At 55.0% G+C, this 57,671-nt stretch carries 52 protein-coding genes and 1 tRNA gene (2 of these 53 only partly in view); 24 read left to right on the forward strand and 29 right to left on the reverse strand.

The annotated features are described in order from the left end of the window. The 7 genes from LAO76_10565 to LAO76_10595 form a co-directional block, all read right to left on the reverse strand. Nucleotides 1–244, reverse strand: partial view of an ABC transporter permease gene (locus LAO76_10565; protein ID MBZ5491363.1) — the start only. Its footprint begins 620 nt before the window's first position; the window shows 244 of its 864 coding nt (coding positions 1–244); its start codon is at nucleotides 242–244; its stop codon lies off the left edge, out of view. Between the two features lie 120 nt (nucleotides 245–364). Beyond that, nucleotides 365–1,504 (reverse strand): histidinol-phosphate transaminase, encoded by a 1,140-nt coding sequence (hisC, locus tag LAO76_10570; GenBank protein MBZ5491364.1) that lies wholly within the window; start codon nucleotides 1,502–1,504, stop codon nucleotides 365–367. A 99-nt stretch (nucleotides 1,505–1,603) separates the two neighbouring features. Then, a complete protein-coding gene (locus LAO76_10575) occupies nucleotides 1,604–2,443 on the reverse strand; it encodes an rRNA pseudouridine synthase (GenBank protein MBZ5491365.1) in 840 nt (279 codons plus the stop codon). Between the two features lies 1 nt (nucleotide 2,444). After that, nucleotides 2,445–3,356, reverse strand: coding sequence for an SMC-Scp complex subunit ScpB (gene scpB / locus LAO76_10580; protein MBZ5491366.1), 912 nt, complete (start codon nucleotides 3,354–3,356; stop codon nucleotides 2,445–2,447). A 150-nt stretch (nucleotides 3,357–3,506) separates the two neighbouring features. Next, nucleotides 3,507–4,316, reverse strand: coding sequence for a segregation/condensation protein A (locus LAO76_10585; protein ID MBZ5491367.1), 810 nt, complete (start codon nucleotides 4,314–4,316; stop codon nucleotides 3,507–3,509). Between the two features lie 186 nt (nucleotides 4,317–4,502). Next, nucleotides 4,503–5,990, reverse strand: coding sequence for a tryptophan--tRNA ligase (gene trpS, locus LAO76_10590; GenBank protein MBZ5491368.1), 1,488 nt, complete (start codon nucleotides 5,988–5,990; stop codon nucleotides 4,503–4,505). A gap of 178 nt (nucleotides 5,991–6,168) precedes the next feature. Beyond that, on the reverse strand, nucleotides 6,169–6,984 hold the full coding sequence (locus LAO76_10595) for an acyltransferase (GenBank protein ID MBZ5491369.1): 816 nt from the start codon (nucleotides 6,982–6,984) through the stop codon (nucleotides 6,169–6,171). Nucleotides 6,985–7,329: 345 nt separating this feature from the next. On the opposite strand from LAO76_10595, the gene LAO76_10600 reads away from it, so the two are divergent. The 4 genes from LAO76_10600 to LAO76_10615 all read left to right on the forward strand — a co-directional run bounded on the left by LAO76_10600 (nucleotide 7,330) and on the right by LAO76_10615 (nucleotide 9,637). Then, the gene (locus tag LAO76_10600; protein MBZ5491370.1) at nucleotides 7,330–8,406 is read left to right on the forward strand and encodes a hypothetical protein; all 1,077 of its coding nucleotides are present in this window, start codon (nucleotides 7,330–7,332) and stop codon (nucleotides 8,404–8,406) included. Further along, entirely contained in the window at nucleotides 8,403–8,720 is a 318-nt protein-coding gene (locus LAO76_10605; GenBank protein ID MBZ5491371.1) for a cytochrome c, read from the forward strand. The genes LAO76_10600 and LAO76_10605 overlap by 4 nt, the downstream gene beginning before the upstream one ends. 17 nt (nucleotides 8,721–8,737) lie before the next feature. Further along, nucleotides 8,738–9,166 carry a hypothetical protein gene (locus LAO76_10610; GenBank protein ID MBZ5491372.1) on the forward strand — a complete coding sequence of 143 codons (429 nt, stop codon included), beginning with the start codon at nucleotides 8,738–8,740 and terminating at the stop codon, nucleotides 9,164–9,166. Nucleotides 9,167–9,235: 69 nt separating this feature from the next. Continuing rightward, nucleotides 9,236–9,637, forward strand: coding sequence for a hypothetical protein (locus LAO76_10615; protein MBZ5491373.1), 402 nt, complete (start codon nucleotides 9,236–9,238; stop codon nucleotides 9,635–9,637). 91 nt (nucleotides 9,638–9,728) lie between these two features. Here LAO76_10615 and LAO76_10620 read toward each other — a convergent pair whose 3' ends face one another. Next, nucleotides 9,729–10,142: a hypothetical protein gene (locus LAO76_10620; GenBank protein MBZ5491374.1), complete on the reverse strand. Its 414-nt coding sequence runs from the start codon at nucleotides 10,140–10,142 to the stop codon at nucleotides 9,729–9,731. Between the two features lie 396 nt (nucleotides 10,143–10,538). Here LAO76_10620 and LAO76_10625 point away from each other — a divergent pair, with 396 nt between their 5' ends. The 4 genes from LAO76_10625 to LAO76_10640 all read left to right on the forward strand — a co-directional run bounded on the left by LAO76_10625 (nucleotide 10,539) and on the right by LAO76_10640 (nucleotide 17,848). Then, nucleotides 10,539–12,014, forward strand: a complete 1,476-nt coding sequence (locus tag LAO76_10625; GenBank protein ID MBZ5491375.1) for a tetratricopeptide repeat protein — start codon at nucleotides 10,539–10,541, stop codon at nucleotides 12,012–12,014. An 84-nt stretch (nucleotides 12,015–12,098) separates the two neighbouring features. Next, on the forward strand, nucleotides 12,099–13,259 hold the full coding sequence (locus LAO76_10630; GenBank protein ID MBZ5491376.1) for an NUDIX domain-containing protein: 1,161 nt from the start codon (nucleotides 12,099–12,101) through the stop codon (nucleotides 13,257–13,259). A 33-nt stretch (nucleotides 13,260–13,292) separates the two neighbouring features. Then, a complete protein-coding gene (locus LAO76_10635; GenBank protein ID MBZ5491377.1) occupies nucleotides 13,293–17,672 on the forward strand; it encodes a DEAD/DEAH box helicase in 4,380 nt (1,459 codons plus the stop codon). Next, on the forward strand, nucleotides 17,669–17,848 hold the full coding sequence (locus tag LAO76_10640) for a hypothetical protein (protein MBZ5491378.1): 180 nt from the start codon (nucleotides 17,669–17,671) through the stop codon (nucleotides 17,846–17,848). The genes LAO76_10635 and LAO76_10640 overlap by 4 nt, the downstream gene beginning before the upstream one ends. A 180-nt stretch (nucleotides 17,849–18,028) precedes the next feature. On the opposite strand, the gene LAO76_10645 is transcribed toward LAO76_10640, so the two are convergent. Then, on the reverse strand, nucleotides 18,029–19,279 hold the full coding sequence (locus LAO76_10645; protein MBZ5491379.1) for an ABC transporter permease: 1,251 nt from the start codon (nucleotides 19,277–19,279) through the stop codon (nucleotides 18,029–18,031). Continuing rightward, complete coding sequence (locus LAO76_10650; protein ID MBZ5491380.1) at nucleotides 19,276–20,589, reverse strand: ABC transporter permease; 1,314 nt, start codon at nucleotides 20,587–20,589, stop codon at nucleotides 19,276–19,278. Before LAO76_10650 ends, LAO76_10645 begins: the two co-directional genes overlap by 4 nt. A 166-nt stretch (nucleotides 20,590–20,755) precedes the next feature. Between LAO76_10650 and LAO76_10655 the strand changes: the two genes are divergently transcribed. Beyond that, a tRNA-Ala gene (locus LAO76_10655) sits at nucleotides 20,756–20,831 on the forward strand. Nucleotides 20,832–20,842: 11 nt separating this feature from the next. On the opposite strand, the gene LAO76_10660 is transcribed toward LAO76_10655, so the two are convergent. From LAO76_10660 to LAO76_10725, 14 genes are all read right to left on the reverse strand, one after another. Next, a complete protein-coding gene (locus LAO76_10660; GenBank protein MBZ5491381.1) occupies nucleotides 20,843–21,652 on the reverse strand; it encodes an enoyl-CoA hydratase/isomerase family protein in 810 nt (269 codons plus the stop codon). Between the two features lie 2 nt (nucleotides 21,653–21,654). After that, nucleotides 21,655–22,827 carry a 6-oxocyclohex-1-ene-1-carbonyl-CoA hydratase gene (gene oah, locus LAO76_10665; GenBank protein ID MBZ5491382.1) on the reverse strand — a complete coding sequence of 391 codons (1,173 nt, stop codon included), beginning with the start codon at nucleotides 22,825–22,827 and terminating at the stop codon, nucleotides 21,655–21,657. Further along, nucleotides 22,790–23,857 carry a 6-hydroxycyclohex-1-ene-1-carbonyl-CoA dehydrogenase gene (had, locus tag LAO76_10670; GenBank protein ID MBZ5491383.1) on the reverse strand — a complete coding sequence of 356 codons (1,068 nt, stop codon included), beginning with the start codon at nucleotides 23,855–23,857 and terminating at the stop codon, nucleotides 22,790–22,792. The genes oah and had overlap by 38 nt, the downstream gene beginning before the upstream one ends. An 8-nt stretch (nucleotides 23,858–23,865) precedes the next feature. Then, the gene (locus tag LAO76_10675) at nucleotides 23,866–24,663 is read right to left on the reverse strand and encodes an acyl-CoA dehydratase activase (protein MBZ5491384.1); all 798 of its coding nucleotides are present in this window, start codon (nucleotides 24,661–24,663) and stop codon (nucleotides 23,866–23,868) included. After that, nucleotides 24,641–25,480 carry an acyl-CoA dehydratase activase gene (locus LAO76_10680; protein ID MBZ5491385.1) on the reverse strand — a complete coding sequence of 280 codons (840 nt, stop codon included), beginning with the start codon at nucleotides 25,478–25,480 and terminating at the stop codon, nucleotides 24,641–24,643. Before LAO76_10680 ends, LAO76_10675 begins: the two co-directional genes overlap by 23 nt. 8 nt (nucleotides 25,481–25,488) lie before the next feature. Then, on the reverse strand, nucleotides 25,489–26,766 hold the full coding sequence (locus LAO76_10685) for a 2-hydroxyacyl-CoA dehydratase family protein (GenBank protein ID MBZ5491386.1): 1,278 nt from the start codon (nucleotides 26,764–26,766) through the stop codon (nucleotides 25,489–25,491). A 60-nt stretch (nucleotides 26,767–26,826) separates the two neighbouring features. Beyond that, on the reverse strand, nucleotides 26,827–27,981 hold the full coding sequence (locus tag LAO76_10690; protein MBZ5491387.1) for a 2-hydroxyacyl-CoA dehydratase: 1,155 nt from the start codon (nucleotides 27,979–27,981) through the stop codon (nucleotides 26,827–26,829). Nucleotides 27,982–28,167: 186 nt separating this feature from the next. Next, a complete protein-coding gene (gene rpoD / locus LAO76_10695) occupies nucleotides 28,168–29,871 on the reverse strand; it encodes an RNA polymerase sigma factor RpoD (GenBank protein ID MBZ5491388.1) in 1,704 nt (567 codons plus the stop codon). A gap of 213 nt (nucleotides 29,872–30,084) precedes the next feature. After that, on the reverse strand, nucleotides 30,085–30,279 hold the full coding sequence (locus LAO76_10700; protein MBZ5491389.1) for a hypothetical protein: 195 nt from the start codon (nucleotides 30,277–30,279) through the stop codon (nucleotides 30,085–30,087). 123 nt (nucleotides 30,280–30,402) lie between these two features. Continuing rightward, nucleotides 30,403–31,635: a DEAD/DEAH box helicase gene (locus LAO76_10705; protein ID MBZ5491390.1), complete on the reverse strand. Its 1,233-nt coding sequence runs from the start codon at nucleotides 31,633–31,635 to the stop codon at nucleotides 30,403–30,405. 273 nt (nucleotides 31,636–31,908) lie between these two features. Next, nucleotides 31,909–32,304 carry a hypothetical protein gene (locus LAO76_10710; GenBank protein ID MBZ5491391.1) on the reverse strand — a complete coding sequence of 132 codons (396 nt, stop codon included), beginning with the start codon at nucleotides 32,302–32,304 and terminating at the stop codon, nucleotides 31,909–31,911. 89 nt (nucleotides 32,305–32,393) lie between these two features. Next, nucleotides 32,394–32,567, reverse strand: a complete 174-nt coding sequence (locus LAO76_10715) for a hypothetical protein (GenBank protein ID MBZ5491392.1) — start codon at nucleotides 32,565–32,567, stop codon at nucleotides 32,394–32,396. Between the two features lie 59 nt (nucleotides 32,568–32,626). After that, on the reverse strand, nucleotides 32,627–32,977 hold the full coding sequence (locus LAO76_10720) for an RNA-binding protein (protein ID MBZ5491393.1): 351 nt from the start codon (nucleotides 32,975–32,977) through the stop codon (nucleotides 32,627–32,629). 149 nt (nucleotides 32,978–33,126) lie between these two features. Further along, complete coding sequence (locus LAO76_10725) at nucleotides 33,127–33,333, reverse strand: hypothetical protein (GenBank protein MBZ5491394.1); 207 nt, start codon at nucleotides 33,331–33,333, stop codon at nucleotides 33,127–33,129. 224 nt (nucleotides 33,334–33,557) lie between these two features. Between LAO76_10725 and LAO76_10730 the strand changes: the two genes are divergently transcribed. Continuing rightward, nucleotides 33,558–35,318: a pyruvate oxidase gene (locus LAO76_10730; protein MBZ5491395.1), complete on the forward strand. Its 1,761-nt coding sequence runs from the start codon at nucleotides 33,558–33,560 to the stop codon at nucleotides 35,316–35,318. 98 nt (nucleotides 35,319–35,416) lie between these two features. Here the strand turns inward: LAO76_10730 and LAO76_10735 are convergent, their stop codons facing one another. Then, nucleotides 35,417–35,641, reverse strand: a complete 225-nt coding sequence (locus LAO76_10735; GenBank protein MBZ5491396.1) for a DUF6496 domain-containing protein — start codon at nucleotides 35,639–35,641, stop codon at nucleotides 35,417–35,419. Nucleotides 35,642–35,909: 268 nt separating this feature from the next. Between LAO76_10735 and LAO76_10740 the strand changes: the two genes are divergently transcribed. Continuing rightward, on the forward strand, nucleotides 35,910–36,806 hold the full coding sequence (locus LAO76_10740; protein MBZ5491397.1) for an SDR family oxidoreductase: 897 nt from the start codon (nucleotides 35,910–35,912) through the stop codon (nucleotides 36,804–36,806). A 138-nt stretch (nucleotides 36,807–36,944) separates the two neighbouring features. On the opposite strand, the gene LAO76_10745 is transcribed toward LAO76_10740, so the two are convergent. Then, nucleotides 36,945–37,232 (reverse strand): energy transducer TonB, encoded by a 288-nt coding sequence (locus LAO76_10745; protein MBZ5491398.1) that lies wholly within the window; start codon nucleotides 37,230–37,232, stop codon nucleotides 36,945–36,947. A 587-nt stretch (nucleotides 37,233–37,819) separates the two neighbouring features. On the opposite strand from LAO76_10745, the gene LAO76_10750 reads away from it, so the two are divergent. Both LAO76_10750 and LAO76_10755 read left to right on the forward strand, forming a co-directional pair. After that, nucleotides 37,820–40,702 carry a carboxypeptidase regulatory-like domain-containing protein gene (locus LAO76_10750; protein ID MBZ5491399.1) on the forward strand — a complete coding sequence of 961 codons (2,883 nt, stop codon included), beginning with the start codon at nucleotides 37,820–37,822 and terminating at the stop codon, nucleotides 40,700–40,702. Nucleotides 40,703–40,820: 118 nt separating this feature from the next. After that, nucleotides 40,821–42,215, forward strand: a complete 1,395-nt coding sequence (locus LAO76_10755; GenBank protein ID MBZ5491400.1) for a hypothetical protein — start codon at nucleotides 40,821–40,823, stop codon at nucleotides 42,213–42,215. 78 nt (nucleotides 42,216–42,293) lie between these two features. Here LAO76_10755 and LAO76_10760 read toward each other — a convergent pair whose 3' ends face one another. The 3 genes from LAO76_10760 to LAO76_10770 form a co-directional block, all read right to left on the reverse strand. Further along, entirely contained in the window at nucleotides 42,294–42,980 is a 687-nt protein-coding gene (locus LAO76_10760) for an SCO family protein (protein ID MBZ5491401.1), read from the reverse strand. A gap of 65 nt (nucleotides 42,981–43,045) precedes the next feature. Next, nucleotides 43,046–45,010: a multicopper oxidase domain-containing protein gene (locus tag LAO76_10765; GenBank protein MBZ5491402.1), complete on the reverse strand. Its 1,965-nt coding sequence runs from the start codon at nucleotides 45,008–45,010 to the stop codon at nucleotides 43,046–43,048. Nucleotides 45,011–45,510: 500 nt separating this feature from the next. Further along, nucleotides 45,511–46,080 (reverse strand): BON domain-containing protein, encoded by a 570-nt coding sequence (locus LAO76_10770; protein ID MBZ5491403.1) that lies wholly within the window; start codon nucleotides 46,078–46,080, stop codon nucleotides 45,511–45,513. A 337-nt stretch (nucleotides 46,081–46,417) separates the two neighbouring features. On the opposite strand from LAO76_10770, the gene LAO76_10775 reads away from it, so the two are divergent. From LAO76_10775 to LAO76_10825, 11 genes are all read left to right on the forward strand, one after another. Then, nucleotides 46,418–47,110, forward strand: a complete 693-nt coding sequence (locus tag LAO76_10775; GenBank protein ID MBZ5491404.1) for a hypothetical protein — start codon at nucleotides 46,418–46,420, stop codon at nucleotides 47,108–47,110. A gap of 153 nt (nucleotides 47,111–47,263) precedes the next feature. Beyond that, nucleotides 47,264–47,974, forward strand: a complete 711-nt coding sequence (locus tag LAO76_10780) for a sigma-70 family RNA polymerase sigma factor (GenBank protein MBZ5491405.1) — start codon at nucleotides 47,264–47,266, stop codon at nucleotides 47,972–47,974. Continuing rightward, nucleotides 47,971–48,630, forward strand: a complete 660-nt coding sequence (locus tag LAO76_10785) for a zf-HC2 domain-containing protein (GenBank protein MBZ5491406.1) — start codon at nucleotides 47,971–47,973, stop codon at nucleotides 48,628–48,630. Before LAO76_10780 ends, LAO76_10785 begins: the two co-directional genes overlap by 4 nt. A 117-nt stretch (nucleotides 48,631–48,747) precedes the next feature. Next, nucleotides 48,748–50,247 (forward strand): DUF4932 domain-containing protein, encoded by a 1,500-nt coding sequence (locus LAO76_10790; GenBank protein MBZ5491407.1) that lies wholly within the window; start codon nucleotides 48,748–48,750, stop codon nucleotides 50,245–50,247. Then, nucleotides 50,244–51,053, forward strand: a complete 810-nt coding sequence (locus LAO76_10795; protein ID MBZ5491408.1) for a hypothetical protein — start codon at nucleotides 50,244–50,246, stop codon at nucleotides 51,051–51,053. The genes LAO76_10790 and LAO76_10795 overlap by 4 nt, the downstream gene beginning before the upstream one ends. 15 nt (nucleotides 51,054–51,068) lie before the next feature. Continuing rightward, nucleotides 51,069–51,956: a hypothetical protein gene (locus tag LAO76_10800; protein MBZ5491409.1), complete on the forward strand. Its 888-nt coding sequence runs from the start codon at nucleotides 51,069–51,071 to the stop codon at nucleotides 51,954–51,956. After that, nucleotides 51,953–52,729: a ribonuclease III gene (rnc, locus tag LAO76_10805; protein MBZ5491410.1), complete on the forward strand. Its 777-nt coding sequence runs from the start codon at nucleotides 51,953–51,955 to the stop codon at nucleotides 52,727–52,729. The genes LAO76_10800 and rnc overlap by 4 nt, the downstream gene beginning before the upstream one ends. After that, entirely contained in the window at nucleotides 52,726–53,595 is an 870-nt protein-coding gene (lepB, locus tag LAO76_10810) for a signal peptidase I (protein MBZ5491411.1), read from the forward strand. The genes rnc and lepB (LAO76_10810) overlap by 4 nt, the downstream gene beginning before the upstream one ends. Before the next feature lie 29 nt (nucleotides 53,596–53,624). Further along, nucleotides 53,625–54,392 carry a signal peptidase I gene (gene lepB, locus LAO76_10815; GenBank protein MBZ5491412.1) on the forward strand — a complete coding sequence of 256 codons (768 nt, stop codon included), beginning with the start codon at nucleotides 53,625–53,627 and terminating at the stop codon, nucleotides 54,390–54,392. Nucleotides 54,393–54,408: 16 nt separating this feature from the next. Next, nucleotides 54,409–55,182: a signal peptidase I gene (gene lepB / locus LAO76_10820; GenBank protein ID MBZ5491413.1), complete on the forward strand. Its 774-nt coding sequence runs from the start codon at nucleotides 54,409–54,411 to the stop codon at nucleotides 55,180–55,182. Between the two features lie 2 nt (nucleotides 55,183–55,184). After that, nucleotides 55,185–57,671 carry the 5' portion of an AsmA family protein gene (locus tag LAO76_10825; protein MBZ5491414.1) on the forward strand. The gene runs 72 nt beyond the window's last position, so only the first 2,487 of its 2,559 coding nucleotides appear in the window; the start codon lies at nucleotides 55,185–55,187; its stop codon lies off the right edge, out of view.

Raw genomic sequence — 57,671 nt, forward strand, 5'->3', positions numbered from 1 at the left:
TGCGTGCACCATAGATCACGCGCGAGAAAATGTCGCGGCCAAGCTCGTCTGTGCCGAACCAGTGTGAGCTGCCCGGCGGTTGCAGCCGCGAAGGCAAGTCAATGTTGCTGGGATTTTGCGGAGCAATCCACGGCGCGAACAGCGCAAACACCACGAACACCGCCACCAGCACCATGCCGATCGACGCAAGCACGTTGCGCCGTCCCAATGTTGCTGCGGTGTTCCATGTGGAGGAAAGTGCCATCGCAATAGAAAGCCCAAGAACTTAACCGCGAAGGACGCAAAGGTCGCAAAGGAAATCGCTTCAGAATTTCTATTTCCCCGCGTCCTTAGCGCCCTTTGCGGTGAATGGTTTTGCCAATTGCTATTTGCTGATTGCTGGTTCCACTCGCACCAGCTTCTTCAGCGCGCGAATGAAAGTCTCATTCTGTTCCGGCGTGCCAATACTCACGCGTATGGCGTTTGGCGCGCCCCACGGCGCCAGCGAGCGGACAATCACTCCTTCAGCCTGCATGCGTTTGGTAAAGGCGGCAGCATCTTCATCCACCGTAAAATGGATAAAGTTCGCGCTGGTGGGTATGGCTTTGACTCCAAGCTCCTTAAAGCGCTCCATCAACCACGCCGCTCCCACGGCGTTATTTTCCACCGTCTTGCGGATGTGCTCCACATCGCGGATCGCCGCCAGTCCCGCCGCTTCCGCCACCACGGAAACCGAAAAAGAATTCCGTACCCGCGCGAAATACCGCAGCAATTCCGGGTTCCCGCATGCATATCCCAGCCGCACGCCGGCCAGCCCATGCGCTTTAGAGAATGTTCGCAGTACCAGCACGTTCGCTTTGCCCGCACGCACATAATCAAATGATCGCGAATACGTGATGCCGCGCTGCCGCGCAAAATACTCGGCAAAATCGGAATACGCTTCATCCAGGATCACCAGCACACTCTCTGGGACCCGCTTAAGAAACGCTTCCGTCGCGTCCGCGTCAAACATCGTGCCGGTAGGATTGTTCGGATTCGCCAGAGTGACCACGCGTGTTTGTTCATCGATGGCCGCCGCAATCGCGTCCAGATCATACGTGTCATTCCGCATCGGTACTTCAATAAACCGCGCTCCAATGCTGCGCGTGATCACCGGATAGCTGATAAACGACCGTTCGCTGCTGATGCAGTTTGTTCCCGGCACCAGCAAAGTACGGGCCACCACGTCCAGAATCCCCAGCGAGCCATCGGCAATAAAAATCTGCTCCGCCGTCAGTTGATGACGTGTCGCCAGCGCCTCCCGCAACTCGCTGGCGTCGTTATCCGGGTACAGGTTGACCTCGGCTGCCGCTTCCCGAATTGCCGCCAGCGCCAGTGGCGACGGCCCAAACGGGTTCTCATTCGACGCCATCTTGATCATCGCAACGCCGGATTCCCGCTCTGCCTGTCGCATAGGTTTGCCCGGCACGTAGCCAACCAGCGCGCGTATGTGTTCCGGTATTTGATCGAGGACAGTCTTTTTCATCGGAGAAGAAGAGACAACAGAAGTTTGTACCACAAGCAGAGTTGCTAAGCTATCTCGCAAAGCATCTGGTTAGTTTCGTTTTGGTACGAATGGAGATCACTACCGGCTGGGTTTTCTTTCCCGCTGATGTTCACTGCGCCGCACGTTGGCTCTGCTTCGCGATGGCGGCTTTCGTTCAGGCGTCTGCTTTTTGTCGCCTCGTCCCGCTCGCTTGAGGCCTGCAATTTCTCCCGGCTTCAGTTCGCGAAACTGGCCTGGCTCAACATCCAGCGTGAGCGGACCATAACGCACGCGCTTGATCTTCTCCACGTGATGGCCAATTTCTTCAAACATGCGTCGGATCTGCCGGTTCTTACCTTCAATCAACGTCACTTCATACCAGGGATTTTCAGCGTCTTTCACCAGGCGGATTTGCGCCGGCGCGGTGTGGATGGTTTCCATCCGGCGCGGCCCCGGCTTGGCGCCAATCTTGATTCCGCGTCGCAGTTTTTCGATTCCTTCTTCCTTGGCTCGTCCGGCAATCTTTACCAGGTAAGTTTTGGGCACGTGGGACGAAGCATGTGTGAGCTTGGCGGCAAGCTCTCCGTCATTGGTCAGCAGCAGCAGGCCTTCGCTTGCCCAGTCCAGCCTTCCCACGGGATAAATACGCGCGCCCACGCCTTTGATCAAATCCATCACCGTGGGTCGGCGTTCTGGATCTGTCACCGTAGTTACGTAGCCCTTTGGCTTGTTCAACAGTAGATAAACATGGCGTTCTGCTCCCTGCAACAGCTTGCCGTCAACCTTGATGTGGTCGCGCTGAAGATCGGCTTTGGTGCCTAGTTCTGTCACGGTCTGGCCGTTCACGCTCACGCGGCCTTGCGTGATCAGTTCTTCCGCTTTGCGGCGAGATGTAACGCCGGCTGCCGCAATGATTTTCTGTAATCGCTGTGGAGGCATTTCACCCGCCCGTACTTTCAGAGGCAATCTGGTCGGCCACCTGTTCGTCGGCTTTGTTGTGCTCTGGATCAGACGAAACGGTCGGCTCCGTCACATTCTGCGGGACTTCGGCCTTGTCTTCTTCCAGTTGTTCCACGCCACCGTCTTCACCGGGTGTGCCAGTCGCATCAGCTACGGCAACAGGGCTGTCGCCAGAATCAAAAAGTTCATCCTGCAGTTCGCCCGCCGCAAGTTTTTCGAACTCTTCTAGGCTTGGCAATTCGCTTAGGTCGCGCAGGCCAAAGCGCATCAGGAAATCCTTGGTCGTCTTGTACAACATGGGCCTGCCGACCACAGCTTTTCTTCCGGCGGTGGTAATGAGCTTTCGCTCCAGCAGCGTGCCGATTACTCCGGCTGCGTCCACGCCGCGGATGTCGCTGATTTCAGGAACAGTCACAGGCTGTTTATAGGCAATCACGGCAAGGGTCTCAAGCGCCTGCAAAGAGAGGCGGATCGGCGGCTTTAAACTCTTTGAGAACGCCCGCACCACGTCATGGTGCTCCGGCTTGGTGGACATACGGTAGCCGCTGGCCACCTCGCGGATTTCGATTCCGTGTTCTGGATTCGCATAATCGGCGATCAGTTCGTCAAGGTATGGCCGTAACAGCCCGCGCAGTTCGACCTTCTCAGATTTTTCTTTGACTTTCTTCGTCGCCGGCTGCGGCGCGGAATCTTCTACCGCGCCCAGATGATCTTCGGCATTCTCTGGCTGCGGTTGCGATTCCGGCGCGCCATCTACGGTGGGATCAGGCGTTGGCGGCAAAGCCGTCTTCAGCGCCAGCAGATCCTCTTTGAGCAGAGCAGCCATCTGGTCCAGCGTGATGGGCTCTTCCGCCGCGTAAATAATTGCTTCGAGTTTGGCTTTGATGGACATCAGTAATTAGTATTTAGTACTTGGTATTTAGCCGAGCTCCTCTGCTGCACGCCTTCATTTCACGCATAACATTTCTGCCGCGCGCCAGCCACGAAAAATCAAGCTCAACAATGATTTGCTAAATACCAATTACTAACTACTAAGTACCGCTTATCTCCAATCATCTCTCACCGCCGCGCCTTCGCCCATTACGGTGTCAAACATGGCGTGCTTCTTGATCAGGACCTCGCCAAAAACTCTTTCCTGCCGCAGCAGGATGGCTTGCAGCCGCACCAGTTCAAGCAGCGCCAAAAAAGATGAGATGAGCGCATGGCGTGAAGTGATGTGCTGCAAAAGCCGTTTCAGCGGAATCGGGCGGTCTTCCATTAACAGGCGGCGGCGGAAAAATTCAATCATCTGCGCAACCGTAACGGTCTCTTCATCCACTTGCAACATTGGACGCGACTTGGCGCGCTCAAGGATCTGCTGAAACGTGCGCACCAGGTCCACCACGTCGGCCGCTAGTTCTGGCTCGGTGCCTTCAGCGTCCTTGAATTCCTTCATTGAGGGATTGCTGACCACCGCCTCTTCAATCTGTTGTTTCTGCATCAGCATCTGCGCCGCATTCTTGAATTTTTCATGCTCCAGCAGCCGCTGTACCAGCTCTTCCCGCGGATCTTCCTGCGCGCCTTCAGCCGCCTCAGGATCGCGCGGCAGCAACATCTTGCTCTTAATGTGGATCAGCAGGGAAGCCATGTAAATGAACTCTGCCGCAATGTCCACGTCCAGGTGCTTCAGGTTTTCGACATAGCCAAGGTATTGCGCCGTGATCTTGGCGATGGGAATGTCATAAATATCAATATCCTGCTTGCGGACAAGGTCCAGCAGCAGATCGAGTGGCCCGTCATAGACCTGCCCGACGCTCACTGAGAACGGAAATTCATTCGTCTGCGGCTTCGCGGATTGTGAAGTTTCTGCCATCTAAAGCGATTGTCGATAAAGATCAAAGGATCATGGACCGTAACGGTCCTTGAATGCCTTGTCGAACAAAACTTGTGGACCGCAGCCGCCCTCGGCTGCGTCCTGCAACTCCTCAATTCTAAATGTTATTTGTCGCTCTTGCCGATGGCAGAGCTGTGGATTACACGTCTTTTATTTGCTTGTGGTTTACTGCAATGCGCTGTAATCACCGTTATATTGCTGGATTGCGAGTTCGCCTTCGCTGGTCTGCAGCGAAATGCCGTTAGGCCCTCTCTTCAGCACAATCTCGACTCCGTCACCATTACGCATAAACTTCTTCCAGTGGTCCTGCAATACCTTTGGCGGCAGAACGTAGTCACGCAGGTTTCGGTCCTTGTCCTGTGCCAGCAACACCAGCACGTTGACTGGCCGATCCTCCAGCAGAAATCTCCACGCCCCATTTTCTTCTGCCGCAGCGTACAAGCCCACTTTTCTCCCTCGGCGCGTTATAAATGTGCGCGGTCGGTCCTTCTTAAGAGGATAGGTTCTATTGATTCGCTCCAGCCATTCTGAGGTCCGCAGCTCCCATCTTTTGTCTTCATTCTTGGCGCTGGTTATCGTCTCAGGGACTTTGATTGCCGTCGTCGCTTCCTCTTTCGCGGCCAATCCCGCCACTGCGCCCAGACGGAGCAGTCCTATCGCATCGCGCACTGCTGACATGGTTTCTTCGGCTGCGGCTATCGCTTTCTGTGCTCCGTGCTGAATGGTCTGCCGCAACTTGGCCGGGTCTTGCGCCAGCGCATGCCGCCGTTCACGGATGGGAGCCAGGTGGGCGTTCACGCTTTCCACCGCCAGCGCTTTGCATTCCACGCAGGTGATCGTGGCTTGCGTGCAACCCTGAGTGATATGGGCGAGGCGTTCTTTGTCACTGAAGATCTGGTGCAGATTACCCACAGGACAGCGGTCGGGACTGCCGCGATCCGTCAGCTTGGGCCGATCTGTAACGCTGTTCTTGATCTTCTGCTCGACGGCGGCTGCCTCGTCGCTCAACAGAATTGAATTGCCGTACGACTTTGACATCTTTCGCTTGTCGGTACCCAGCAGCTTGGGTGAAGGCGTGAGCAATGTCTGCGGCTCAGGGAAGACAGGCTTGTCATTCAGCTTATAAAACTGGTTAAAGCGGCGTGCTACTTCGCGCGTGAGTTCAATGTGCGCTGACTGGTCCTCGCCCACCGGCACAAAATCGGGGCGATATATAAGGATGTCGGCTGCCTGGAGCAGCGGATAGCCCAGAAATCCATACATGTGCAGGTCTTTGTTCGGCATCTGCTGCTGTTGTTCTTTAAAAGAGGGAACGCGCTCCAGCCATCCCAGCGGCGTGATCATGGAAAATAGCAGGTGCAACTCGGCATGCTCGCGCACGTGCGACTGCACAAAGATGGCGCACTTTTCAGGATCGAGACCGGCGGCGAGAAAATCCAGCACAACTTCCAGGGAGTTATCAGCCAGTCGCGACGTATTGTCGTAATCGGTAGTGAGCGCGTGCCAGTCCGCCACAAAGAAAAAACAGTCGTGCGAATTCTGCAGCTTTACCCAGTTCTGCAGCGCGCCAACGTAGTTACCAAGATGCAGCTTGCCCGTGGGGCGCATGCCGCTCAGGACACGGGGACGTGAAGTTTTCGTTGGATGGTTCATCATTTGTATGGAGAGCGGCGACAGCTCATCGGCCGGCAATTAGCAGTTTAGCAAACAGCAATTAGCAAATGGTAATTGGCCAAAGAACTTGAAGTGCAAAAGCTGCAAAGGCAAAAGCGGAGAAAATCAGAATCTTCTTTGCGATCTTCGCGCCCTTTGCGGTGAAAGGATCTGGTTGCTATGTTCCTGTCTTGCCCCCAGTGGCTTGCTCCTGTGGCGCTATTGTTTTCACCTTCACCGGTTTTGCTGGTATGCCGACGGAAATCGTGAATGGATCAATGTCCTTCGTCGCAATGCCCATCGATCCCAGCAAGCCGTGTTCGTGCACACGGACTCCGCTCATGACGGTTGCGTGATATGTGATGCGGGCGCGCGGCCCGATCTCCGTCTTACGGTTCGTTACGATCATTCCATCATTCAGATCATGGTCATGGGAATAAACATTGGCGTAATCGGAAATTGAGCTGCCTTCGTGAATAACGATTTCTCCCCGGTCGTCCAGCAAGACGTATTTGTGGATCACGCAATTATCTTCAATGGTCAGGTTGTAGCCATAAGAGACTTCCACGCCGTGAAAAATCTTTACGTTTTTGCCGATGTGTTTCAGCACATGCTTTGCCACCATGGCCCGGACGCGGTATCCCAGCCAGTGATTGATCCCCAGGGGTGACCGGTCAAACATCATCCAGAACCAGATCAGGGGTTTGCGTTCCGCGTATTTCTGCGCGTCAACGTCGCCATAGTATTCCGGTTCCAGAGAGGCATTGCGCGGATCAAAGCTGTGCACCAGGGCCTGTTCCGCTAATGAGGCGTGAGACGCCGGATCGGCATAGGGCCGGCCCAGGTAGAGTTCATGCAGCGTGTCACGAACGACCAGACAGCGATGCTCGATATTGCGGTTGGCAAACTGCTCATCGAGCTTCTGTATCCAGTCCAGGAACGCTTTTTCAGCCGCGGGCAGCGGCTGAATGTTGCGGTATTCGTAACGCGGCATGCAAGCCCCTCAATCTTAGTATTTAAGAGTTCAATGATATAACGGCGGCCGGATTCCGCCTCGCATCAGCTCGGTCTTCGACAGGAATTCGATTTTTCACGCGCCATCTTCGCCTCAAATTTTTTGTGGCGTCACTTGAGATCGGCGAGGGTCTGGCGTCGGGGCGAAGCAGCAACCTGGAATGCATTTAGCCCGCCCCCTTTTGGGATTGCTTTACAAAGTTAGCTCAAATTCGGAAATGGCACAGTGGTTACCTCGGTACCGTTGTTCTCTGGTCACAATTAACGATATAAACATGCCATTCCGGGATTTGTTTAGCTGCATTAAAGGAAAGCAGAACGGTTTATGTGCAGTCGTGTTATATGGCCCAGGAAAGTCGCGCAAGCGGGTCTTCTCGGTCTCTTTATCTTAATTTCGCTCGCGGTCCAGGCCCAGGATGATGAATTTAAGGCCGACAGCTTCAAGGCTGTCCCAATCCTGACCGGCTCAACCGCTTATTTCACCCGCGTCACTGCCGGCCAATATCAGGATGCTCCCACGGTGAGCCCGCTTCTGCTGTTGCCGGTGGGAGACAAGTGGCTGCTTGAAGCCAAAGGCTCCTACTCCGACACCTTCAGCAAGAATGCGCAGGGTGATTACAACGGGACAATTTCCTACGGGATGCCTTACGGCCAGATTGACTACATTGCCAATCGTTACATGACGTTTGTAGCGGGCCGGTTTACAACGCCTTTCAATATTTACGGCGAGCGGCTGGCGCCCAACTGGATACGAGCGCTGCAACCCAATCCACTGACTTCACCTGTTACAAGTGGTTCCGCGCTGGGCGGCATGATACGCGGCGGTTTTTCTGGCACGGATAGCCTGAACGTTACTTACGCGGCTTATTTTTCGGCAAATAACACGCATCACTTGCTGGCTACTGACCGCTCGACCGGCGGCCGGCTCGGATTTTTCCTGCCACGTCAAAGGCTGGAAGTAGGCGCATCATTCCAGCAGGTTTTGCAGGCTGACCGTCCGCATTCTTCTGGCGTGTTTCTGGAATGGCAGCCGAATCGTGCGCCGTTAACTGTACGTTCCGAGTATGTTCGGTCATCGGGAACAAAAGGAAGCGCTTACTGGATTGAATCAGTCTATCGGCTCAGCCAGATTCCTTCTTTGCGGAGACTGGAATTGGTTGGTCGCGGAGAGCAGTTCTTTGCCGCCGCAAACCTTTCTGCCGCCACGGTAAAAAAACTGGGTGCGCTCGGCAAGGATACGAACGAAGGCGATTTCGGCATGAACTATTACCTGCGCAGCGATATCCGGGCCTCAGCTAGTTATGGCCGCCAGTTTGTGCTTGGCCGCAACGCCAATCTTTGGACGATTGGCATGACATATCGCTTTATTATGCCGATGCTGCCGCAAGGAGGCGCGCGATGAAGATGAAATTTTTCCTGGCGGCGTTCCTCGTCGCAAGTGCGCTGTCGCTGGGCTTGATGGCCAACGCCAGCAGTGGCGGCAAGGATACCGCGAAAGACTCTCCGGCGCCCACCGTTTCTGCGGAGCAGAGCGCGCAGCATGAAAACATGAACCTTGAGGGCGAGAAGCGTTTTCGCTCCAACTGCGGACGCTGCCATGCCGCGCCGCCTAAATTCCCGCCGCGAATGATGGCCACCATTGTGCGCCACATGCGTGTTCGCGCCACCATCACAGACCAGGATATGCGCTTGATCCTGCGCTACATGACGGAGTAGTGATGCAGGCTTTTAGTATGAGGCGTCCGCTCAACTATTTAACGCAGCTTTCGCTCCTGGCGGCCTTTGCATTATTTTTTCTCTCGTCCATGCCATGTTTCGCGCAGGGCCGCGTAATTCAAATTTTGGCCGATAAAGACAGCCATTTCAAGATAGCCGGTATGAGCCACGCGGAGATCACGGTCAAGGCCGGTGAGCCGATTCTGCTGCGCGTCATTGCGCGCAAAGGGAAGACCTGGAACCGTGACGGCACGGTCCATGGATTTACATTGTTGCGCGCCAATGACCACCACAAAGTGAGTGGCTGGGATTTCGAACTTAAGGAGGGTATGCAGGAGTTTTCTCTGATGGCTCCAGCGGAGCCCGGCGAGTATGAAGTTTTATGTACGGTCATCTGCAGTGACGAGCACGAAGGCATGCGGATGAAGTTTGTGGTTTTGCCATAAAAGTTCTGTTGTGACTGGAAACGCTCGCGTCTGCTCCCCAGCAAAACTGAACATTTCAGGAGATTTCCAATGAACAAATCGATGTACAAATTGCGCGCGACGTTTTTCTTGACTGCACTTGCCCTGTTGTCTTTCTATTCATTTGCGAAAGATAAGCCCAAAGACGCCACTGTGGCGCTGCATGGCTCCATCATGGATAGCCAGTGCGCCTACAACGTGCACTCTGATGCGCATTCCCATGACTGGATGACGAAGCGCGGCATTCAGGGCGCCACCGATGAAGAGAGCTGCACTCACCATTGCGTAAAAGATATGGGAGGCAGTTACGTCCTGGTGGTAAAGAAGGACGTTTATAAACTTGACGATCAGGTTAAAGCCGAGCAATTTGCGGGCAAGAAAGTAAAGATCAGCGGAACTTTAGATGCCGACACCCATACCCTCCATGTCTTCGACATGGAAGAAGATAAGTAGCCGTTCAACTTTCTTTTAACGAGATTGGCAAATTACACGGCTGCGCTTAAGCGCAGCCGTTTTTGGTTAAACAGCAGAAGAAAAGCCTGGGTCAGGCAGTTTTCTCCATAGTTAATGGTCGGTACATGGCGGTGGCTTCCGCATTGCGGGCTACCGTCATAGTCGCTTGTTCAATTGAAGCCAGAGACTCTTTGAGCGGACACGCTGAATGGTGGAGAAGCCGTAGCATCTCAGTGACCTGGCCCAGGCGGAGGCTTTGTTGTGCGTAATCCACCCCGTCCGCATTGATTCGCGCCGCGGCGGATTCGATATAGCACCACAAAAACTGGCTGAGCAGGTCAACTGCCTTCTTCAAGTCCTGGCCTAATCCGGCATTCAACAAATTGTTCAAGATGCGGTCTTGATCGCCGGAATCGGCGTCCTGGAACGTGGACCATCGCAATTTCGCATGTAGGGCCTTCAGTTCTTGAGTAATATTTTCAATCTGATCTGAGAGATCTTCCATTGTCTAATCCTTGCACTGCAAGTATTTGGGACACCCTAGACATCGGAAGAAGTGGCATTACAGCTCTACAGACGACCGGAACAGTGGCTCACAAGAAGTAGCTTAAAACGTGAGATGCTGGATGTCTTCTCCGCGTTGAGTTACTGAGGTACATGGTTCTTCGTCCAATGGGGCCAACATGGATGGGACACGCTAAATCCTTGATGTGGAACAAGAAAGGTTACAGGCCCGCGTCATTCGATCTCTCCGCGTTGATCGGACATGAAAGAGAGGCTTGTCCTGGAAGATCTCTTAAATCCGAGGGCATCAAGGGAATCACCAGAGTTGCTGGGTGGGTTACCGCCGTTACGTTGTGGCCGGAATGCAAACTGGGCTCCAATAGCCCCAGGGAGTCCTATGCGATTGCCACGCCTGATGTTTGCGCTCTTTCTGGCCGCCGCTATAACTGCGGCGTATCCCCAAACCACGGTCAAGTCCAAAGCGGGCAAATCCGAGAAGTTTCCGGTGACCACCTCATCAGCGGCAGCAGCGCGATACTTTGAGACGGGCATGGTCCATTATGAGAACCATCGCTGGAATTTTGCCCTGCGTGACTGGCGCGAAGCGGTTGCGCTCGATCCGAAGTTCGCACTCGCTTACACATGGATTTGCTTTACGACTACCGACCCCGCCGAGGAGAGCCAGGACCGCGCCAAAGCCAAGGCGCTCTTGAACCACATCACACCAGCAGAGCAGTCAATGGTCCGCTGGATGGCCGGCGTGCATGAGAACAACTACGTGGAAGGCATCCAGGCCATGAACGACGTGGCCCAGGCGTATCCGCATGACAAGCGCTTGAACTTTCTCATCGGATACTGGCTTTACAAGCTCGACGAGTACGAGCGCTCCAAGACCTTTACTTTGCAGGCGCTGGAAGATGATCCGGCCTATGCTACCGCCTACAACCAGCTGGGATATCTGTATTCGCGCAGCCGCGAGTATGACAAGGCGATTGACGCCATGGGGAAGTACGTAAAGCTTCTTCCCAATGAACCCAACCCGCATGATTCTTACGGCGAAATGCTGCGCCTCTCCGGACGATTTGATGACGCGCTGGAGCAGTACCACATCGCCCTGAAGATCGATCCGACCTTTTATATATCTCAGAAAGAGCTGGGTGAGACATACGCGGTGATGGGCCAGGAAGAACGTGCGCGTACGGAGTATGCCAAGGCCATTCAGGAAGCTCCGGGCAACGGACTGAAAGCGGAATACCTGCAGAAATCCGCCATGACCTACCTGCGCGATCAAAAATATGACGACGCGGACAAGGCCTATCGCCAGGCCGCTGCGAGCGCCCACGCCATGGGACAGTGGGTATGGGAAGCGCGTGCCTATCGCATCATGGCCATGTATCAGAATGATCGTGCAGCCGCGGCCGACGATTTGAACCGCGCCGATACGGTTTTGACAGAAAACAGTTTGTTGGTGGCCGAGTCTGATCTAGACGAAGAGCGCGCGCGCATCCTGCGCGTCCGCCTGGAGAAGGCTGTCGCTGCCAATGACTTCTCGATTGCAAAGAAAATACTCAGCGAACTCGCGAAGATGAGCGCCTCCGGCTCCATCAGCATCGAGAGAACTTACTCGGGCGCGGCTGGGACGCTCTACCTGGCGCAAAAGAAGTATCGTGATGCCGCCGCACAGCTTGAACAGGACTTCATGAACCCTGTCTCCATCCGGTTGCTTATAACCGCGGATCGCAAAGCCAACGCAAAAGCTGCGGCCGAGGAATGGCGCATGAAGCTTCTCGACTGGAAGATACCTACGGTTGAAGAAGCGCTGGTTGTCCCTGCCTATCGCGCACAGCAAGAAGCGGTTGCGGCGAAGAAGTAGTTAGTATGGTTGTTCTTCCTTGACTGCGTTCCCGCGTTTGGTCTAGGTTTCAATCCGTGCCTAGGCGCATAGGGAGAGACGACCATGGGCTTTGAGCCGCAAAAATTCTTTATCGGCGTAATAGACCTCTTTTCCGTGCTCTTGCCCGGCGCGGTGCTTACCTTCTTGCTGAAGGGGCCTCTGTGGCGATTGCTTGGATACAAGCCCGGCTCGGATGAAATCGTTATCTTTCTCGTCGTAAGTTATCTGCTCGGACATTTTATTTTCCTCATCGGCTCCGCGCTGCTCGATGACCGTATTTATGATCCGGTCAAAGGGGCGACTTTTGCGGAGCAGGTCAGGAGGGTGGCCAAAGGCGAAAAGCTTTCTCCTACCTGGGCGAGATTACTGGCAAAGGTTTTTGTCAAAAGTGATTCGGCCCCGCCGGTCAGCCACGCTGTGAAGATCAAGGAATACTATCTTGATCGACTCAAGGCGTCTCTTTCAATCAATGCTTTTCAGTGGGCCAAGGCACAGTTGACACTCGACCATCCTGAAGCCCTAGCATCGGTCCAGCGCTTCGAGGCCGACTCCAAGTTTTTCCGCAGCCTGTTTGTGGTGCTTTGCATTATTTGTCCTTGGAGCGTGGTTACGCGTCAATATCCTCTTGCGATCGCCTGCCTGCCTCTTCTGGTGCTGGCCTTTTGGAGATACTTTGACCAGCGCATAAAGGCCACAAACCAGGCTTATTGGTATGTCATCACGCTGGAGAGTCAGCGGAAAGACGGATACCGCGCCACGGCAACCATGCCGCCGAGCGAATTCACACATGCAGGCGGCGTGGTCTACCGCCGGACGAGCGTCGATCCTTCTAATGGCGGGACAAAGGATAAGCTTGAGTATCTTTTGGTGCAAGCTACAGACGATCCACTGAAATGGGTGTTGCCCAAAGGCCACATCAATCCGGGAGAGAAATTGCAGGAAACTGCAGTTCGCGAAGTTCGCGAGGAGAGCGGGGTTTGGGCCGGCATCAGGGGTCCGCTGGGCGAGTCGTCTTACACCTTCAAGGATGAGCCGATCAAGGTGCAGTTTTATCTGATGGAAGCCCTGAAGCAGGAAAGGCCAAAAGAACGCAAGCGTGAGCATCTATGGCTTATTCTGGAGGAAGCTCTGAAGCGCAACGCGGTGGAACGACATCGGAAATTGCTCAAGCTGGCCGATGAAGAGCTGATGGCAGCAACGACCAGTCTCAGCGCAGATATTTAAGCGAATCTTTAACGAAACTGTTATAATCTGTAGATGCTTCCTCCCGTCCCGGAATCCCTGGCCTGGGCCCATCCCCTGGTGCAGGAATGGTTCATTAATAAATTCGGCACGCCCACGGAGCCACAGGAGCAGGGCTGGCCGCATATTCTGGCCGGACGAACTACGCTTATCTCGGCGCCGACCGGATCAGGCAAGACGCTGGCAGCGTTCCTGATTTGCATTGATCGGCTCGTGCGCAAGGCGTTGAGTGGCGATCTTACCGACCGCACAGAGATCCTTTATATATCGCCGCTAAAGGCCCTGGGCAATGACATTCAGAAGAACCTGGAAGGCCCGCTCGGTGAGATCATAGCGCTGGCCGGCGAAAAGGGGATGCTGATGCCGGAGATTCGCACCGCGGTGCGCACCGGCGACACGTTGACGCAGGACCGAGTGCGGATGCTTAAACGGCCTCCTCATATTCTGGTGACCACTCCGGAATCTTTATACATCTTGCTCACGGCGCAGAAGAGCCGCGGCATTCTCACCCACGTAAACACCATCATCGTCGACGAAATCCACGCCGTGGCCGACGATAAGCGCGGCGCGCATCTTGCCCTTTCTCTTGAACGCCTGGACGCGTTAACCGAAAAACGCGCTGTGCGCATTGGTCTTTCCGCCACGCAGAAGCCGATTGAAACCGTCGCTCACTTTCTGACTGGCAATCACCGTCCCGATCCAGTTGTCGTCAATGTCGGCCACAAGCGACAGATGGATCTGGCGATCGAAGTGCCTGGGCAAGAGCTTGGACCTGTTGCCAGCAACGAACTGTGGGACGAGATTTACAACCGCATCTGCGAGTTGGTCCAGCAGCACCGCTCAACGCTGGTGTTTGTGAACACGCGGCGACTGGCTGAGCGCGTTTCTTTTAACCTGGCCGAACGCATGAGCGAAGACGTGGTGGGAGCGCATCATGGCAGTCTGGCGCGCAAGCTTCGTCTGGATGCGGAAAGCAAGCTCAAAAATGGCGAACTCAAAGTTCTGGTGGCCACCGCTTCGCTCGAACTAGGAATTGATATCGGCCATGTAGATCTGGCTCTGCACATTGGCTCTCCGCGATCTATCGGCGTGTCACTCCAGCGCTTTGGCCGCGCGGGCCACTGGCGTGGCGCTGTACCCAAAGGCCGATTCTTTCCCACTACGCGCGACGAGTTGATCGAATGTGCCGCGCTGGTACGCTCCATCCATCACGGGGAACTTGACCGCCTGATCATTCCTGACGCTCCGCTCGATATTCTGGCGCAGCAGATTGTGGCGATTTGCGCTGCTGAAGAATGGGGCGAGGACGAGCTCTTTACGTTGGTCAAACGGGCCTACCCTTATCGCGAACTTGAGCGGAAAGAGTTTGACGATCTGCTGACCATGCTGGGCGATGGTATTGCCTCACAGCGTGGCCGATTTGGCGCATATCTGTATCGCGATCGTATGAACAAGCGGCTGAAGGCCCGCCGCGGCGCGCGGATGATTGCCATTATGAATGGCGGCGCAATCCCTGAGACCGCACTTTATACCGTTGTCGCCGAGCCGGAAGGGACCGTCGTCGGCACGCTGCATGAAGACTTTGCCGTAGAAAGTCTGAAGGGCGACATAGTCCTTTTGGGTAACATGAGCTGGCGTATCCGCCGCGTGGAATCTGCGGGACGCATCCTGGTGGAAGATGCGCACGGCGCACCGCCTTCGATTCCTTTCTGGCTCGGCGAAGCTCCGGGACGCACGGAAGAACTTTCTAGACAGATCGGCGAACTGCGCCAGAAGATCAGCGACCTCACGCCCCATACAGTGCCCGGATTCGTCAACCAGAAATCGCCGGAAGTTTTGAATGCCGTGGAATGGCTTAAGCACGAGTGTGGGCTGGATGATTCCGGCGCAGAGCAGGCCATTGAATATATTGTGACCGGACGCACCGTGCTGGGCGCGGTCCCCACAACAAATACCGTCATAGCCGAGCGCTTCTTTGATGAAGGCGGCGGCATGCAATTGGTCGTGCATGCTCCGTTCGGCGCACGCATTAACAAAGCCTGGGGACTCTCTCTGCGCAAGCGTTTCTGCGTCTCTTTTAACTTTGAATTGCAGGCAGCCGCAACAGACAATGGCGTAAATATTTCTTTGGCCGAGCAGCACAGCTTCCCGCTGGCTGATGTTTTCCACTTCCTGCACGAGAATACAGTGAAAGAAGTTTTGCAGCAGGCGGCGCTGCTCTCTCCGCTGCTGGAAACGCGCTGGCGCTGGGACGCAAACCGCGCGCTGGCTCTGCTGCGCTACTGGAATGGCAAAAAGATTCCGCTGCAGGTACAACGCACCCGTTCCGCTGATCTGCTGGCTTCCGTATTTCCCGATGTGGCCCAATGCCAGGAAAATGCCGACGGACCGATCGTCGTCCCCGACCATCCTCTTTTGCGCGAGGTGATGAAAGATATTTTCCAGGAAGCGCTCGACCTTGAAGGCCTCAAGGATGTTTTACGCAAGATGCGGTCGGGCGAGATCAAGTGCATCGCCGTCGATACGCCGGTGCCCTCAGTCTTTTCCCACGAGATTCTCAACAGCAATCCTTACGCATATCTCGACGATGCTCCTTTAGAAGAACGTCGCGCGCGCGCCGTGGAGATGCGGCGCACGTTGCCTGAATCAGTCTTGCAGGAAGTTGGCGCGCTTGATCCAGCGGCGATTGCTGAAGTTAGGGCCGACGCGTGGCCTGACGTGCGAGACGCCGACGAACTGGCGGATACGCTGCATACGCTGATTGCTCTGCCAGAAAGCTTTGTGCCCCCCGATGGCCGTTCGCCAGCGGAAGCATGGCGTGGCTACTTTGGCAGTTTGCGTGAATCCAATCGTGCGACCAGGGCGAGAATACCCGCAGTTGTACCCGCGCAGCCGGGGGCGGCCGCGCTCCACAATTCATACAATTCATGTGGACCGCAGGCGCCCTCGCCTGCGAGCGATACATTTTGGGTATCAGCAGAAAAAGCCAAAGCCTTCGCGGCAATTTATCCAGAAGCGGAGTTTGAAGACCAGCTGCCGGTGGTTGAAAGAGAGATACCATCGCAAGAAGATGCGCTCAAAGCCATGGTCACTGGGTGGCTCACGCATCTGGGGCCGACCAATGCATCAGCACTGGCCGCGTTACTGCGTCTGCCTGTCACCGAAATAGACAAGACGCTGTTGCGCATTGAAACCACCGGCCTGATTCTGCGCGGCAATTTTGATAAGACGATGGGTGAGGAGACGCAGTGGTCAGAACGCCGATTGCTGGCACGAATTCATCGCCTGACGCTGGGAACGCTGCGCAAGCAGATTGAGCCGGTCACATCGGCCACGTTCATGCGCTGGCTGCTGCGCTGGCAGCATGTTGCGCCGGGAACGCAGGCGCGGGCCGAACATGGCACGCTGCAAGTGCTGCGGCAGTTGCAAGGTTTTGAGGTACCGGCCAGCGCGTGGGAGCGCCATATCCTCGCGCGAAGGATCAACAATTATGATCCGCAAGTTCTGGACCAGCTTTGCCTTACGGGCGCAATCGGATGGGGACGGCTTACGCCTCATCCGGCAATGCTTGAAGATTCTTCCGGCGGCGGACGTCGAGTGGTTCCTACAAGCGTTGCTCCCATCACGTTCTTCGTTCGCGATGAAGCGGAATGGATGGCTTTGCCCAGCGTGAAATCGGCACATCGTGATGCCGAGCAGGAAGTTCGCGGCCTTGGCGCAGGTGCGCGTGAAGTCCTTACGTTTCTGCGAACGCGCGGCGCGTCTTTCTTTGCCGATATCGTGCGCGGCACGGGCAAGCTAAAAGCGGAGATTGAAACCTCGCTCTGGGAATTGGTGGCTGCGGGCCTGGTTACGGCCGATGGGTTCGACAACCTGCGCGCGCTCATCGATCCCAAGCGGCGCGCCGGGCAGGGAAGCGGCAAGAACAATCGTCCACGGCACAGCGCCGGACGCTGGTCATTACTGTACCCGCCACATGGTGAGGACAGCGGACGAGCAATTGAATCTGTCTGCCGCGTGCTTCTTGAGCGCTATGGCGTGGTCTTCCGTGAACTGCTGGTGCGGGAAAGCATGCTGCCGCGCTGGCGTGACCTGTTGATTTCGTTCCGGCGACTCGAAGATCGCGGTGAAATCCGCGGTGGACGTTTTATCAGCGGCTTCATCGGCGAACAATTTGCCTTGCCCGTGGCCGTTGAATCTTTGCGCGCAATGAAGACCATTCCTCCCACTGGTGAAATCGTAACGATCTCCGCTGCCGATCCGTTGAACCTTGCAGGGATCGTGGTACCCGGGGAGCGCGTGCCCGCGATTTCCGGCAAGTACCTTAGCTTTAAGGATGGAGCGTTGGTTGAGACACCTGAAACTCCGATTCTGAGTATGGCGGGCAGGCTATGAGCGGATCCGATCTGGTGGAAGGCGAAGACTACTACCTGGAAAGAGGGAACTGGGTCTTTACGGCAAAATACTTGCTCAATCGCGGATATTGCTGCCGTTCCGGATGTAGACATTGCCCGTATGGGTTTGCGAAAGATAGTGTCCAAAGTCCCGAGCGCAGCGAGGGATCACTATGACCTCCATACTCTTTGGTGGAAGAAACAGCAGTATGTATTACATTCTGACAAAAATTAATTCATTCACGCTAACGTCTACGCGCGCCTTTTCTACCCGAAGAGCATAGCGATTATAGGGGTCCTTCACTGCGTTCGGGATTAAAGAAAAAGGCCAATTGCCATTTGCTAATTGCTAGCTGCTTACTCGTATCTCAGCGCCGTCACCGGATCGAGCCTTGCCGCTTTGACTGCAGGATAAATCCCGAAAAATAAGCCTACGCTGCATGCCACCGCGAGCGCCAGCAGGATTGCCCAAATGGGCACGGACGACGGAAAATGCGCGAGCTGCATCAGGAAGCTGAAGATCAGAGACAAGATAACACCCAGGAATCCCCCAATGCCCGTCAACGTCATGGCTTCAGTAATAAATTGAAAGCTGATATCGCGCTTGCGGGCGCCAATGGCTTTGCGGACGCCAATTTCCCGAGTTCTCTCAGTGACTGACATCAGCATAATGTTCATCACTCCTACGCCACCGACAAGAAGCCCGACGGAAACCACGGAGACCACTAATTGGAAGATACCTTGCATAATGTCACGAAACTGAACGCCCAGTTGCTCGGCGCTGCTGATGCCAAAAGTGTCCGGCTTATTAGGCGGCACGCGGCGGCGGGTGCGCAGGAGCCCGCGAATCTGATCTTCGGCAACGCTCTTCATTCCGGGATACGCGGCGGCGATCAGCGCAATCTCATCATCCTGGGGATAATGCTTTTTGTACGTTCGGAAAGGAATGAAGACTTCCACATCGCCGGCCTGGTTCAACGTGCTCTTCTTTTTATCGAACACGCCGATCACGGTATATAGATTGCCATCCACCAGCAGCTGCTTGCCTTCAGCGGTTTCATCGGGAAAGAGGCTTTTCTCCGCGTCAAAGCCGAGCACTACTACATCGGCGCGATGAAGGTCTTCCTGCTCGGTATAGAAACGGCCTTCTTTCATGCGACCATTGACGACCTCAGCATAGCTGGAGGTCATCCCGCGAAAGAGAATATTTGTGAGCTCATGGCTCTTATAGCGCGCTGTGCGGATCGGCTGCGGACCTTGTCCAATGCGCGAAAGGATTTCTATTACCACGTCCTTTACCGCCGGCAGCTCTTGTTTGATGGCAATGCCATCCTCATACGTCAGCGGTTTGCGTGTGCGTTCTTCAGGCGACAGACGGCCAAATCGAATGCCGGGATCAAACTTTAAAACGAACAAATTATCAACGCCAAATTCATTTAGCGAATCCTGGACATTCTTCTCAACGCCCAGCAGGATCGAAGCGACAAGGATCGCGACCATGGTCCCAATCACCACGCCCAGCACGGTTAAAAACGATCTGACCTTGTGGGTGCGGATGGTCTCCAGAGCCATCTTCACGTCTTCCATCACCATGTTGGAGTGAGTCATGCTTCAAACCTCAGTGCCTCAATGGGATTCAGCTTGGAAGCTTTGTACGCCGGATAGACGCCGAAAAATACGCCAACCGCGGTAGATACAAGCACGCCGATGATGACCCAGCGTATCGGCAGATCCATGGGAAACGGAGTCAGTTTTCCCACGGCAAAAGAAATCACTGCGGCAACCACCACGCCCATGATTCCGCCAATGGTCGCCATTACCCCGGATTCAACCAAAAATTGCAGCAGGACATCGCGCCGCGTGGCGCCAAGCGATTTGCGGACACCGATCTCCCGCGTTCTTTCCGTGACGCTGGCCAGCATGATGTTCATAATCACGATTCCGCCAATCACGAGAAAGATGAAGACGACAAAAATTGAACCGCTGGCCAGTGAGCCGGTCAGGCTGTTGTAAAGCTCCATGATCGCAGAAGGCTCCACCACGCCGAACGTATCATCCTGTTTCCCGGCCAGATGCCGGCGTGCACGCATCAATACGCGGGCTTCGTCTTCAGCAGGCTGCATCAGGTCCGCGGCCGCGGCCTTGACGTTGATATTCATTGAACTATTGCTGCCGTACACCTTGCGCCACGTTTGGATGGGGATGTAGACAAAACTATCTTGCGACTGGCCAAAGGCGCTTCCCATCTCCTTGGCCACGCCCACTACTTCGTAAGCCTCGCCATCAATGTAAATGGACTTGCCCAGGGGATCGACGCCGGCAAAAAACCGTTTGGCCACGTCATTTCCTATCATCGTCACGTTCGCCCGATGCACGTCATCCGCATCTGTGACGTAACGCCCCAGCACAGGCTCTTCAGTATCAATGCCTCCCATATTCGCGGTGACGCCGCGGACATCAATATCTTCAATCGACTCCGTTTTATATTTGACTTTTCCGTTGCGCCGCGCTTCCAGCCCCACGGCGTCGGCAAATGTCATGTTGTCGCGGACGTACTCATAGTCTTCCCAGGTAATATTCTTATTGCTACGCGAGAGTTTCACGAACTGTTCCGCACTGGTGATCAGGGGAAAGCGCATCACCAGAAAAACGTTGGAACCGAAGTTAGCAACTTTTTCCGCAACATATTTATTTGCGCCCTGCACCATGGAAACCACAATGATTAAGGTTGAAACGGAGAGGATCACGCCCAGGAGCGTGAGGAACGATCGCAGCTTGTGCGCGCGCAAAGTTTCCAGAGCGATAAGCATCGGCTCTTTGAGCGAGACACCCCTGCGCGATGACCGGTCGAGGTCTTGGTCATTAGTCCCGGTCTGTTTGACTGGAATATTCTCCGGAGCTGATGCTGGAATATGCATTTCTAAGCGTTCGAATGTGGCTGATGTTTACCTTTTCCTGTATACAAGACGAAAATTCAGGCAGTTGGTTCCAAATATCATAAAAAATCCTTCTTGTTGGACGTTCCGCAGCACCTTTGGTTTGACGAATGCACCCCGGTCAGCGAGAATAGTAGAGTACCACTGTGGGCCTGTGGCGCAGCTGGGAGCGCGCTTCCATGGCATGGAAGAGGTCGTCGGTTCGATCCCGACCAGGTCCACCATTTTCAATCACTTACAGCATCTTTTCGCAAGGAGTTTCGGAAAGCATCTGGTCTGCCACCCAGTGCGGCTGGCGTTTTTCCAGGAAAGCCAGCACTCCTTCCACGGCGTCGGGCTGCCCCATGAGCTGGTCGAGGTAAAGTCGTTCGAGGGCCGGCAAATCGTTCTCCAGCGCGCGCATCAGCGACCGTCGACATGCCTGCGCGGCAAAACGCAATGCCGCAGCCGAGCGAGGCAGAAAATCTGACTCGAGCCAGGCATCCAGCTGCCGATCAAGATCGCCGCTGGAGAAAACTCTGTTGACTAATCCTGCTACATACGCGCGTTCGGCGGTCCAACTGGACCCGGTCAGCACCAATTCCGCAGCGCGCCCCGAACCGATACGCGCTGGCAAGAGCGCAGCACCTGCCGGAGGAAAAACTCCCAGCTTGATCTCTGGCAGCCCGAGCTGCGCGCTGTCTTCCGCAACAATCAAGTCGCATGCCAGCGCCAGTTCGAATCCGCCGCCCAGACATTGCCCACGGACCACCGCGATCATCGGCGCGGGTGCAGCCGCCATTTTCAGCAGGAGGTTCCGCAGCTGCATCAGCGTATCGCCGATTCGGTCCGGCAGATGCTCTTCGATACTCGCGCCAAAGCTGAAGTGCGCGCCCGCTCCCGCCAGTACGATTGCTTTCAGGTTTTTTTGCGCGGCCAATTCATTCAATGCCGTACCAAGCCCCAGCATCATGTCTTTGTCCAGGATATTGGCTTTGGGCGCAGCCAGTGTGATCCGCGCGACTTGGCCGCTGTGTGTAAGTTCCAGCCGGACCTTGTTCCCCATGATTACACCTTTGCCAGTTCCTCTTTGGATGTCTCTGTTCTAGCAACCCACGGCGCGATCTCTTCAATCAGCTCTTCTCCCCAGCGAGCGCCTTCACCCAGACGTTGCCGCAGCCTAACAAAATCAACTTCACGCTGCTCTTTCGTTCCAAAGTGAAACGCGCGGAAGCCGGCGTTGGCCTCGGTCATCATATTCAGCGCCAGCCATGCGCGACTGGTCTCACGATTGCGGTCCCAGTGCTCCAGCTTGTGTTTGCGTAGGCTTTCCACGGTCTTGGTCAGGCAGTCTGGCATGGTGTAAAGCAGTTTGGTGCACATACTCTCCACTGCGTCATCCAGAAGCTTCAGATCAACTATTCCCTCCGCCATAATTTTCTTGGCCAGACCTTTTTCCTCGCCTGTCTTCCATTCACCCAGCGCCATGCGTCCGTACTCATCCAGAAAGTGGTCGGTGATGACTAGCGGATTGGCCGTCCATCTTCCATTCACCTTCAGCGCGGGAACAATCTGCGTGAGCCCGCCCAGCGCATAAAAGCGATGCGCGCTCCACGGTTCGCACAAGGTTGCGCTGGCTATGGCCCGCTCGATTCCCACATACAGTGGCAGAAAGTCTGTGCTGCCGCCATCCGGTACGGAGCCGTGTTTGGGACCGGCCTGGCTGAAGATTGCCAGATCGCTGGCAATGGAAAAATCGCAGGCCATGCCGATTTCCTGTCCGCCGCCAACGCGCATGCCGTTCACTCGGCAGATCACCGGCTTGTCGCAATGCAGGATCGCCGTAACCATGTCATTGAACAGCCGCATGTACTGGCGATATTCCGCGGGAGCGCCGGCATAGATCTCGGCATATTCGCGCGTGTTGCCGCCACTGCAGAAAGAGCGCGTGCCTGCGCCGGTCAGCACCACCGCCACCGCGGCGCGATCGTTGCTGGCCTGGCGCAATGCCAGGATTACCTCTTTCGCCGTAGACGTGGTGTAGCTGTTCAGCTCCGCCGGATTGTTCAGCGTGATCCACACGTTGTGGAGTCCGGGAACGGCGCGGCCATCGCGATCATGCACCGGCCGCTCTTCCACCAGGATTTCTTGAGGAACAAAGTTTTCAACCAGATTGTGGTCTTTCATCGCAGCCTCCCAGGCATTAATTTGGCACAAGCACCACGCGGCGGCGGAACGCATGCCGCGCGACCCCCAACAGTACTTCCGGCGTTTCGGTTAACGAATGGCGCTCAATGAATGGTTCAATCTTGATCTTCCCGCCCAGCACCAGGGCGAGCGCTGCGGGATATTGCTCTGCCGGACAGCCCCAGTTGCCGCAGGCCGTGGCGTCAAAGGCCATCAGGTTTGACAGGCGCACTTCAACTTTCTTCGGCGTGAATCCAACCACCGCCAGGTAAGCGCCGAAATCGAGCAGGCTGAACGCGGTGACCTGTCCTGCCGCAGCGCCGCTCATCTCAAAAATTTTCAGCGTCGAGCCGGAAGCCGCCTGCTCGCTGAAAAAGTTGCGCACGCTCGATCGCAGTTGTTTCTCGTCGCTGCGGTCGGCGTTCAGCACCAGAGAAGCTCCATATTGCTGGGCAAGTTCCAGGCGTTCCGTATCGATATCGACCGCGACTGCCTTCGCCCCTATAGCTGCGGCAATCTGCACGGCAAAGCTGCCAATGCCGCCCGCGCCCACAATCACTGCCACCTCGCCGGCCTTCAGCCCGGAACGGCGAATCGCTTCATAAGGCGTGGTCACCGCATCGGCCACCACAGACAGTGCCTCAAGAGAAACGCCTGCGGGCAGCTTGTCCGGAACGTGGCACAGCCCTCGCGCCGGCACCCGCACATGCGTGGCAAAACCTCCGTCGCCATCATTGCCCGGCATGAACTGCCGCCGGCACGTAGTTGGCCGGCCTGCTTTGCAGGCTGGGCATTCGCCGCAGGCGATTACCGCCGGCACAATCACTGCCTGCCCAATCCACTGGCTAGCCTTGTCGCCCGCGGCAACCACATGTCCGGCAATCTCATGTCCCAGCACCAGTGGAAGCGCATGCCGCGTGGCCACGCCCTCAGCGGCAAAGCCTACGTCGGTGTGGCAGACGCCGCATCCCGCCACCTTGACGATGACTTCATTTTCCTCCGGCTCAAGTTTCGGCAGCTCCGCCAGATCCAGCGGTTTCCCAACGGTCGAAAGCTGATAGCCGTATGCTCCCTGGATCGCCATAATTCCCCTCAGTTCCTGCTGGCCAGGCGGCGCAAACCCAGCACCGCCGCGCCCAGCGCGCAGACGTATTCACAATCTTCAGCCACATTCACCTTCACGTTGAGCCGCTGCTCCAGCGCTCGCACCATTCCCTGCTGGTGCGCCACACCTCCGATAAAGGTCAGCTCGTCTTTTAGCCCCACGCGCTTCAGCAGCGCGCCGGCGCGGTCGGCCAGCGAGTCGTGAATGCCGCGCAAAATATCTTCCACGCTCACGCCGCTGCTCACGTGGTTGATAATCTCGCTTTCCGCCAGCACCGCGCATACGCTGCTGATGGGGTGCGCATGGGCGGCATGAAGCGAAAGGTCGCCCACCTGCTCCAGCGGGACCTCCAGATATTTCGCCGCGCGAGCAATAAACATCCCAGAGCCCGCCGCGCACTTGTCATTACTCTTGAAGGTGTTCACGCGGCCGTTATCTTTTACCGCGATGGCGCGCGTGGTCTGGCTGCCAATATCGAGCACGGCGCCGGGCCGGGGAAAAAGAAAGAAGGCACCGCGCGCGGCAGTGGTAATTTCAGTGATCGCAATATCGCGAAAGCTCAGGTTGTAGCGGCCAAAACCAGTCGCAGCAATGTAGTCCAAGTCTGCACGCATATTACCCGCCAATGCCTGCTCCAGCGCTTCGCTGGCTGCCTGGTCAACGTTGATTCCACTCCGCGTGCGCCCGCGGCCCAGGATTCTTAGCTCGCTTCCCGGCGCGTCCTGCGCGGCCACCAGCGCTTTGGTAAAGCCCGATCCGCAATCAATCCCCGCTACTAACGGCATGCTCCCTCCAAACACTGGATTCAAAACTTTCGCCCAGCTTCTCCAGCGAGAACAGCGTAGCGCCCACCGCGCCCATAAACTGTGCGTCCGGCGTGACGATGATTTTTTGTCCCAGCACCGTTTCCAGCGCCTGCACCATGCCCACGTTGCGGGCCACGCCTCCGGTCATCGTGACAAGCGGTTCAATGTTCACGCGGCGCGCCAGTGACATCGTGCGCTTGGCAATCGCCAGGTGCACGCCTCCCATGATGTCTTCAGGACGCTTGCCTTGTGAGAGGTAAGAGAGAATGTCAGATTCCACAAAGACCGTGCATACCGTTGCGATTTTCACAGGGCGAGTCGCGCGGAGAGACAGCGGGCCAATATCGTCCAATCCGATGCCCATCACCTCGGCGGCATTGGCCAGGAAGCGCCCGGTTCCGGCGGCGCATTTATCGTTCATCACAAAATCCAGCACTTCGCCGGAAGGGCCCACGCCGATGGCCTTTGCGTCCTGCCCGCCCATATCGATTACCGTGCGTGTGCCGGGACAGAGAAAGTGCGCGCCGCGGGCATGGCAGCTGATCTCCGTCATCTGTGTGTGGCCGAAAGAGATGTTGTAGCGGCCATAACCTGTGCCCACCACAAAGCCCACATCGGCCTGCGCGACGCCCGCCGCCTGGCAGCACTCATCGAAAGCCTTTTCCGCCGCCTTGCGCACGTTGGCGCCGGTATCAATCAGCGAACGCGACAGCACCTTCACGCCGTCTCCGTTGGTGCCCATCAGCACCGCTTTCGTCTGCGTTGATCCTACGTCCACTCCTGCTGCAATTCTCATTTGTGACCTCACGCGCTCACGGCGTGTGCTGCCGTGCGCTTGGCGTGCTCAAGAGATTCAAAGAATGCGTCGATCCGGTTCTTGGTTTGGGCTTCAGCAAAATAGCGCGGGTCTTCCAGGTCAGACTCGATGTATAAAGTCGGTACGCCCAGTTGCTTGGTGAAGTAGTCGCGCATATCGCCCTGTCCGGCAGAAAACAGGCGGCAGCTTTTCACAAAATGGATGATCACTCCGTCGGCGTTCCATTCCTGCACATAGCGCCGGATCTGGTCATAGCGCTGCAAATAGTTACGGTTGGTTACGTTTTGCGCCAGCATGTGCATGGCTACCGATTCAAACGGAGTTTTTGCATCGTGCCGGAAGCCAAACTCCCACAACCCGCCGACCGTGGAGTACGTGGACGCCACGGCCACCGCCTTCCAACTGGCAAACATGTCACGGAAGCTGCGGAAATAGGGATACGGCGGCGGCCCTTCCACCACGACGCGGAAACGCTCCTGGTCATAAACACCCTCACCGGCTTTGACCTTCTGCTGCAGTTCGTTTAATGCCGAGCGAAAGAACTCCACGCCCTCGCGTTTTCCGCGATAGACATATAAAGGTCCCATTAGAGTGATGGCGTCAAAATATGCGTCAAACGGGGACGGAGAATTTTTTGCCAGGTGCTTGATCTGTGACCACAGCTCCTCAACTTCGCTGGAGTAAGCCACGGACTGGCGGAAACGGTCGTAATCGAACTTGCGTCCAATCAGCTCCTCCATCTGCCCCACAACTTCCTTGAGCTGTCGCACGACATAGTCAATGTCCGCCTGCGATGGCGTGTCATTTCGCAGAAACGGTACATCCAAAACGAAGAGCGGCGCTCCGGTAAAGGCAGCCACGTGCTCAAACCACTTCACGTAGGTATTGCACCCCACGAAGTTGCACAGCACCAGCGTGGGCTTGGGCAGCCGGCCCCCGGTAGGCGTGATGCCTTTCAGCATGCAACCGATATCGGCCTTCACATAGGCGCAGTTGTCTCCGGCGTAACCCATCTCCTCGGCCGCAAGAATCGGCTCCAGCGACTGGTGCCGTATCGCCAGTTGCAGCGCATTTACCTCTGGATACTGCGGAATGGCGCCAAAGCCTTCCAGCAACTCGACGCAGTTGCCGGAGATCATCATCGATACGGTGGGCGGCTCTCCAGTTTCGGCCGCATGGTCCAGACGCTGGTACCAATCCAGCATCAGGTCTTTCTGCTGCTGGTGAATGCTTCCGCGATATTCGCTTACGGGTTTCTCGGCCATCGAGTCAGCTCCTAAAATCAATCTGTTTCGTTCGGTCTGGTTTGCTTAATCCTTGTTTTCTTAATCAAAGACCAGGGACTCGACAAACGTTTCCACTTCCGTCCGCAGGCGATCGAAGGTGAAGAGCTTTTCTTCAAACTCCAGCAGCAAGTGGGGCAGCCCCATTTCGTCGATCTTCTTTTTGAACAGCACAAAATCGAAATACGCCGGCTCGCAGAACTTCGCGATCAGGAAAATCACAGCTTCAGCCCGCGTGCTGCGTACCTTTTCTGCCAGGCCTTCCCAGCGCGGTTTGGAAAAATCATGTCGTACAGACGAATACACCGAGCGATGCACATAACTTTCGGCCAGCGCGCGGACCGGGTCGCCGCTGATGGGCACGTCTTCTGTAAACCACCGCTGCGCAATGGCCAGATCGTCTTCCACCACGTCACAGCCGGCGTTCTCCAGAAGACGAATGAGTTCTAGAGGCGGCTGCTCGCAGAACGCGCCTTCAATCACTACCCGGACCGCGTCCCGCTTCTTCCCTGGCCGCGTCGGGAGATAGTCCAGCGCCTGTTTCAGTATCTTGATGTGCTCTTCCACCGGCATGAAGTTGCCGCTGCGGATGAGCACGTAGGATTCCCAGGCGCGCAACAGGTGCGGGCTTTGCGCGCGCAGCTCATAGAGTTGCCGCACCAGACTCCGCTGGATGTTATAGAGCGCGATGCTATGGCGGAGCGCCGCGGGCTGTATCGGCGCTCCACCCAGGCGCTCCAGTTCAACGATGATCCGGCGATATTCCTGCTCCAGAAACTCGACGCTGGAGTCCGACGTACTGTGCGGCAGATGCAGAAAATCCACATATATCTGCGGGTAGTTGCGCTTAATTACGAAGCAGAGGTTGCGGGCCGAATCGCAGATGGAAGAAAAAAGCAGGCCGTCAAATGGCTCCAGGTGGCCGGTCATGGCCATTTCCATGGTGGTTTTGATGATGGAGCAGATGAAGGAACCGAAGCGGGAATCGGCATGCTGTATATCCAGCCGGTCGCCCGCGCCGCTCAATAGCACCGGGAGCATGCCTGCGGCATGGACCAGCTCCACGGGCGCATACACGGGAAAGAAAGCCACGGATTTCGCGCCCGGATGCTGTTCTTTCCAGCGCCGTACGCTGGCAAACGAGAGGTCCTGCATCTCTTCATAAAAACTATCGAACGTTCGTTCGAATACTTTCATGAAAATAATAATCACCCCTCGCCGCTAGAAGGGATGTGACGTGCGTCACTTAAGTGTAGGGGTGATATTCTTGCGGCTATTCTACTGTTGGCAGGCCTTCGACTGCAGCCCCACCATTAGCCATCCCGAATCAAACACTTCCAGGGATTGTCGGCGAACCTGGGTTCCGTTTACCAAAAGCGATTTTCAATCTCCTTCGCCGAACGTCTTGCGATCGACAAATGCCCGGAGCCTGCGCGAGCGCGAAGGGTGACGCAGTTTCCGCAACGCCTTTACTTCAATCTGGCGGATGCGTTCACGCGTTACCTGGAAGTTCTGTCCTACTTCTTCCAGCGTATGCTCAGACCCATCTTCCAGCCCGAATCGCATTTTAATGATGCGTTCTTCCCGTGGGTTGAGTGTGCGCAGTACGCTGGCAGTCTGCTCTTTCAGGTTCACGCGGATCATGGCCTCAGCGGGGGAAACACCGGTCGTGTCCTGAATGAAATCGCCCAGGCGCGAATCTTCTTCTTCGCCCACGCGGCTCTCAAGAGAGATAGGCTGCTGAGCGATTTTCAGCACTTTGCGGACGCTCGATACCGGAATGTCCATGCGTTGAGCAACTTCTTCTGACGTTGGTTCACGGCCAAGCTCCTGCACCAACTGTCGCGAAGCGCGAAGCAGCTTGTTAATGTTCTCAATCATGTGGACCGGAACGCGAATCGTGCGGGCCTGATCTGAAATTGCCCGGGTTACCGCCTGGCGGATCCACCACGTTGCGTAGGTGGAAAACTTGTAGCCACGGCGATACTCAAACTTGTCCACGGCCTTCATCAGGCCCATGTTGCCTTCTTGAATCAAATCCAGAAACTGCAGGCCGCGGTTGGTATATTTTTTGGCAATAGAGACGACCAGGCGGAGGTTTGCTTCCACCAGTTCGCGCTTGGCGTATTCCGCGTCCACGTTACCCTGAGTGATTTCCCGTTGCGTGCGGGAAAGTTCTTTGTAATTGACGCCGGCTTCCTGCTCCAATTGTTTCAGGTCGGAAAGACAACTCTTCTGCTGCCGCTTGTACTCAGCGCGATGTTCCTCATTGCGCGTGCCGTCAATTTTCTTTTCCAGCCGCTGCGCCTGGCGGTCCAGCGAACGCATGGTGTCGGTGGTGGTGGTCACACGATCGATCAGCCGTTTTCTTTCCTGCGGAGTGTACTTGAAGCTGCGTATGACCCGCGAAACCGCAACCCTTTCCCGCCCCAGCTTCCACTGGCAGCGGCGATACGGCTTGGGATTTTGCTTGCGGCTGATGCTTGCAAGTTTCTCCTCCAGCTTCTGTGCTTTGTTGTAGTGCTCCACCATTTTTTCAATCTCATCAATGGTGGCCTGGGTCCGCGCGGAAAGAATATCGTCAGTGACGTCTTCTTCATTAAAGACAACAACCTCTTTAATGGAACGCGAGCCCGACTCAAGGTCTCCGCCAAGAGTTTTGATCTCCCGAATGACGATTGGACAACGTGAAATTGCCTTAAGCACCCTCAGATGCCCACGTTCAAATCGCTTGGCGATCTCGATTTCTCCCTGGCGCGTAAGCAGCGGTACCGTGCCCATTTCACGCAGATAGAGTCGTACCGGATCGCTGGTTTTATCCAGAACGCTGGGAGCAACGCTGGTATCGAGTTCTTCCTGATCGTCGAGTCCAAAACCGGTTTTTCTGCGGCGCTGTGAAGGCAGTTCGCCCTCGGTCAGATCAATGCCTTCAGTATCCAGCGTCATTACAAGGTCATCAATGTCATCTGCTGAAGTAACCTCAGTGCCAATAAAGCTGCTGGCTTCATTTGGAGTGAGGTATTCCTTGTCCTCGTCTTCAGGATCTACTTGCTTCCAATCAGGGTCGAATTTATCGTGGGTGGCCAACAGTGATTTACCTCTCGCGTTGCGGGCGAGCAAAGATTACGGGCGGGACCGCGCAAACTGGCGACTCTTAGCCACATTTACGCGATCCCATCCTTGAAGATGGTTTAACCGCCGTAGGACTTTACTCGGCAGCGGGTCACGGTTCGTGCTCGGTTCAACGCAGTAACTCAGGGGGCGATGATCGCCCTCGAATTGCTTTCAAAATATCTGATATTAATCTGCGGAAACGGGCTTAACGCCAAGTGAATCGATTTCCTTGAGAATGGTCTGGAGTCGTTGTTCCAGCTGTTTTTTGGTTCGCGGTTTTCTTTCTGTTCTTGTAAATTGCCCGTAATTGGCAATGGAGCGCCGGTAAAAATCGGCAGTTTTCACCAGCAGGTCAGCCTTAGGATCATTTTGGGTGGACATGATTCTATTCTATAGGAGAATCTGTCAAGTGTGTTCCTAATAAGAACAGGTCTTTAGCGGTATTTCCGCCAAAGACCTTTAAAACACCTGTTTGCAGGATAGCGGCTCCCGGACTCGCAAGTCTTAGACCGTATATCGTTGAAAAACCTCTCCGGGAAGGCGAACCATCCTGGATCCAGGCTTCACCGGCTCCGGCCGCATGCTGGAAACGTCCACCGGCATGGCCCGTTCTTCCCGCACAAGAGCGGTATCAACGTGGCCGCGACGCATCTTCAGTTGCAGAGTGCGCTCGATTCTAGCCAGGTCGGAGCGCTCCACTCCTGAGAAGAACGTAATGGCTGAACCTGTGGCTCCGGCCCTTCCCGTCCGTCCCACGCGATGGATGAAGTCCTCCGGTATCGCCGGCAGATCGTAATTAATGACCTGGGCAATATCGTCAACGTGGATTCCGCGAGATGCTACATCCGTGGCCACCAGCACGCGCGACGTCCCATGCTGGAAGGCTGTCAGAGCGCTGTTCCGCTGCGATTGGCTTCGGTCGCCATGTAACACGCTTACCGCAAGTCCCTGGCGGTTTAGTTTTTCAGCCAGCCGTTCGGTCGCTCGCTTGGTGCGAACAAAAATCAGGGTGCGGCCGGTTTCCTCATTAAGCAAGCGCTTCAACAGTGAAAGCTTCTGGTCCGCATGGACTTCGTAGGCCACCAGATTGACCGATTCAGAGGCTTTGGTGGTCGAGCCAAAAGCCAGCCGTACGGCCCCACTTGCGTACTCATCGACCAGGTATTGGACGGAAGGCTCCAGCGTGGCGGAGAAGCACAGTGTCTGCCGCGACCTTGGCAGCCTGCTGATAATCCTGCGAATGGCCGGGATGAATCCCATGTCCAACATTCTGTCCACTTCGTCCAGCACGAGCGTTTTAATGCCGGCCAGTGAAATCAATTCACGATCATAGAGATCTTCAAACCTGCCGGGCGTGGCGATGATCAGCCTAGCCCCGGAACGCACGGCGCGCAGTTGCGATCTCTCCGCAACGCCGCCAATCAGCAGCGCCGCGGGCGGCAGTTTCTTGCCGCGCAGTTGTTCATATTGTTTTCCGATTTGCAGTGCCAGTTCGCGGGTTGGCACCAGAACCAGGGCGCCGGGCCGCGATTCTGTCTGCTGCATCAGCTTGTCCATCACCGGAACCAGGAAGGCAAGAGTCTTGCCGGTACCGGTCTGGGCTGTGGCGACAACGTTTTTGCCGCTGGCGGCATGCGGAATGGCGGCCGCCTGGACTTCAGTGGGGGTTACGAATTCGGACGCACGAAGGCGATCCAGTAGATATGGAGATATGGGAAGTTCTTTAAACGTAGACACTTAGAGTTTTTTGCTTTCTTTTGATCGGCGGCGGGTGCTGACAAAGACGTTTATCGAAACGTCAGGGCAGAGTGATCTCATGCCGATATTTTTTCAATTTTCGCCGTAGACAATCGGAGGTAAGTCAGTATGGGAATCCTGGACCAGATCTCGATCTTGAGGAGCCCTGCAACCGCGGATCTAAAGCAAGATCAGTATAGCACAATTTTGGTGCAATCGGTCGTAAGCGTGTGACTAAGGTTTGCTACTTTGCTTTCAGCAGCTTGGGGCCGATCACAGCAGCATTTCACTCTTTAGCTTTTGATATCCGGCCTGGGTCAGCCTGCTTAGTTCCTCGAACCAGTCTGGGTTTGCCGTGGTGAAGTTAAAACAAGCCTGTCCTTGCATGGTTTTCTTCAGGGAAGGGGAGATTCGGTCTGAGAGATCAGGAAACATATATAAAGAGGGAAGATAGAAGCTGACGTAATTTTTCTTGATTTTGGCACCGGCAAAGAACATGCGTCGTCCATTCATGCTTGAAGAACGTGTTTCCAGATAGCAGTTTCCGGGTTTGTCAGTGCGGATGGCCAACTCGCCTTCATAGGGTTTAAGCAACTGCCGAAGCACGGTAAAAATTGCGCTATGTCCCTCTACTCTGGCGGTTGCCGCTCCATTATTCTCAACAGCCATATCGCTTCCTGGGCTGAAAATTTCAAGGGCCAGCCGGTCCCGTAAGTTCAAAGTTTCAACGTTCAGTCCGGCCAAATCAACCCCTAACTTCAAAGGCCCGGCAGCTCGATTGTTCCCTGGTGCTTACGTTCCTGAATGTGGTCCCAGACAAGCTTATCCGCCACAAAAGACGCCTGCTTTCGCGAGAGCTCTGCGTTTTGCGGCGAAGATTCAATGCGAATGGCGTACCGTTGTCCGCATTTGCTGCAGACAACGGTTTCCATAAGGGTTTCATTGGAACCAGCTTCCGCTGTCCCTCGCATACGCCGAGCTACGCTGGGTCTTACCAACGGGGTTCACGACGCTGACGCGGTCCACGATCATTGCCGCCACGGTCGTTTCCACGGCCCCGGCCACCACCGCCTCCGCCTCCAAACCCGCTACGGGGAGCTTGCGGTCTCGCTTCATTTACCGTAAGTGCCCGCCCGCCGGAGTCTTTGCCGTTCAGTGCTGCCATCGCTTTTTCTGCTTCATCATCGTTGGGCATCTGGACAAAACCAAAACCGCGGGACCGGCCTGTATCGCGATCGGTCGCGACCGATGCGCTGTCAATGGCTCCAAAAGGCTCAAACAGCGCCCTGAGTTCAGGTTCTGTCATGTGGAATGAGAAATTGCCAACGTAAATCTTCTTCACTGCGACTCCTTTGTCGTTGTTGCTAGGGGTGGTGCTGTTCTCAGCAGAAATAGGCAGGGACGAATGCGGGAAATGTGTCTATCTGAGTCGAGGACAACTAAACTTCTACTTAATACTACACCTTTGGGCGGGAGCGCCGCCCAAAGTGCCTAAAAATCGTGAAACCCGAAACCTTCCGGAATGCCTTCTTCGTTATAGGTAACGGTCAGGTCTTTGGGCTTTTCAGGAGCGTTGGGGGCCGTCTCCTGGTCTTGTGTCTTGCGTTGCAGCTTGCGTTGGGCTTTTTCAGCCTGTTTCTCCTGCCGCTGCCGCTCTTTTTGGCGCTTTGCAAAGGTAGTTCGAGAGCTTCCAGCCATGAGCACTCCTGAGATTTCAGATTTTATGAGGAGAGCCAACCAGCCCGCCCTTTTCTCTATTGTACGTTATGCGCGCTCGTGACGCACCACAGAAAGCAGTTTTACTCATCTCAACGAATAACATAACGCCGCTGCATTTGAGTTTTCTCGACCCAATCGCGAAAACAGCGTGTTGTTGCCTCGCATCCTAATTTCTATAGTCCAGGATGAAGGAGAGTGTCGCGATGGCCAAAACTGCTGCTGATGTGTTGATTGAAGGATTGATCGACTGGGGAGTCGATGTCATTTTTGGGTTGCCGGGAGATGGCATTAACGGAATCATGGAATCTTTGCGGACGCACCAGGATCAAATTCGTTTTGTTCAGGTACGGCATGAAGAAGCTGCCGCCTTCATGGCCTGCGCTCACGCCAAGTTTACGGGAAGGCTCGGCGTGTGCCTCGCCACTTCAGGCCCAGGAGGAGTTCATCTGCTGAACGGGCTTTATGACGCGAAGCTTGACGGCGCTCCCGTCTTGGCCATTACTGGTCTGCCATATCACGACCTCAATGACACGTTCACGCAGCAGGATGTCGCGCTGGACCGTCTTTTTATGGATGTGGCTGCTTACAACACGCGCGTGATGGGCCCAACTCATGTTGAAAACATCACCGAGCTAGCCTGCCGCACGGCCACCGTCTATCACAAAGTGGCGCACATCGCTTTTCCCACAGATATTCAGGACATGAAGGCCGAACGCAAAACCGCATCCAAGCGCAATATCAAGGGACATGTATCGCTTGTTCATGCGGATGGCGGTCACTTTCCCAATGAGTCCGACCTGCGTCGCGCCGCGGATGTGCTCAACGCTGGAAAAAAGATAGCGATCCTTGCCGGGCAGGGCGCATTGCATGCGACTGACGCGCTGGAACAGGCCGCGGAAAAACTCGGCGCGCCTATCGTGAAGGCGCTGCTGGGCAAAGCGGCGGTTCCCGATGAGAATCCATACACGACCGGCGGCATCGGACTTCTTGGCACCAAGCCTTCACAGGAAGCTCTGGAAAATTGCGACACGTTATTAATTGTCGGCTCATCTTTTCCTTATATCGAGTTCATGCCAAAGCCCGGGAAAGCGAAAGCGGTGCAGATAGATCTTGATCCTGTACGCATTGGGTTGCGGTATGACGTTGAAGTTGGCCTGGTGGGAGACAGTCGCCGCACGCTGGAAGCGCTGCTGCCGCTGGTGAATCGCAATAAAGATCGCAGCTTCCTGGAGACAGCGCAGAAGGGAATGAAAGAGTGGTGGGAGCTGATGAGCAAGCGCTCCACTAATACGGAAAAGCCGATGAAGCCACAGGTGATTGCCCACGAGTTAGGGAAGCGGCTGCGCAATGATGCGATCGTCAGCTCCGACAGTGGGACGATTACCACCTGGTGGGCCCGCCACATTCTGGCCAAACGCGGACAGATGTATTCCTGTTCCGGCACGCTTGCCACCATGGCATGTGGATTGCCCTATACGATCTCCGCGCAAATTGCGCACCCGGATCGCCAATGCGTTGCGTTTGTGGGCGATGGCGGCTTTAGCATGCTCATGGCGGAACTCGTGACTGCTGTGAAATACAAACTTCCGATCATCGTGGTAGTGGTGAAGAACAACACTCTGGGCCAGATCAAGTGGGAGCAGATGGTCTTTCTCGGCAATCCAGAATATGGGGTGGATCTTGCGCCAATCGATTTTGTGAAATTCGCGGAGGCGTGCGGTGCTGTCGGCTTCCGTGTTGACGATCCTAAAGATTGTGGCGCCATTCTGGACCGTGCACTCACCTCCAATGCCGCCGGTCCGGTGGTGATTGAAGCAGTGGTCGATCCATTTGAGGCTCCTATGCCCGCAAAAATTACATTTGAGCAGGCAGCGAAATTTACGGAGTCCCTGGTTCGTGGCGAGCCCAACCGCAAAAAGATAATTGCCACGCAGATTGCCGACAAAGTGAGAGAGTTGGTGTGACGTTGGAAAAGAATGGCTATTAAGAAAGAGGCGAAGCTTCCGGGTGCTTCGCCTTTTTCTTTTTCGCCCTGACCTGTCAGGTCTTGGTTGCTGGGCGCCTACTTCTTTTTGGGCACCTTCGCGCCCTTCTCACGCGCTTCAGAGAGTCCGATCGCTATTGCCTGTTTGCGGCTCTTCACCTTGCCGCCTTTGCCACCCTTGCCGGATTTAAGCGTACCTTTTTTCTTTCTATGCATGGCGCTCTTCACTGACTTGCCGGCTGCCTTGCCGTACTTGCGACCGCTGGATTTCTTTTTCGAACTGGAACGTTTCTTGTTTGCCATTTTTCCTCCCTGATTATTGAGAAGCATCAGAGCGGAATTGAGTTGCGCCTTGGCAGGTGCTGTTCAAGCGGCGAAAGATAACCTCCAAAGCGAAGCTGAGCTGCGCGAAACTCCTTCCACCTGCACCATCCTCTCGCCAGAAAAGTTCATCCTTCTTGAATGAGACATTCAGTACAAGAATTTGAAGAGTTCGCAAAAGGAGAGGAATCATGGCGCGGCGTCCCGCTACACAGAAAAAGACATCAAAGCCCAGTCCAAAGGCAAGCTGATGGCGTTTGAAACAAAATCATCAAAAATTCAACAGAAAGAGCCGAAGCCGCCTTTTCCCAAACAGCACCAGCCTCATCCAGGGATTGAAGCGGACGTGGAGCCTCGCCCAAAATATAAAGCCCCACTGTATCGAGGAGCGGACAAGCTTCGCGATAAAGTCGCCTTGATCACCGGTGGAGATTCCGGAATCGGCCGCGCCGTCGCCGTTCTCTATGCGCGCGAAGGCGCAGATATTGCCATAGTCTTTCTTCCAGAAGAACAGAAAGACGCGCAGGAAACCGCCAAAGCGGTTGAAGCTGAAGGGCAACGTTGTGTATTGATTCCGGGGGACGTAAAAGATCCGGATTTCTGCCGCGACGCCGTGGAGCAAACCGTGGAGGAATTGGGCCACCTTGACATTCTGGTGAATAACGCAGCTTTTCAGCAGCACCAGGAATCCATCGAGGACCTAACTGAAGAACAGTGGGAAAATACTTTCCGCACCAACATATTCGGCTACTTTCACATGACCAAGGCCGCGCTGTCTCACCTGAAACCCGGCAGCGCAATTGTGAATACCGGTTCCATTACCGGACTGCAGGGCAATAAAGATCTTCTCGATTACGCTTCCACCAAGGGCGCAATCCATGCCTTCACTAAATCGCTGGCGCAAAATCTGGTGGAAAAGAAGATCCGCGTGAACTGCGTAGCTCCAGGTCCGGTATGGACTCCACTTAACATCGCCGATAAACCTGCAGAGAAGGCGGCAGAGCACGGAAAGGCGACACCCATGGAACGTCCCGCCCAGCCGGAAGAGGTTGCGCCTGCTTTTGTGTTTTTTGCTTCTGAGGCGGATTCCAGCTATATCACTGGCGAAGTGTTGACCCTGCTGGGTGGCGAAACTACTGCCGCCTGAAGAGATTTTGTGCGCGACAATCCAGATTAATTTTTAAATTGTCGCGCACAAACTATTTTTATGGATGGATTCAAGTTGCTATTTTTATAAAAAGTGCTATCCATCGCGACTCGATAGACTCAATGCGGCCGAATAGCTCTAATGATTCTGGGTGAACTCAAATCGCACTTCAATCTCGCTCTCACGGTCTGCTGATTCATACTTCCACTTGCGAACCGCCTGGACCAGAGAAGCTACCAGGACCGGATTGCCGCCAAGTTCCTTCACCCCAACTACTTTGCCCTCCGGTGTGACGGTAAGCAGCACGCGTGCCACGCCCTGGATGTTCATCTTGCGTGCAAGCTCCGGATATTCCGGCGGCACACTGACTTTGAGCTTACGTGTGTTGGCTTGCGCTTGTGTGGTCTGCGAAATCGCCGGCGACATAGCAAGCGTATTCCAAAGTAGTGTGGCGATCAAAATAGCGAAGCTCGATCTAAAGAAACGAAATGTGCGGTTTGAAAAGTTGAGGATCATAGTCTCGCTTGCACTCTTGCAATCCATGGGAGTTTGTCAAAACTCTTTTTGCAGCGGTTAGTTTTTAACGGCGTTTATGCATATGAATATTGCTCTAAATATCGCGTGCACTCCAGTACAAAAACATTCGCGTGCTCACGGAAGTTAACACGGCATTGCCCTTTTGTAATTGCTCACTACGCCACATTACTTTCGTATAGCTGGGTTTTCTGTAGTTCCAAAATGGAACAGGGCTAATAAAACATGGGTCACTTTATAAAGCGGGACCCGGTAACCCATATGCGAACATGCCGCTGCTATCCGGAACGAGTTCCAAAATGGGAAAGCGCCACTAAACAAATCAGCAGAAAGCCTCTGGTAATACGACCCAAGTAACTAACACGTATTGTTTGCAGCATAGATAATCAGCCCGCACAGAATCACTGCAACTGGATCGGTGGAGCGTCCATGGGACGAACAACCGAAGTTGCGCAAACCAAAGTGGAAGAGGAAAGAAAATGCTGCAAAGGCTACTTCGTCGTCAACCAATATTGATCGGTTCACTTGTTCTTTTGATGTTGCTTTTAGCTCAGGCCATGGTTGCCCAGTCTGATGCCGGCGCAGGTGGTCTGCGCGGTGAGATCAGCAATGCGGACGGTACACCCGCCGCGAACGCAGCCATTACAGTCCGAAACGCTGAGACCGGCTATGTGCGCGAATTGCATACCAATAGTCGCGGGCAGTTTGAGGCCCAGGCGCTGCCGGTGGGCCGTTATTTTGTCCAGGCCTCGCAAGCCGAGTTTAAGACAGATGAAGTAGAAGCGATTGTTACTGTGGGCCGCAGCCACACAATGGCATTGGCGTTAAAGTCCGCCAGCCAGGATACGGGCGGCAAAGAGCAGACCGTGCAGACGCAGACGATGGTGATGAATACAGATAGCCCAATTGACACGCATGATGTGTCGAGTTCTTCGAGCGTCTATTTGCGCTCGATTACGTCGGCTCCTATCCGTGGCCGCGCTTTCCCTGATTTTGTGCAGCTGACCCCAGACATTTACCAGGAATCAGATCGCAACGGCCTGGTAATCTCCGGCCAGCGTTCCATCAATTCTTATGTTGCGCTCGATGGCGCGGACTTCAATGATCCGCTGCAAGGCAACCAGCGCGGCGGTAATGATCCAGTGTTCTTCTTTCCGTTGGCTGCCGTACGAGAGTTCCAGGTAGTGCGCAGCGGTCTTGATGCCGAAGTCGGGCGCACGAACGCCGGCTTTGTGAACGCCGTAACCAAGTCAGGGACCAATGACTGGCATGGTGAAGGCTTCTACATGAATCGCAACTCTGACCTTACTTCACCGGACGCGTTCGGCAATCCGGCGGTCAATATGCAACACCAGTTCGGTGGGTCTCTGGGCGGACACCTCAAGAAAGACCGCACATTCTTTTTTGTCGCCGCCGAGCAGAATTTTCTGGACCTGCCTTTCACCGTTCAGTTCCAGCCACAACCTGCGGGCGTAACGCTGCCCGCCAGCCTACTGGCTTTGCAGGGAGTGGACAACGGAACAAATAACGTAACTTCCACCTTTGGCCGTTTGGACCATTCCATCACTTCCAAGCACATGCTGAATGTGGAAGTAATGTACGCGAACCTCGACGCACAGAATTTTGGGCTGTCGCCGCGCACGAATGACATTGCAGAGTCCACGAACTTTGATCGTCAAGGATCCAGCGTCGCGGGCAAGGTCAGCCTGGTATCCGCATTCAGTTCTTCCTTGTTGAACGAACTTCGCGGGCAGTACGCCACGGATTATCGCTTTGAACAACCCAATGCGCAGACGTCCATGGTGGTGATCACTGGTGTCGGAACGCTCGGCACTGAAGTCACGCATCCACGTATGTTCGATAACAAGCGTTATGAATTGACTGACAATTTCAGCATCACCAAGGGCCGCCATTCGATTCGCTTTGGCGCGGATGGCAATATCACTCCTTCCCGCCAGCTACGTGAAACATTCATGGCCGGCCGGTACGATTTCAAGTCACTGGCTGATTTCGAAGCTGGCAAAATTGCCCGCTATCGCATCACGCTTCCGACGAATGGCGATCCAAATTCGTTGATCTATGACGCCACTCAGCACGAACTGGGCTTCTTCATTCAAGACAAGTTCGCGCTTACCCGGAACCTGATGGTCAACGCCGGTTTCCGCTGGGATGGCCAGTGGAATCCGCAGCCGCCGAATCCGAATCCGGCTTTCGCCGTGACGCAAACGATTCCCAACGATCTGGCCATGTGGCAGCCGCGACTCGGACTCGCCTGGGATCCCAGAGGCCACGGGACAACCGTGATCCGCGCCTCTGCCGGCATGTACGATGCACGCACTCCGGCCAACCTGTTCCAGCGCATGTTTACTGACAACGGATTGAACACCCTTGTCTTTGATAGCAAGGTCGACAAAAAGCTCCTCAACTTCGTTCAATTCCCGAACACCCTGGTTGGTATTCCTGCCGGCGTAGCTCCGGCCCCAACGAAGGTCGTCGGCTTCGATCCCAACTTCAAGAACCCGCGTTCATTCCAGGCCAGCGCCAGCGTGGAAACTGCCATCGGTGATGCATGGTCGATTTCCGGCGGTTACACTCGCAACTCAACCTGGAACCTGCAACGCCGCCTGGACCAAAACCTCTTTCCCGCTACGTTCGACGCGACCGGTATGCCGATTTTTCCAACCGTCCGTCCCAATCCGTCAATTGGTCCTTTGTCAGTCAATCAATCTGAAGCGCATTCCACGTATGACGGATTTGATTTCGCCGTCAACCGCCGCCTGAGCCACCACCTGCAGTTCCAGGCGGGGTACACGCTGGCATGGAATCGCGATGACGAATCAGGGGAGCGCGTATTCAACCGCGAAGGAGCGCTTGATCCGCTATTGCCTGAATTAGATGCCGGTCCTTCAAAGAATGACATTCGCAACAACCTGCGTTTGAGCGGCATTCTGGACCTGCCGCACGGCTTTACTATCAGCGCCATTACGCTGAACCGCTCCGCTGCGCCATTCACTCCGCTGATCGGGTTCGATACGCAGAATGATGGCAACGACGATAACGACCGCGCCATCATCAACGGACATGTGGCGGGACGCAATAGCATGCGCGGAAGCCCCTTCAATGATCTCGACATGCGTATTCTGAAGTCATTCCGCACCGGCGAGCATTCAAAATTAGAGACGTTCGCTGAATTCTTTAACGTGACGCACAACACCAACAAAGGCTACGGTCCCGACGCAGTGAGCTTATACGGGAACGCGGCCGCTCCTAATCCCACTGCGGGCCAGGCGCTGTTTGCGCCGTTCACCACCAGGTTTGGTGGCCCCAGACAGGTACAGATGGGAGCACGGTTCAGCTTCTAAAGTTTTGCAGAGCATCTCCCCCAACGGATGAAAGGCAACGGTACTAGTAATTGTTCCGTCTTCCGGTAGGTCATAGATCGCCCGCGGCACTGTAATCGCCGCCGGCAAGGAGATATTTGTGCACAACCAAAAGCTGTCTTTCCATGTACTGATCGCTATGCTGGTTCTTCTGGTGGTCCCGGTTTCCGCGCAGGTGGTAAAAGGAAACGTGTGGACCGCCGAGAGCCTTCCGCAGCAAGGCCACATAACCGGCGGCCCCTGGACCCTCCAGCAGCGCGGGGCCAGCAATGCTGCTCCGTCCGCGGGATATTGCATCAATGGTGTTCCGCAACCCAATCCTGGTACGCAGCGGATGGCGCCTTACTATTTTGCCTTTGTTACAAATTCAGGCAAAACGATGCACGGCTTTTTCGACTATCGTCCGCGCAACAGCAATGAAGCCGTTGTGGCGGCAACATCCACTGATTTCGGCCAGACCTGGCAATTCACGCAGGAGGTTATGGAGTTGAACAAAGGGATCTGCCCGGCCAGCGACAACGTTGATCTGGCAAGCGAAGCCGGCCTCGGTCATCCTTATGCGATGACGATCAACGGTCATCGTTTCCTGTACAACCTTGATCGCCGCGCCAGCCAGGTTGATGTCAGCGGGCTCGTGGTTCATGAGTTGTTTCCGGAGGCGGGCGCTCCACTGAACCCGTTACCCGCAACCGTGGATTTTGCCGCGCCAAGGACAACAGGTCTTTTGAATCCGGACGGCATCATTGCTGAAATTCCGGGCTCTTCGCCGAAGACGATTCTGTATGTGCAGAAAATCCTGAATGGCGACAAAACTGGCGCGACGGCGTTGCCGTTAGCTCAGCAATGCGGCAAGCCGGTAGCTTTCGGTGAAACGGCGGCCAGCCATGACATCTCCATTCCGCGCATGGCTTCAACTGAAGACGGAATCAACTTTACCGATCTCGGCCCAATCAATGGATTGAACGACATCGCCGGCGTTGGCCCCACGGACATTCGCTATGTTGGTCCGCGCGGAACACTGATGCAATTTGGAGACGGCACCTGGGGATTGATTTTCTCCGGCGGAAACTGCCTGGATGGAGACTCTGACGCGTTCCATTTCCTGGGCTTTGCACAATCGACCGACCTCCGTAACTGGACCGTCATCAATGGCATCCAGAACCCCATTGCATCCACCATCCCGCTGACGGTGAATGTAAACGGTACGGATGTGACTATTCCGGCGAACCGGCCTGTGGTTGGCGATTCTCTGGGCTGGTTTAATGGCCGCATTTACGGCCCGTCATTTGTTCGCATGGGCGAACACGATGGCGTGATGACTTTTACCGGATATCACACACCCAAGCCTAATGACGATCGCGGCGACACGCGCGGTATCGGTAGCGTTCGCCTGCATAGCTCACAAAACATCGTGGCCATCAGCAACGGCGATGATGAACAGCCGCCCAACGATGGTGACGACAGCCATCACGATCAGGGCAAAGACGACAGATAATCAACGGGGGTCAAGCAAAAAAACTGGGGTCTCTCGCGAGGCCCCAGTTTTCTTCCATTAACATCTACTCATTGAGCACTATTCGTTGATCGCAGGATGTCTCTTAAATTCGCGCGGGATAGCAAATCCAATTTCCTGCGCCATCCACTCGGGCTCGCCGCTGCCCTGGCAAGTGCCCCATAAAGCCATCGGCTCATTTCCGTACCGAATCATTCCGCTATGCCTCGCTTTGTCCTTGTCGATCTCAGGATTGGGATCGGCAAAGCCGGTCAGGTGCCGAAGCATGTCAACTTCCTCCGGCTTGCCGGTGAGAAAGGTCCAGTATTTGTCGTTGATGCCGTGCATCTTCGCATATTGCTTGAGCTTGGCAGGTGTGTCCTGTTCCGGCTTGACGGTCATGGAATAAATGAAGATCTCGTGATTGATCTGCTCATGCAGGATCTTCTGCACGTGCTTGAGGTTGGCTGTGATGGTGGGGCACACGCCTTCGCAATCGGCATACATCATGTTGAGAATTACGATTTTGTCTTTCAGCACATCATCGTAAAACTTCACTTTTTTGCCGGTGTGCGTCACCAGTTCGACGTTGGGAAAGTACCGCCGGCGCAGGATCTCGCGCCCAGGCAGCGGAGGGGCGAACTTATGAGCAGGCGCGACAGTACTGCTTGTCCGAGCGCCGGTTTCTTCACCGTGGGCCGCTAGCGCTCCCAGAAAGGGCACAGCGGCAAACCCGGCGAACAACTTTCTTCTGCTGACTTCTGACATCTTTGAAACTCCTTTCAAGTATTTGGTGGCAGCAGATCGCGTGCATATGCTGCTGCCGGCCGGGTTTACGGATTTGTCTTGGTGTCGCCGGTTGTGCCCACGTCGAAGCGCAACATCATGGCGTGATCTTCGTGAATCACGTTATGGCAGTGCATCACGTAGCGTCCAAGCCAGTCGCGGAAGCGCATCCGGATGGTTGCATTGGCTTTCGGTACCAGACGGACGGTATCTTTGCGCGCCAGGTTTACACCGGTCGGAGAATTACTCGTACATCCTGACCAGCAGTACTGGCTGCTGTAGCGGCTGTAGTCCCATGAATCGTCGCTGCTGCTGCCGTACAGGCCAGGCGCACCCTGAGTGACCTGGTGCTCTTCCATGTGGACGTGAATCGGATGCGACCAGTTCCACCCATTATCGAGATACCATTGCTCCAGGCTGTTCTGCTGCACGGTGAAGCGCGCCGTAGTGCAACTGAAGAGGCTGCCATTGATGGTCCACTGGCCATTGCGGCCCTGGTCAAAGTTAAATGTGCGGCTCACGCGCGGCGTGCCGCTCACGCTGGGCAGGGCGTAATAGCTCGGCGGCGTTGCCGGGTCTACGCTGTTGTCCTGCGCGGCGGGCTGGTCCACCACAATCCGTAGCATCAGGAATCCCTGCCCTGGAGATGAGACAGACCCCGTGGGGCCACCCTGTCCGTTCGGTTGAAGCAGGCGATTCTCGAGATAGATCGTCTTGCCTGCATACTTCGAGAAGTCGATAACCACGTCCGCGCGTTCCGCTACTCCCAGCGCGACCGCCGGCACCTGGATCGGCTTCGGCAGCAAGTTGCCGTCATTCGAAATCTGCCAGAACGGCTGTGAAGTGGTGAGGTTGTTCAGGTCCGTCAGGTGAATCTGGAGGAACCGAGACGGCCCGGTATTGATCCAGCGGAAGCGATAGCGCCGCGGACTCACGTGCAGCACCGGCTGGATCACTCCATTGACCAGGAACTTGTCGCCCAGGATGCCGTCAGTGTTGAACGTATCGAACACCAGGTCGCCGGTAGTCGCATCAAAGCACCGGTCGGCAAACATCATTGGAATGTCATAGGTTGGGAACGACGGCAGGCGGAACCCGGTGGTCTCGTCTCCGGTGTCGTAGTTATTGAACAGGATGTAATGACCGACCAAGCCTTTGTAGACGTTCTGCGCCGTGAAGCCTTCGCGATGATCGTGATACCACAGCGTGCTCAGCGCCTCATTGATGTCGCCGTTCGTCGATACGTGATCAGAGAGGAAGCCAGCAAGCTGGTTGGGATAGTACTGGTCATAATACTGGCCGGAAGCGAAGTAATCACAAGGGAAGCCGTCACTCTCTGAAGGCGTGTGGGCGTTGTGCAGGTGCGTGGAAACCGAGTTGATTCCAAATCCGCCGTTGTCAGAAGGCAGGTTGTTGTAATTGCGGATCAGGATCGGCGTGCCGTAGTGGCTCACGTAAGTCGAGCCGGGGCTCATGCCGTCAAAGGTCCACAATCTTTGCATAGGCAGGTCGGGCGACATGCTCACATTCGCCACCTGCTGGCTGACTTGATACACGGTTGCCGCAGGAAAGGGAAGATTCCCATTGCTGCCGATGGGTGACTGATGCGCCCGCGTGCGGCCTTCATACGCAATGCCAGTTGCGGGATTGATTGCGTTGTTAGGAGCGATGGTCGGCGCCGGCCCGGTGAGTGCGGAAAGAGCGATAGGCTGCTTTACCGGCGGAATGGGCATGTTCATTACCCACGGACGCGTCGTAGGACTGGCACAGTTGCCGCAGCCGCTGCTTCCGGAATAGCAGTTGCTGCCGCTGCCCCACGTGTCGGCCCATGCGCGGCTGCTCAGGCCTTTCTTGGCGATCAGCATACCTGCGCCGGTCAGCAGGCCCATTCTCATCAGATCACGGCGGCTGGTTAATCCGGCTTTTACAAGCTCCTGCCGGTTTTTAAAGGCGTTGTACATCTCTTTCCATCGTGCGCGAGAGACTTTCTCTCCATTCGCGTTGAAATACATACAAGCTCCGTCTGACTTAAGTTTTGGTGGCATTTGAGGACACGTATGCTGTCTTTCCGCGGCTATGGCTGCGGAGACAAGGTTTCACGTGGCTAAGGGACCCGGAAGCTTATGGCAAAGACCGCTGGAATCTTATTTTGCGCGATTGTCAGCACCCGAACTGATCCGGAAAACGGCCTTGTTCTGATTGATTTGTCATAAGGATTCGACCAAGCGATGCAAAGCATCGAGTCCAAATCCTCTCGTCTACATCCGTCGTATTGTGAAGCTTGGTGGGATAGTAAACGCGGCGGCAATGCCGGTCAATAAGTGATTTTAAGTAAATCTTAATTTTGGGCAGACCGGTTTCCATCAGCGCAATGAAGAAGCGCTCGGCCTCAACCCGTCGCGCTAATTGCTTTGAGGGATGACGGATTTAACTGCGATAGGAAATGCTATGGGGCGTAGCCAAAAAAAGAGACGCAGCAGGTCTGCGTCTCAGTCAGGTGAATTGCTTATTTTTAGCCTTTCTTCGGTTGTTCCACTTGCAGATTGTTCTGCACGGAGAAAACTCCGGGAACACCATTGGCGCGGATGAACGCATCATCCTTGTCTGCCTGGGTCCTTACCATTCCTACCAGCTCCACATGGCCGTTCTTCACTATGATGTGGATTGGCGGCGTGGGCTGGATCCCATAATTGAACAAGCGGGAATCGTTAAATACCGCCATTGCCACTCGATGGCGAATGCGGTCGTCATTGAACGAAGCCGGGAGTATCTCGATCTGGTTATCTACTCGCTCCACGCCTTCCAGATGCTTGACGCGGGCTTCTGCCGAATCCTTCACAATCGCATCCCGCACCTGCCCGTACAGCGTTACGGTGCGGCCGTTCACACGGTAAGCGAGATTATCGAACACGGTAAATTGTGGAATCATATTCAGTTCATGGCGGACTTCGCCGGTAAGCCGTTGTTCAATTCGCGCATCGGAACTTGATGCGACCTGCTGGTCAGCGGACGCGGCGAACGCCAATCCTGTGGTTCCTAATGCCAGGACCGCAGCTAAAAATATGTTCAAACGCTTTCTCATAGCCTCCTCCAAAATTCTTCGCCTTTTATAGGTTAACTGTTTAGTTAATTGTTAGATGTCAAGGCGGAAGATGGGATTCGGACGGATTCCCTCAGGTAACAATTCTTAACCCTGCCCTGACAGGGTCAAGCTTAAGGCAAATGAAGATCGAATTAGATTCGGAATAAGGCGAACTTAATAGGCCTGCCGGCAAGCTACCGGCAGTGAGGCTTTTGTGTATTCTATTAGAGTGCTTTGGCCCCTCCGACTGCGATTGCCTGAGAGGTAAAAGACGCTAGAGGGAAGTAACCCCGCAGCCGGCGATTCACATCTCAAGTATTTGCAGGAGTGTTCCCCCATGAAATCTGCAAGAGCGGTAATTTTTATCCTGATGTTTTGTCTCGGGTTGGGCGCCGTTGGGCAGCAAGCGCCCGTGCCTCAGCAGATGCAAGATACGCCACAAACTGACCTGAACACCATTCTCCTGCAAGTCCAAAAGGCCACCAGTTCAGCCAACGTCAACCTGGGAAAGCTGCGCATTGAAAAATGGAAGACTGATTCGCAGCAAAAACAACAGATGCAGCAAGTGGCGGATTCATTGCAGAAGAACATCGCCAATGCCGTTCCCGGCCTGGTTAGCGATGTCCAGACCAGCCGCGGTGGAGTGCTGGCTAGTTTCAAGCTGTATCACAACTTGAACGTGGTTTATGAGTTTCTCAGCTCCATGGCAGAGGCCGCAGGCGCTTATGGCAAGAAAGAGGAGTATCAGCCCCTGGAGGGCGACGCCACCGCCTTGGATACCGTACGGCAAAACTTATCGACATATATAGAACAGGCGGCTGGGAAAATGGAAGCCGAGAACCGGGCTGCCGCCAATTCCGTTCAGGCAAGGCAGAGCCCGGGCGCGGTGGTTCCGGGTCGAAAAGTGGTCGTGATCGACGAGAACGATACTCCTGCTCGCAAGCGCTCAAAATCTACAAAGAAAAAGACTTCAACTCCAGCAGCCCATGCCTCGCCGACTCCGGCACAGGCTTCCTCTTCTCCTCACTAAATTTCCAAAGATTCTGGAACTTGTGCCCCCCAGGTGGGGTCTATTTACCTGAAGGAATTGCTGTATCCCCTGAGTAGATTACCGCCGTTACCACTAAAGGTAGTTGTAGAGGGGCCCATATCTTGAGAAAATTGGGGTGACGCCATGAGAAGAGTGGCGGGAGCAACAGCATTGGGAAACATCGCCAGCGCAATCGGCGTAAGAGCCGAGGAAGCCTCTATTGTTGCCGAGCTAAAGGCCGGCTCTGAAGAGGCTTACAACTGGCTTGTGACCCACTATCACCAGCCGATTTACAGCCTTGTGTACCGCATTCTGACTGACCCTGCAGATGCTGCGGATACCACACAGGAAGTATTCCTTAAAGTCTTTCGCGGCATGAATCGTTTCAACGGCGAATGCAGCCTGAAGACATGGCTCTACCGCATCGCGATACATGAGGCTTCCAACCAGAGGCGTTGGTGGTTCCGGCACAAGAGCAAAGAGACTTCCATGGAAGCCCACGTGGATCAGGACGGAAACTCCTATGGCCTGTGTGACACGCTGGCAGACAAGAGTGAATCGCCCATGGAGATTCTTGCCCATGAGGAAGTGCGCGCACGGGTGGAGATGGAATTGAAACAAATCCCGGAGCCTTATCGTACAACCGTAGTGCTGCGCGATATTGAAGGGCTTGCATATGAGGAGATCGCTGAAGTTTTGCAGATTTCGCTGGGAACTGTGAAGTCCCGCCTGATCCGCGGCCGCGATGCTCTGAAGAAACGACTGGAGACTTTCGTTAACGAAATGGGTGCTGAGGTAGGGGGAAGCAAGCCGGAAGCGAATCACCGTTCTCCGGCGCAATCAGAAGTGGAGGCACAGTCATGAGATGTACAGAGGCCCGGCCCCTGTTCTCATCATATCTGGACCGCGCCGTCAGTGGTACGGAGATGCACGAGATCTTCGCCCATCTGGAACAATGCGCGGGATGCCAGAAAGAATACGCGCTTTTGGAAAATACCCGCTCGCTGGTTTCATCACTTGGACGCCGTCAGCCCCCCTCTGATCTGGCGTTGAAGATCCGCGTGGCCATTTCCAGCACCCGCGCTCGCAATTCGCTAAGTTTGTTCCAGCGTTGCGTCTTGCGGCTGGAAAATACCTTTCAGGGCGTCATGGTCCCGGCCACAGCAGGCGTGCTTTTCGCGGTAGTCTTCTTTGGCGTGTTGATCGTTTTGCTGGTGCCGGCTCAGGTCAGCGCCAATGACGACGTTCCATCAACTTTTTACACGCCGCCACGGCTCCAGGTTTCTGAATATCCTGAAGACCAGTTGAACCTGGATTCGCCCGTCGTGATTGAGACGTACGTGGATTCCAGGGGGTTTGTGGAAGATTATCGCATCATTTCCGGGCGCGATGACGATGAGGTGCGGGCGCAGTTGGGCCGCGCGCTGCTCCGTACTCTATTTATTCCGGCCCAATCCTTTGGCCGGCCTGTTCCAGGAAAAGCGATCATGTCCTTTTCCCATATAAACGTGAAGGGATAGGCTTTCCGCTCGTCTGGAAGGGTCAGGCCCTCAGGGTTTGACCCTTTCTATTTTTCTAGCCTAAACTTAAGTTTCCCAACACATTTGGAGGGGACCCTGAAGCGGAAACTTCAACCATTGGTCTGGTCTGTGCTGCTGCTCGTGGCGGCGTCTGGCACGTCTCTGGCTCAGACCACCAAAGCGCAACTGGAAGTTAGCGAGACGTTTTTTACCCTGGCTGCTGCCTTAAATAGTTGCGGCTACGATGCCGGCCTGGAAACGTCTATGCCTCTCAGGCAAGTGGTGCGGACGGAAGTGAGCGCCTCGTTAACGCAATCCGCAGAAGCCAAACAGACCGGAAACGCCATCTGCCAATTTTGGATCGATCACCAACTGCCCGGCAAAGATAATGACGTAACGCCTTATCTCTCGCTCGCGTTGGATTTGGGCCCGCCGCCTGACTTTGCTCCCACTATTCCTGAAGCTGATCTTGCCCCTGACGCCGGACGTGTGCTGGGCGTTCTCTCGCCGCTGAAAAAGTTTTATCAGGCAGCAAACATTGGGGGCCTCTGGCGAAAGCATCAACCGGAATATCAGGCGCTGGTCAGTCAGCTTCACGATCCTGTATCCCAGCTGCTTACGCAGACTGATCTGTATTTGAAAGTGCCGTTCAGCAATTATCCCGGCCAGAGATTTGTGATTTATATGGAGCCGCTGCTTTCCCCGGCTCAGGTGGACTCAAGAAATTTTGGCAGCAATTACTACATGGTTATATCGCCCGACCATGAAACACATGTGCGTTTTCCGGAGATCCGCCACACGTATTTACATTTTGTGCTCGACCCCATGGCGCTTTCTCACGGAAACACTCTGAAACAGCTGGAACCGATATTGGAAGACGTGAAAACTGCGCCCATGGCGACAGCCTTCAAGAACGATATCTCGCTCATGGTAAATGAATGCCTGATTCGCGCGATTGAAGCGCGTACCACCATTCCAAAATCCAATGAGGCAGCCAGAAGCGCTTACGTGCAGCGATCGGTCGAAGAAGGATTCGTGCTGACTCGGGTCCTTTATGATCAACTCGGCGATTTTGAAAAAGACTCAACTGGGCTGAAGAATGCTTACGGTAACCTGTTGCACACAATTAGTTTGGAACGTGAGCGCAAAAGAGCGAGAGAGGTTGTGTTCCGCGAACAGGCAACGCCGGAGATCGTGAGCGCAGTCCAACCTGCCCCCAATGAAGATCGCCTGTTGAATATCGCGGAGCAGAAGCTTGCAGCCGGTGATCGCGAAGGCGCGGAGAAGCTGGCGAATGAGGTGCTCGCGCACAATCACGGCGGCGAAGCGCCTGGACACGCGGTTTTCATTTTGGCCAGGATCGCGACTTTAACTGGAAAAATGGAAGAGGCACGCGCCAGCTTTGAGCAGGCAGTTCAATCTGTGCATGACTCCCGCATGCTGGCCTGGAGCCACATCTACCTGGGGAGAATCTTTGATATTCAGGACAAGCGCGACGTTGCTGTGGAGCATTATCGCGCAGCGCTTGCAGCCGGTGATCCCTCGGCAGACACAAAAGCAGCTGCGGAGCGAGGTCTGACAGAACCCTACCAGGCTCGGAAGACGGCCAAACCATGAACCGACTCATGCAGCTCACGTTACCCCTGGCATTCGTGCTGCTTGGCAGCGCAGCGTTTGGCCAGGCAAAACCCCAAACCTCCAATGCACAACCGGCGGGCAAGCGTGTCTTGCAGCCCAAGACGCAAGCTGAATTTAACGATTACAAAGTGGCCTATGCCATCTCCGGGGGCGCGGCGTCAGAGAAAGCAGCAGACGATTTTGCCGCCAAGTATCCTGCTAGCGAGCTGAAGTCCACACTGTTCGCAAAAGCAATGCATGAGTACCAGACTGAAAATAACGCGGCCAAAATCCTTTCCACTGGACAAAAAGTCTTGCAGGTCGATCCGGACGATGAAGTCGCCCTGGTCCTTACCGCGAACGTGCTCGCTGACTCGCTGAGTGAAACCGATTCGGACCGCGACAAAAAGGCTGCTGAAATAAGAAAGAACGGCAGCCGTGCGTTGCAATTGATGGATACAAACTTTTCTCCCGTGGCCAATGCCAGTCCTGAACAGATTGAGGCTTACAAAAAAATGTTGCAAGCCTTGGCCCATTCCGCGCTGGGAATCACGTCATTGAAAATGGGGGACGATCCTGGTGCTGAAAAGGAATTGAAAGCGGCCTCACAGGCGAATCCGAGCCAACCCGATCCATATATCTGGTACCACCTGGCGCTGGCGCAAGACCACCAGAAGAAGTATGACGAGGCGCTTATTTCCGTGAAGCACGCTGTCGAGAATGCGGCGTCCAACCCGGAAATTGGGGCATTGGCACAAAGCGAGCAAAGCCGATTGCTCACCCTTACCGGGGGAACTTCGAAGTAGAATGCAGTTGTATTTATGAGTTCAGGACATATAGATGTTACGTGCGCTCGATCCACGGCCCGGTCTCCGCGCCGGCAGGTCGTGTTTGAGCGAATAGCGTTGTCTCTGGCTATCTTGCTTTTTTTCTTGGGTCCGGGCAGCGGACTCAAGTCGGCGCTAGCGCAGAGTGCGCCGCAGGAAGATCCATCAGCCGCGCGTCCCTTGGCGAGAAGCCAACAGGAGCGCGCGGATTTCAATACTGCTTACGCATTGACCGGCGCTGCAAAGGAAGAGGCCGCCGCGATTGATTTCTCCAATCGCTACCCTGCGAGTGAATTGCGCCGTTATCTTTATTCCAGCGCAATGCTGCAGTACCAGCGAGAGAACAATCCGATAAAAATGCTGGCTATGGGCGAACGTGTGTTGGCGCTCGATCCAGACAATCCCCTGGCGCTGGTGCTTACAGCCACGGCATTGGCAGATTCGCTGGGTGATCGCGATCGGGACCGGGACAAGAAAGTCAGCACAATCAAGCACAATGCATCGCGCGCTATTCAGGCCGCTGAAGCAGGCTATTCAGGGGAGTCAGATGGGGCGGCGGTTTACAAGACGACGCTCCAGTCCATGGCGTATTCGGCTCTTGGAATCACGAAGTTGAAAACAGGCGATGACGCGGGCGCGGAAAAAGACCTGAAGATGGCGACGGAGCTGGCCAAATTCCGTCCCGATGGCCATACCTGGTACCACCTGGCGCTGGCGCAAGACCATCGAAAGAAATATGCTGCCGCTCTTGGTTCCGTGGAGCAGGCATTGCAACTGGCTAGTTCCGATCCTGAATTGCAGAAACTGGCGGAAGTTGAGCATGAGCGGCTGGCCGGACTAGCCAGAGGCCCGCGCAATGGATCGCCAACGGAGCCACAATGAGCTCCCTCGCCATGAATTCTGATCTCGCTGCACTACAATCCGCGCTGGGGCATACCTTTAAGCGTCCGGAGATGCTGGAGCGAGCGCTAACGCATAGTTCGCACGCGCATGAGGAATCGAAGGCCGGTGGTCCGGATGCCTGTGCCGAGATACTCGATAATGAGCAGTTTGAGTTTTTAGGAGATGCAGTGCTCGGGCTGGTGACAAGCCAGCTGCTATTTGAGAAATTTCCTACCTTTCACGAAGGTCAGCTATCGAAGCTCAAAGCGCACTTGGTGAGCGCAGAACATCTTGTGGGCGTAGCAACCAGGATTGGATTAGGGAAATATCTGCGGTTGGGACGTGGTGAAGAGCGCAGCGGCGGACGGTCAAAAGGAACGCTGCTTTCCGATGCCATCGAGGCCGTAATCGCCGCCATGTACCTGGACGCGGGGCTGGAAAAGACCAGGGAATTCATCATCCGTCAGGTTCTCGAATCCGAACTTGAGACGATCACTGCCGACGGCGAAAATGAATTTAGCCTCACCGATCATAAGTCCGCGTTGCAGGAATTGTTGCAATCGAGTGGCAGGCAACAGCCTGTTTATGTCACAGTGAAGGAAGAAGGGCCGGACCATCGCAAGACTTTCACCGTGGAAGCGCGGATTTATCAACAGGGACAAAGCAAGATGGAATATGTAGCCCGCGCCGAAGGCGGAACGAAAAAGAAAGCGGAACAACTTGCCGCAAAGCAGGCGCTGGAGCATCTACGCGCCCAGGCTGAGAACCAATGAGTGATCAGGACCAAACCCGGACCGAAGAAGCTTTGGCAGCCGCGCCGGTTGAAGCCGTGCCCGCACAGGTTAAGATCGAGCCTCAGACAGTTGAGTCTGATGGCATTGTGCCAGAAAATGCGCCTCTAGCCGCTCCAGAACACAAGGGCCATAGAGAGCCGAAAGACCTTCTCGGGATACAAGCGTTCTTCACCGTCGTGATCTTTAGCATCTACGTGATCACATTTATCGTTCAGGCATTTCAGATCCCTTCCGGCTCAATGGAAAATACGCTGCTCGTCGGGGACTTCCTGCTGGTGGACAAGCTGCATTATGCCGGCTTGCCGGGATCGGCGCACCTGCTGCCGTATGGAAAAATCGAGCGAGGCGACATCGTAGTTTTTTATTTTCCTGTCGATCCATCGCAATTTCTGGTGAAACGCGTGATTGGAATGCCAGGAGACCACGTCCGGCTGCGCGACAAAGTCGTCTATGTGAACGGCCAGCCGCTCCAGGAAAATTACGCGGTGCACAAGCAATGGATGCCTGATGGATATCGCGATAATTTTCCCAATCAGCGAGGCTATTCGCGGGACATTGATCGCCATTGGCGGTATGAATTATCGAATTACGTAAATGGCGGCGAACTGGTGGTGCCTGCGGGCCATTATTTTGTAATGGGCGACAATCGCGACAACAGCCTGGACAGCCGCTATTGGGGATTTGTACCTCGAGCCAACATCGTGGGCAGGCCCTTGGTAATCTATCTCTCGGTTCGAGGTTCGGAACCCGGACGCTCCAGTGATAAACTCATTCATTCAGGACAGACACTGGCCCACCTGCTGGATTTGGCGCGATGGGACCGCATGTTTCGTCTGATTCGCTGATCAATCCATAGTCTGAGCAGGAACCGCGTTTGTTCGACAAGAGCAAAGAGAAAAAACCGGAAAAGGAAAAAGAAAGCCTGCCTGAATCAATCTCCGGGATTGCTTCAGTGTTGGTATCTGGGCTGTTCATCCTCACGTTCATGGTGCAGGCGTTTGAGATCCCATCGGAATCCATGGTCCAAACGCTGCTGGTGGGCGACCATGTTTTTGTCGATCGCCTTTCACCCACGTCGAAAGCCGCATATGTGGGGCCGTTGATTCCGTATCGCGAGATCCGCCATGGCGACATTATTGTTTTCCTTCATCCGAAGGAACCAGGAATGTATGTGGTGAAACGGATCATCGGAATCCCGGGAGACCGCATTCACCTGCGCGATGGCAAAGTTTATCGAAATGGCGAAGCCCTGAATGAGCCGTATGTGGTCCATTCCGGACCAAGCTATTCACCATATCGCGACCAATTTCCCGCGGTCTCCCCGGACGGTGACTCAAACGTAAATCCGGAATGGCCCATTGTGATGCGGGGACATTTGAAAGATGGTGAACTGGTAGTCCCGCCGGACAATTTTTTTGGCATGGGCGATAATCGCGACGTTAGCCTGGACAGCCGGTTCTGGGGTTTCATTCCCAGGGAAAACGTGATCGGGCGACCGCTCTTTATTTATTGGTCGTTTAATACGCCGAAAGACCAATACGAGCGCACCTCTATGGCAGACCGTGTAGGTTTTCTGGTTCATGTAGTTACTCATTTTTTCGGTGAAACCCGCTGGAGCCGCATGTTCCATCTGGTGCATTAATCCAATTCAGGAATACATTTTGCCGTTATTTAAAAGAAATCAAGAAAAGCCGGAGCGCCCAAAAGAGACACTGCCGGAGTCGATCGCTGGAATTGCGTCTGTGCTCGTTGTGGGACTTTTTATTCTTACCTTTGTGGTCCAGCATTTTGAGATTCCGTCACGCTCCATGGAGCGAACTCTGTTGGTGGGAGATCATGTATTTGTCGATCGTCTCACACCGCTGAGCGGCGGAAAGCTGGGCTGGGTCTTGCCGTATCGTGGAATTCATCGCGGGGACACAGCGGTGTTCCTCACTCCGAATCCCGCCGAACAAGGCATGTATCTGGTGAAGCGCATTATTGGTGTGCCGGGAGACCGGATTCGGTTGCATGATGGTGTGGTCTATTTGAACGGCGTCAGGCAAGCTGAGCCATACGTGATTCGCAACGGAACTTACGACACATATCGTGATGAATTTCCTAACGCTTTCAGCTATGGGATGGGCCAGATTTCGCCGGAGTGGGCTGCAACTCTTCAAGCTAGTATTCGAGGGGATGAGGTAGTCATTCCGCCAGACCATTACTTTGCCATGGGCGACAATCGCGACAATAGTCTGGATAGCCGCTATTGGGGATTTGTGCCCAAAGAAAATATTATTGGGCGTCCGTTGGTCGTCTTCTGGTCGTTTGATGTGCCTGAAGAAAACGGCGAGCCGAAACCGATCGGTGATCGCGTGGCTGCGTTTGTAAACGTTACCGTACATTTTTTTAGTCTCACGCGATGGAACCGCCTCTTCCACCTGGTGCATTAATCATGACGTCCACCAGAAAAAAAATCGTTGCTGTTGTGCTGGTAGTGCTTGCGTTGTGCATTTTTCTGCCTCCCAACATTAACGGCGCACGCTTCAGCAACAGGCTGGCCTCAACTTTGAGCGCCGCGCTGGGAAGGGAAGTCAAGATTGGGTCGGTTAAATACCGTCTGTTTCCGCGCCCTGGATTTGATCTTTACGATTTTAAGGTGATGGACGATCCTGCTTTCGGCGCGGAACCGCTGCTTTTTTGCGGCAAGGTCACGGCCGATCTGCGACTGACTTCTTTGTGGCAAGGCCGGCTGGAAATCGCCAATCTTAAGCTGACCGATGATGTCGCTCCGCCCAGCCTGAATCTTGTGTATGCGCGCGATCACTGGAATTTGGAGTCGCTGTTACTGCGTGTCGAGCAGGTGCCGACTGCGCCGACAGCTAAACGTCGAGCCGAGCAGCGCTCCCGCTTTCCCTATATCGAAGCCAGCGGTGGGCGAATTAACCTGAAACTTGGCCAGGAGAAGAAGCCTTACGCCCTCACCAATACGGATTTTGCATTCTGGCTGGCCTCGGAAGATACATGGCACATAAGGCTGGAGGGTCATCCCGTTCGCACTGACATGAACTTGAGCGATACGGGAACGGTGCGCGTGGATGGCGACGTAAAACGCTCCGCCAACCTTCGTGACATGCCGGTAAAGCTGCAGGTTTCGTGGGAGAAATCGCAACTGGGACAATTTTCCAGTCTGGTCATGGGGCAGGATAAAGGGTGGCGCGGTGCATTGGATGCAACCGCCGAAGTAGCCGGTACGCTGGCGGATCTGCACATTAGTGGTACCGCTGACTTAGATAGCTTTCGCCGTTTCGATATCAATCGCAACGCCATGCCGCGCGTCCGCACGCGTTGCCTGGGCGACTATACCAAAGGAAATCTTGGGCTTAAATGCGATACGCCTTTGGGCATCGGCGGACTCTTGATAACGGCCCACTTTACGCCAAGCGCGCAAAACTACGATCTTTCCTTGGTGGCGAACCGTGTGCCTCTTTCTCTACTGGCGGCGGTTGCGCGCCAGGCGCGCCGATCTCTGCCCGATGACTTCACCGCCAGCGGCGATCTGAATGCCGCGTTTGGTTTTCACTGGCACGCGGGCGTGCGTGATTTTCATGGAACGGGCATGAGCACGCCGTTCCTGCTGCAGTCCTCGGCTGGAGACAAACCTTTTCCAGTGAGCGCGGTCAGGTTCCACATTGGGGCGGGCGATACGCCAGCGGCGTTGGTGGTGAAAAAGAAAAAATCCAGCGCCCCAGTGCAGCCAACACCAGCAGCAGCTCCCAGTGCCGCTTATGATTCGGGTTCGCTTACGGTTGATGCCTTCTCGGTACAAATGGGACCATCAACCACTCTGGAAGTGCAAGGAAGCCTGGATAGCAAGGGTTACTTTGTAAGCGCCAAGGGTATGGTGCCAATGGAAAGACTTCTGGCGTTTGGCCGTACTACGGGATTCCATTCACAAATCTCAAATACAACCGCTTCGGCGCTGGTGGACTTAAACGTAAGTGGTCCCTGGGCAAATTTTGCCGCGCCCAGGCTTCACGGCACGGCCCACCTGCAAAATCTGGCGGCATGGATTCCAGGAGTGAAAGACCGGCTGGTGATGTCGGAGGCTGACGCGCAGATTACCGATACGGCGCTGGTGCTCAGCAAAATTACTGGCCAGTTTGAGCATAGTCCGATTGCATTCACTGGCTTGGTGAGCAGCCCGCTGAACTGTACCGGCAATGCTCCGTGTCCGCTTCAGTTTGACCTGCATCTGGATTCACTGGCTATACCCGATGTTGCCGACCTGATGGGATTTACGAATAAAGGATGGAGTCTGCCCTTCCTTTCAGAATCAGAGAATAAGCTGCCAGATTTCCGGGCTCAAGGCAGTCTCGCGGTAGGCGAATTGGATATCGCCAATATGCCTTTAGAAAAATTTACCGCGCATCTTGAACTGGGCGACCACGCACTTACAGTGAATCGCGTGACTGCCAGGGTGGGCGGCGGAACGACGCAAGGCGAATGGAAGATTGATTGGAGCGGCAGCCAGCCGCGCTATAGCGGTAGCGGTTCCCTGGAAGGCGTTACGCTGGAGCGGGTGAGCCCGCAGAATACCGTGGGCGGCCAAGTGGCGCAATGGATCGCAGGCAGAGCCCAGGTGAGTTATTCGGCCCACTTTGAAGGCAAGACACCTCAGGAAATGGCAACAAGTGCGGGCGGCAGGGTGGAGTTTCAAGTGACCAATGGAACATCGAGAGCCTTGGCGCTTGATGCGGGCAGGCCCCTCAGGTTCAACGGAGCCCAGGGCGCGCTGGAAATCGATAAGCAAGCTATAAAGATCCTCCCAAGCAAATTTAGGGCAGAGAACCGCATCTATCAATTGAGTGGGACTATGTCTCTGGCCAACAAGCAGGCAAAGCTGAAGGTGAATACCACCGGTACTCAGTGGGAAATCACT

It is taken from the genome of Terriglobia bacterium, from assembly GCA_020072645.1.
Lineage (GTDB): Bacteria > Acidobacteriota > Terriglobia > Terriglobales > Acidobacteriaceae > Angelobacter.

Bases quoted from the DNA above. Each gene is read 5' to 3' on its own strand.
- hisC (MBZ5491364.1), bottom strand. From the start codon at position 1,504: ATGAAAAAGACTGTCCTCGATCAAATACCGGAACACATACGCGCGCTG.
- LAO76_10575 (MBZ5491365.1), bottom strand. From the start codon at position 2,443: ATGCCTCCACAGCGATTACAGAAAATCATTGCGGCAGCCGGCGTTACA.
- scpB (MBZ5491366.1), bottom strand. From the start codon at position 3,356: ATGTCCATCAAAGCCAAACTCGAAGCAATTATTTACGCGGCGGAAGAG.
- LAO76_10585 (MBZ5491367.1), bottom strand. From the start codon at position 4,316: ATGGCAGAAACTTCACAATCCGCGAAGCCGCAGACGAATGAATTTCCG.
- trpS (MBZ5491368.1), bottom strand. From the start codon at position 5,990: ATGAACCATCCAACGAAAACTTCACGTCCCCGTGTCCTGAGCGGCATG.
- LAO76_10595 (MBZ5491369.1), bottom strand. From the start codon at position 6,984: ATGCCGCGTTACGAATACCGCAACATTCAGCCGCTGCCCGCGGCTGAA.
- LAO76_10600 (MBZ5491370.1), top strand. From the start codon at position 7,330: ATGTGCAGTCGTGTTATATGGCCCAGGAAAGTCGCGCAAGCGGGTCTT.
- LAO76_10605 (MBZ5491371.1), top strand. From the start codon at position 8,403: ATGAAGATGAAATTTTTCCTGGCGGCGTTCCTCGTCGCAAGTGCGCTG.
- LAO76_10610 (MBZ5491372.1), top strand. From the start codon at position 8,738: ATGAGGCGTCCGCTCAACTATTTAACGCAGCTTTCGCTCCTGGCGGCC.
- LAO76_10615 (MBZ5491373.1), top strand. From the start codon at position 9,236: ATGAACAAATCGATGTACAAATTGCGCGCGACGTTTTTCTTGACTGCA.
- LAO76_10620 (MBZ5491374.1), bottom strand. From the start codon at position 10,142: ATGGAAGATCTCTCAGATCAGATTGAAAATATTACTCAAGAACTGAAG.
- LAO76_10625 (MBZ5491375.1), top strand. From the start codon at position 10,539: ATGCGATTGCCACGCCTGATGTTTGCGCTCTTTCTGGCCGCCGCTATA.
- LAO76_10630 (MBZ5491376.1), top strand. From the start codon at position 12,099: ATGGGCTTTGAGCCGCAAAAATTCTTTATCGGCGTAATAGACCTCTTT.
- LAO76_10635 (MBZ5491377.1), top strand. From the start codon at position 13,293: ATGCTTCCTCCCGTCCCGGAATCCCTGGCCTGGGCCCATCCCCTGGTG.
- LAO76_10640 (MBZ5491378.1), top strand. From the start codon at position 17,669: ATGAGCGGATCCGATCTGGTGGAAGGCGAAGACTACTACCTGGAAAGA.
- LAO76_10645 (MBZ5491379.1), bottom strand. From the start codon at position 19,279: ATGACTCACTCCAACATGGTGATGGAAGACGTGAAGATGGCTCTGGAG.
- LAO76_10650 (MBZ5491380.1), bottom strand. From the start codon at position 20,589: ATGCATATTCCAGCATCAGCTCCGGAGAATATTCCAGTCAAACAGACC.
- LAO76_10660 (MBZ5491381.1), bottom strand. From the start codon at position 21,652: ATGGGGAACAAGGTCCGGCTGGAACTTACACACAGCGGCCAAGTCGCG.
- oah (MBZ5491382.1), bottom strand. From the start codon at position 22,827: ATGCGTTCCGCCGCCGCGTGGTGCTTGTGCCAAATTAATGCCTGGGAG.
- had (MBZ5491383.1), bottom strand. From the start codon at position 23,857: ATGGCGATCCAGGGAGCATACGGCTATCAGCTTTCGACCGTTGGGAAA.
- LAO76_10675 (MBZ5491384.1), bottom strand. From the start codon at position 24,663: ATGCCGTTAGTAGCGGGGATTGATTGCGGATCGGGCTTTACCAAAGCG.
- LAO76_10680 (MBZ5491385.1), bottom strand. From the start codon at position 25,480: ATGAGAATTGCAGCAGGAGTGGACGTAGGATCAACGCAGACGAAAGCG.
- LAO76_10685 (MBZ5491386.1), bottom strand. From the start codon at position 26,766: ATGGCCGAGAAACCCGTAAGCGAATATCGCGGAAGCATTCACCAGCAG.
- LAO76_10690 (MBZ5491387.1), bottom strand. From the start codon at position 27,981: ATGAAAGTATTCGAACGAACGTTCGATAGTTTTTATGAAGAGATGCAG.
- LAO76_10700 (MBZ5491389.1), bottom strand. From the start codon at position 30,279: ATGTCCACCCAAAATGATCCTAAGGCTGACCTGCTGGTGAAAACTGCC.
- LAO76_10710 (MBZ5491391.1), bottom strand. From the start codon at position 32,304: ATGGCTGTTGAGAATAATGGAGCGGCAACCGCCAGAGTAGAGGGACAT.
- LAO76_10715 (MBZ5491392.1), bottom strand. From the start codon at position 32,567: ATGGAAACCGTTGTCTGCAGCAAATGCGGACAACGGTACGCCATTCGC.
- LAO76_10725 (MBZ5491394.1), bottom strand. From the start codon at position 33,333: ATGGCTGGAAGCTCTCGAACTACCTTTGCAAAGCGCCAAAAAGAGCGG.
- LAO76_10730 (MBZ5491395.1), top strand. From the start codon at position 33,558: ATGGCCAAAACTGCTGCTGATGTGTTGATTGAAGGATTGATCGACTGG.
- LAO76_10735 (MBZ5491396.1), bottom strand. From the start codon at position 35,641: ATGGCAAACAAGAAACGTTCCAGTTCGAAAAAGAAATCCAGCGGTCGC.
- LAO76_10740 (MBZ5491397.1), top strand. From the start codon at position 35,910: ATGGCGTTTGAAACAAAATCATCAAAAATTCAACAGAAAGAGCCGAAG.
- LAO76_10745 (MBZ5491398.1), bottom strand. From the start codon at position 37,232: ATGTCGCCGGCGATTTCGCAGACCACACAAGCGCAAGCCAACACACGT.
- LAO76_10750 (MBZ5491399.1), top strand. From the start codon at position 37,820: ATGCTGCAAAGGCTACTTCGTCGTCAACCAATATTGATCGGTTCACTT.
- LAO76_10760 (MBZ5491401.1), bottom strand. From the start codon at position 42,980: ATGTCAGAAGTCAGCAGAAGAAAGTTGTTCGCCGGGTTTGCCGCTGTG.
- LAO76_10765 (MBZ5491402.1), bottom strand. From the start codon at position 45,010: ATGTATTTCAACGCGAATGGAGAGAAAGTCTCTCGCGCACGATGGAAA.
- LAO76_10770 (MBZ5491403.1), bottom strand. From the start codon at position 46,080: ATGAGAAAGCGTTTGAACATATTTTTAGCTGCGGTCCTGGCATTAGGA.
- LAO76_10775 (MBZ5491404.1), top strand. From the start codon at position 46,418: ATGAAATCTGCAAGAGCGGTAATTTTTATCCTGATGTTTTGTCTCGGG.
- LAO76_10785 (MBZ5491406.1), top strand. From the start codon at position 47,971: ATGAGATGTACAGAGGCCCGGCCCCTGTTCTCATCATATCTGGACCGC.
- LAO76_10795 (MBZ5491408.1), top strand. From the start codon at position 50,244: ATGAACCGACTCATGCAGCTCACGTTACCCCTGGCATTCGTGCTGCTT.
- LAO76_10800 (MBZ5491409.1), top strand. From the start codon at position 51,069: ATGAGTTCAGGACATATAGATGTTACGTGCGCTCGATCCACGGCCCGG.
- rnc (MBZ5491410.1), top strand. From the start codon at position 51,953: ATGAGCTCCCTCGCCATGAATTCTGATCTCGCTGCACTACAATCCGCG.
- lepB (MBZ5491411.1), top strand. From the start codon at position 52,726: ATGAGTGATCAGGACCAAACCCGGACCGAAGAAGCTTTGGCAGCCGCG.